This is a genomic window from Ensifer sp. 4252 (genome assembly GCF_050434565.1).
Classification (GTDB): Bacteria; Pseudomonadota; Alphaproteobacteria; order Rhizobiales; family Rhizobiaceae; genus Ensifer.
Genome location: NZ_JBNDIU010000002.1, coordinates 169,709 through 225,415 on the forward strand (window position 1 = coordinate 169,709; position 55,707 = coordinate 225,415).

At 62.4% G+C, this 55,707-nt stretch carries 56 protein-coding genes, 2 tRNA genes, 1 pseudogene and 1 riboswitch (2 of these 60 only partly in view); of the genes and pseudogenes, 39 read left to right on the top strand and 20 right to left on the bottom strand.

The window, feature by feature from the left end; translation table 11 throughout:
* A tRNA-Ser gene (locus ABIE33_RS07730) sits at positions 1-39 on the bottom strand (it extends 51 nt beyond the left edge of the window).
* A gap of 301 nt (positions 40-340) precedes the next feature.
* Here ABIE33_RS07730 and rplU point away from each other — a divergent pair.
* From rplU to ABIE33_RS07750, 4 genes are all read left to right on the top strand, one after another.
* Positions 341-712, top strand: a complete 372-nt coding sequence (gene rplU, locus ABIE33_RS07735; RefSeq protein ID WP_025425118.1) for a 50S ribosomal protein L21 — start codon at positions 341-343, stop codon at positions 710-712.
* Positions 713-745: 33 nt separating this feature from the next.
* Positions 746-1,015: a 50S ribosomal protein L27 gene (gene rpmA, locus ABIE33_RS07740; RefSeq protein ID WP_025425119.1), complete on the top strand. Its 270-nt coding sequence runs from the start codon at positions 746-748 to the stop codon at positions 1,013-1,015.
* Between the two features lie 130 nt (positions 1,016-1,145).
* The gene (locus tag ABIE33_RS07745; protein ID WP_429123584.1) at positions 1,146-1,778 is read left to right on the top strand and encodes a GNAT family N-acetyltransferase; all 633 of its coding nucleotides are present in this window, start codon (positions 1,146-1,148) and stop codon (positions 1,776-1,778) included.
* A complete protein-coding gene (locus ABIE33_RS07750; RefSeq protein WP_429123587.1) occupies positions 1,775-2,359 on the top strand; it encodes a GNAT family N-acetyltransferase in 585 nt (194 codons plus the stop codon). The genes ABIE33_RS07745 and ABIE33_RS07750 overlap by 4 nt, the downstream gene beginning before the upstream one ends.
* A 44-nt stretch (positions 2,360-2,403) precedes the next feature.
* Here ABIE33_RS07750 and ABIE33_RS07755 read toward each other — a convergent pair whose 3' ends face one another.
* Positions 2,404-3,264, bottom strand: a complete 861-nt coding sequence (locus ABIE33_RS07755; RefSeq protein WP_429123589.1) for an endonuclease/exonuclease/phosphatase family protein — start codon at positions 3,262-3,264, stop codon at positions 2,404-2,406.
* A gap of 85 nt (positions 3,265-3,349) precedes the next feature.
* On the opposite strand from ABIE33_RS07755, the gene obgE reads away from it, so the two are divergent.
* From obgE to ABIE33_RS07805, 10 genes are all read left to right on the top strand, one after another.
* Positions 3,350-4,360, top strand: a complete 1,011-nt coding sequence (gene obgE, locus ABIE33_RS07760; protein WP_429123592.1) for a GTPase ObgE — start codon at positions 3,350-3,352, stop codon at positions 4,358-4,360.
* Position 4,361: 1 nt separating this feature from the next.
* Positions 4,362-5,531 carry a glutamate 5-kinase gene (gene proB / locus ABIE33_RS07765; RefSeq protein ID WP_429123595.1) on the top strand — a complete coding sequence of 390 codons (1,170 nt, stop codon included), beginning with the start codon at positions 4,362-4,364 and terminating at the stop codon, positions 5,529-5,531.
* Positions 5,524-6,804: a glutamate-5-semialdehyde dehydrogenase gene (locus tag ABIE33_RS07770; protein ID WP_429123597.1), complete on the top strand. Its 1,281-nt coding sequence runs from the start codon at positions 5,524-5,526 to the stop codon at positions 6,802-6,804. The genes proB and ABIE33_RS07770 overlap by 8 nt, the downstream gene beginning before the upstream one ends.
* A gap of 37 nt (positions 6,805-6,841) precedes the next feature.
* The gene (locus ABIE33_RS07775; protein ID WP_429124033.1) at positions 6,842-7,429 is read left to right on the top strand and encodes a nicotinate-nucleotide adenylyltransferase; all 588 of its coding nucleotides are present in this window, start codon (positions 6,842-6,844) and stop codon (positions 7,427-7,429) included.
* A 90-nt stretch (positions 7,430-7,519) separates the two neighbouring features.
* Positions 7,520-7,966 (top strand): ribosome silencing factor, encoded by a 447-nt coding sequence (gene rsfS, locus ABIE33_RS07780; RefSeq protein ID WP_038576568.1) that lies wholly within the window; start codon positions 7,520-7,522, stop codon positions 7,964-7,966.
* A 268-nt stretch (positions 7,967-8,234) separates the two neighbouring features.
* Positions 8,235-8,717 (top strand): 23S rRNA (pseudouridine(1915)-N(3))-methyltransferase RlmH, encoded by a 483-nt coding sequence (rlmH, locus tag ABIE33_RS07785; RefSeq protein WP_429123600.1) that lies wholly within the window; start codon positions 8,235-8,237, stop codon positions 8,715-8,717.
* 219 nt (positions 8,718-8,936) lie between these two features.
* The gene (locus ABIE33_RS07790; RefSeq protein WP_429123602.1) at positions 8,937-10,355 is read left to right on the top strand and encodes a murein hydrolase activator EnvC family protein; all 1,419 of its coding nucleotides are present in this window, start codon (positions 8,937-8,939) and stop codon (positions 10,353-10,355) included.
* Entirely contained in the window at positions 10,345-11,667 is a 1,323-nt protein-coding gene (locus tag ABIE33_RS07795) for a S41 family peptidase (RefSeq protein WP_429123605.1), read from the top strand. Before ABIE33_RS07790 ends, ABIE33_RS07795 begins: the two co-directional genes overlap by 11 nt.
* Before the next feature lie 136 nt (positions 11,668-11,803).
* A complete protein-coding gene (locus ABIE33_RS07800; RefSeq protein WP_429123607.1) occupies positions 11,804-13,021 on the top strand; it encodes a divergent polysaccharide deacetylase family protein in 1,218 nt (405 codons plus the stop codon).
* A 279-nt stretch (positions 13,022-13,300) separates the two neighbouring features.
* Entirely contained in the window at positions 13,301-13,828 is a 528-nt protein-coding gene (locus tag ABIE33_RS07805) for an RNA pyrophosphohydrolase (RefSeq protein ID WP_429123609.1), read from the top strand.
* A gap of 273 nt (positions 13,829-14,101) precedes the next feature.
* On the opposite strand, the gene bfr is transcribed toward ABIE33_RS07805, so the two are convergent.
* The 5 genes from bfr to ABIE33_RS07830 all read right to left on the bottom strand — a co-directional run bounded on the left by bfr (position 14,102) and on the right by ABIE33_RS07830 (position 21,015).
* The gene (bfr, locus tag ABIE33_RS07810; RefSeq protein ID WP_429123612.1) at positions 14,102-14,593 is read right to left on the bottom strand and encodes a bacterioferritin; all 492 of its coding nucleotides are present in this window, start codon (positions 14,591-14,593) and stop codon (positions 14,102-14,104) included.
* Complete coding sequence (locus ABIE33_RS07815; RefSeq protein WP_429124035.1) at positions 14,559-14,918, bottom strand: (2Fe-2S)-binding protein; 360 nt, start codon at positions 14,916-14,918, stop codon at positions 14,559-14,561. Before ABIE33_RS07815 ends, bfr begins: the two co-directional genes overlap by 35 nt.
* Before the next feature lie 316 nt (positions 14,919-15,234).
* Complete coding sequence (locus ABIE33_RS07820; protein ID WP_429123615.1) at positions 15,235-18,591, bottom strand: error-prone DNA polymerase; 3,357 nt, start codon at positions 18,589-18,591, stop codon at positions 15,235-15,237.
* Positions 18,588-20,105: a Y-family DNA polymerase gene (locus ABIE33_RS07825; RefSeq protein WP_429124037.1), complete on the bottom strand. Its 1,518-nt coding sequence runs from the start codon at positions 20,103-20,105 to the stop codon at positions 18,588-18,590. Before ABIE33_RS07825 ends, ABIE33_RS07820 begins: the two co-directional genes overlap by 4 nt.
* Positions 20,056-21,015, bottom strand: a complete 960-nt coding sequence (locus ABIE33_RS07830; RefSeq protein WP_429123618.1) for an ImuA family protein — start codon at positions 21,013-21,015, stop codon at positions 20,056-20,058. The genes ABIE33_RS07825 and ABIE33_RS07830 overlap by 50 nt, the downstream gene beginning before the upstream one ends.
* A 170-nt stretch (positions 21,016-21,185) precedes the next feature.
* Between ABIE33_RS07830 and ABIE33_RS07835 the strand changes: the two genes are divergently transcribed.
* A complete protein-coding gene (locus tag ABIE33_RS07835; protein WP_429123621.1) occupies positions 21,186-21,620 on the top strand; it encodes a metallopeptidase family protein in 435 nt (144 codons plus the stop codon).
* A gap of 194 nt (positions 21,621-21,814) precedes the next feature.
* Here the strand turns inward: ABIE33_RS07835 and ABIE33_RS07840 are convergent, their stop codons facing one another.
* Together ABIE33_RS07840 and ABIE33_RS07845 are read right to left on the bottom strand one after the other, a co-directional pair.
* Positions 21,815-22,021: a DUF1737 domain-containing protein gene (locus tag ABIE33_RS07840; RefSeq protein WP_025425138.1), complete on the bottom strand. Its 207-nt coding sequence runs from the start codon at positions 22,019-22,021 to the stop codon at positions 21,815-21,817.
* On the bottom strand, positions 22,018-22,923 hold the full coding sequence (locus tag ABIE33_RS07845) for an HpcH/HpaI aldolase/citrate lyase family protein (RefSeq protein ID WP_429123624.1): 906 nt from the start codon (positions 22,921-22,923) through the stop codon (positions 22,018-22,020). Before ABIE33_RS07845 ends, ABIE33_RS07840 begins: the two co-directional genes overlap by 4 nt.
* A 112-nt stretch (positions 22,924-23,035) precedes the next feature.
* On the opposite strand from ABIE33_RS07845, the gene ABIE33_RS07850 reads away from it, so the two are divergent.
* The 9 genes and pseudogenes from ABIE33_RS07850 to ABIE33_RS07890 all read left to right on the top strand — a co-directional run bounded on the left by ABIE33_RS07850 (position 23,036) and on the right by ABIE33_RS07890 (position 30,135).
* Positions 23,036-23,281 (top strand): hypothetical protein, encoded by a 246-nt coding sequence (locus tag ABIE33_RS07850; RefSeq protein WP_429123627.1) that lies wholly within the window; start codon positions 23,036-23,038, stop codon positions 23,279-23,281.
* 130 nt (positions 23,282-23,411) lie between these two features.
* Entirely contained in the window at positions 23,412-23,843 is a 432-nt protein-coding gene (locus ABIE33_RS07855) for a VOC family protein (protein ID WP_429123630.1), read from the top strand.
* A 203-nt stretch (positions 23,844-24,046) separates the two neighbouring features.
* Complete coding sequence (gene leuD / locus ABIE33_RS07860; RefSeq protein ID WP_053249188.1) at positions 24,047-24,652, top strand: 3-isopropylmalate dehydratase small subunit; 606 nt, start codon at positions 24,047-24,049, stop codon at positions 24,650-24,652.
* Positions 24,653-24,660: 8 nt separating this feature from the next.
* Positions 24,661-25,040 (top strand): annotated as a pseudogene (locus ABIE33_RS07865) (RidA family protein).
* 121 nt (positions 25,041-25,161) lie between these two features.
* Positions 25,162-26,001 carry an AAA family ATPase gene (locus ABIE33_RS07870; RefSeq protein WP_429123634.1) on the top strand — a complete coding sequence of 280 codons (840 nt, stop codon included), beginning with the start codon at positions 25,162-25,164 and terminating at the stop codon, positions 25,999-26,001.
* Entirely contained in the window at positions 25,998-26,450 is a 453-nt protein-coding gene (locus ABIE33_RS07875) for an NUDIX hydrolase (protein ID WP_429123637.1), read from the top strand. Before ABIE33_RS07870 ends, ABIE33_RS07875 begins: the two co-directional genes overlap by 4 nt.
* Positions 26,451-26,667: 217 nt before the next feature.
* Positions 26,668-26,745: riboswitch (SAM riboswitch) on the top strand.
* A gap of 63 nt (positions 26,746-26,808) precedes the next feature.
* A complete protein-coding gene (gene metA / locus ABIE33_RS07880; RefSeq protein ID WP_429123640.1) occupies positions 26,809-27,735 on the top strand; it encodes a homoserine O-acetyltransferase MetA in 927 nt (308 codons plus the stop codon).
* 6 nt (positions 27,736-27,741) lie between these two features.
* On the top strand, positions 27,742-28,926 hold the full coding sequence (locus ABIE33_RS07885) for a vWA domain-containing protein (RefSeq protein WP_429123643.1): 1,185 nt from the start codon (positions 27,742-27,744) through the stop codon (positions 28,924-28,926).
* Positions 28,927-29,112: 186 nt separating this feature from the next.
* Positions 29,113-30,135 (top strand): aldose epimerase family protein, encoded by a 1,023-nt coding sequence (locus ABIE33_RS07890; protein ID WP_429123646.1) that lies wholly within the window; start codon positions 29,113-29,115, stop codon positions 30,133-30,135.
* Positions 30,136-30,269: 134 nt separating this feature from the next.
* On the opposite strand, the gene ABIE33_RS07895 is transcribed toward ABIE33_RS07890, so the two are convergent.
* Positions 30,270-30,344: transfer RNA gene (locus ABIE33_RS07895), tRNA-Gly, on the bottom strand.
* Positions 30,345-30,599: 255 nt separating this feature from the next.
* On the opposite strand from ABIE33_RS07895, the gene ABIE33_RS07900 reads away from it, so the two are divergent.
* The 4 genes from ABIE33_RS07900 (at position 30,600) to ABIE33_RS07915 (ending at position 33,149) form a co-directional block, all read left to right on the top strand.
* Entirely contained in the window at positions 30,600-31,109 is a 510-nt protein-coding gene (locus ABIE33_RS07900) for a prolyl-tRNA synthetase associated domain-containing protein (RefSeq protein WP_429123648.1), read from the top strand.
* A 58-nt stretch (positions 31,110-31,167) separates the two neighbouring features.
* Positions 31,168-32,145, top strand: a complete 978-nt coding sequence (trxA, locus tag ABIE33_RS07905) for a thioredoxin (protein WP_429123651.1) — start codon at positions 31,168-31,170, stop codon at positions 32,143-32,145.
* A gap of 124 nt (positions 32,146-32,269) precedes the next feature.
* Positions 32,270-32,950 (top strand): LON peptidase substrate-binding domain-containing protein, encoded by a 681-nt coding sequence (locus ABIE33_RS07910; RefSeq protein WP_429123654.1) that lies wholly within the window; start codon positions 32,270-32,272, stop codon positions 32,948-32,950.
* A gap of 10 nt (positions 32,951-32,960) precedes the next feature.
* Positions 32,961-33,149, top strand: coding sequence for a Trm112 family protein (locus ABIE33_RS07915; protein WP_053249178.1), 189 nt, complete (start codon positions 32,961-32,963; stop codon positions 33,147-33,149).
* A 237-nt stretch (positions 33,150-33,386) separates the two neighbouring features.
* On the opposite strand, the gene ABIE33_RS07920 is transcribed toward ABIE33_RS07915, so the two are convergent.
* Entirely contained in the window at positions 33,387-34,601 is a 1,215-nt protein-coding gene (locus ABIE33_RS07920) for a ubiquinone biosynthesis hydroxylase (RefSeq protein WP_429123655.1), read from the bottom strand.
* 85 nt (positions 34,602-34,686) lie between these two features.
* Here ABIE33_RS07920 and tesB point away from each other — a divergent pair, with 85 nt between their 5' ends.
* The 7 genes from tesB (at position 34,687) to ABIE33_RS07955 (ending at position 44,737) form a co-directional block, all read left to right on the top strand.
* The gene (gene tesB, locus ABIE33_RS07925) at positions 34,687-35,577 is read left to right on the top strand and encodes an acyl-CoA thioesterase II (protein WP_429123657.1); all 891 of its coding nucleotides are present in this window, start codon (positions 34,687-34,689) and stop codon (positions 35,575-35,577) included.
* A gap of 230 nt (positions 35,578-35,807) precedes the next feature.
* The gene (locus tag ABIE33_RS07930) at positions 35,808-36,146 is read left to right on the top strand and encodes a P-II family nitrogen regulator (protein WP_065780538.1); all 339 of its coding nucleotides are present in this window, start codon (positions 35,808-35,810) and stop codon (positions 36,144-36,146) included.
* 27 nt (positions 36,147-36,173) lie between these two features.
* Positions 36,174-37,532 (top strand): ammonium transporter, encoded by a 1,359-nt coding sequence (locus ABIE33_RS07935; protein ID WP_429123660.1) that lies wholly within the window; start codon positions 36,174-36,176, stop codon positions 37,530-37,532.
* Between the two features lie 244 nt (positions 37,533-37,776).
* Entirely contained in the window at positions 37,777-40,449 is a 2,673-nt protein-coding gene (locus ABIE33_RS07940; protein ID WP_429123662.1) for a DNA translocase FtsK 4TM domain-containing protein, read from the top strand.
* Positions 40,450-40,585: 136 nt separating this feature from the next.
* A complete protein-coding gene (locus ABIE33_RS07945) occupies positions 40,586-41,248 on the top strand; it encodes an outer membrane lipoprotein carrier protein LolA (protein WP_429123664.1) in 663 nt (220 codons plus the stop codon).
* Positions 41,249-41,450: 202 nt separating this feature from the next.
* Positions 41,451-42,257 carry an exodeoxyribonuclease III gene (locus tag ABIE33_RS07950; RefSeq protein ID WP_429123665.1) on the top strand — a complete coding sequence of 269 codons (807 nt, stop codon included), beginning with the start codon at positions 41,451-41,453 and terminating at the stop codon, positions 42,255-42,257.
* A 302-nt stretch (positions 42,258-42,559) separates the two neighbouring features.
* Complete coding sequence (locus tag ABIE33_RS07955) at positions 42,560-44,737, top strand: TonB-dependent siderophore receptor (RefSeq protein ID WP_429123667.1); 2,178 nt, start codon at positions 42,560-42,562, stop codon at positions 44,735-44,737.
* A 142-nt stretch (positions 44,738-44,879) separates the two neighbouring features.
* Here ABIE33_RS07955 and ABIE33_RS07960 read toward each other — a convergent pair whose 3' ends face one another.
* Together ABIE33_RS07960 and ABIE33_RS07965 are read right to left on the bottom strand one after the other, a co-directional pair.
* Positions 44,880-45,335: a cyclic nucleotide-binding domain-containing protein gene (locus ABIE33_RS07960; protein WP_429123669.1), complete on the bottom strand. Its 456-nt coding sequence runs from the start codon at positions 45,333-45,335 to the stop codon at positions 44,880-44,882.
* Between the two features lie 114 nt (positions 45,336-45,449).
* Positions 45,450-46,133: a response regulator transcription factor gene (locus ABIE33_RS07965; RefSeq protein WP_077500839.1), complete on the bottom strand. Its 684-nt coding sequence runs from the start codon at positions 46,131-46,133 to the stop codon at positions 45,450-45,452.
* 143 nt (positions 46,134-46,276) lie between these two features.
* Between ABIE33_RS07965 and ABIE33_RS07970 the strand changes: the two genes are divergently transcribed.
* The 3 genes from ABIE33_RS07970 (at position 46,277) to ABIE33_RS07980 (ending at position 48,822) form a co-directional block, all read left to right on the top strand.
* Positions 46,277-46,825, top strand: coding sequence for a L,D-transpeptidase family protein (locus ABIE33_RS07970; RefSeq protein WP_429123671.1), 549 nt, complete (start codon positions 46,277-46,279; stop codon positions 46,823-46,825).
* 155 nt (positions 46,826-46,980) lie between these two features.
* Positions 46,981-47,631: a DUF6875 domain-containing protein gene (locus ABIE33_RS07975; protein ID WP_429123673.1), complete on the top strand. Its 651-nt coding sequence runs from the start codon at positions 46,981-46,983 to the stop codon at positions 47,629-47,631.
* A gap of 3 nt (positions 47,632-47,634) precedes the next feature.
* Complete coding sequence (locus ABIE33_RS07980; protein ID WP_429123675.1) at positions 47,635-48,822, top strand: GNAT family N-acetyltransferase; 1,188 nt, start codon at positions 47,635-47,637, stop codon at positions 48,820-48,822.
* A 25-nt stretch (positions 48,823-48,847) separates the two neighbouring features.
* On the opposite strand, the gene ABIE33_RS07985 is transcribed toward ABIE33_RS07980, so the two are convergent.
* From ABIE33_RS07985 to rplS, 5 genes are all read right to left on the bottom strand, one after another.
* Positions 48,848-49,384, bottom strand: coding sequence for a SixA phosphatase family protein (locus ABIE33_RS07985; RefSeq protein WP_429123677.1), 537 nt, complete (start codon positions 49,382-49,384; stop codon positions 48,848-48,850).
* Between the two features lie 160 nt (positions 49,385-49,544).
* Positions 49,545-50,954: a 3-isopropylmalate dehydratase large subunit gene (leuC, locus tag ABIE33_RS07990; RefSeq protein WP_429123679.1), complete on the bottom strand. Its 1,410-nt coding sequence runs from the start codon at positions 50,952-50,954 to the stop codon at positions 49,545-49,547.
* 243 nt (positions 50,955-51,197) lie between these two features.
* Entirely contained in the window at positions 51,198-52,019 is an 822-nt protein-coding gene (locus ABIE33_RS07995) for an amino acid ABC transporter permease (protein ID WP_429123681.1), read from the bottom strand.
* A 9-nt stretch (positions 52,020-52,028) separates the two neighbouring features.
* Positions 52,029-52,838 carry a basic amino acid ABC transporter substrate-binding protein gene (locus ABIE33_RS08000; RefSeq protein ID WP_429123683.1) on the bottom strand — a complete coding sequence of 270 codons (810 nt, stop codon included), beginning with the start codon at positions 52,836-52,838 and terminating at the stop codon, positions 52,029-52,031.
* 127 nt (positions 52,839-52,965) lie between these two features.
* Positions 52,966-53,508, bottom strand: a complete 543-nt coding sequence (gene rplS, locus ABIE33_RS08005; RefSeq protein ID WP_053249162.1) for a 50S ribosomal protein L19 — start codon at positions 53,506-53,508, stop codon at positions 52,966-52,968.
* A 325-nt stretch (positions 53,509-53,833) separates the two neighbouring features.
* Here rplS and ABIE33_RS08010 point away from each other — a divergent pair, with 325 nt between their 5' ends.
* Positions 53,834-54,580 (top strand): sulfite exporter TauE/SafE family protein, encoded by a 747-nt coding sequence (locus tag ABIE33_RS08010; protein ID WP_429123685.1) that lies wholly within the window; start codon positions 53,834-53,836, stop codon positions 54,578-54,580.
* Here ABIE33_RS08010 and trmD read toward each other — a convergent pair.
* Together trmD and rimM are read right to left on the bottom strand one after the other, a co-directional pair.
* Positions 54,562-55,254 carry a tRNA (guanosine(37)-N1)-methyltransferase TrmD gene (gene trmD / locus ABIE33_RS08015; RefSeq protein ID WP_429124039.1) on the bottom strand — a complete coding sequence of 231 codons (693 nt, stop codon included), beginning with the start codon at positions 55,252-55,254 and terminating at the stop codon, positions 54,562-54,564. The two genes, ABIE33_RS08010 and trmD, sit on opposite strands and share 19 nt — an antisense overlap.
* A gap of 11 nt (positions 55,255-55,265) precedes the next feature.
* A protein-coding gene (gene rimM, locus ABIE33_RS08020; protein ID WP_429123687.1) for a ribosome maturation factor RimM crosses the window boundary here: on the bottom strand, positions 55,266-55,707 show its 3' portion. Its footprint extends 119 nt past the window's final position; the window shows 442 of its 561 coding nt (coding positions 120-561); its start codon lies off the right edge, out of view; its stop codon occupies positions 55,266-55,268.

Genomic DNA, 55,707 nt, shown 5'->3' on the forward strand with positions numbered 1-55,707 from the left:
TTTCGAGTGCGGTGCATTCGACCACTCTGCCACCTCTCCGCATAGTCGGTCGGCGCTTGTTCGGCGCGGTCGGGTTCATAGCGGCAGATTCGGGTGCTGGCAAGTGCCTCCGTAAAGAATATCCAATGCGGCGAGTGCGTTCTTCTTGACAGGCGAGAGCGTTTCCCGTAATTCGCGCAATGAAGTGGTGTGGCTTGCCCTCACCGCAGCGGGTGTGATTTGCGCCCATTCACCGGCAGGGCCTCAGGAATGATCCCGGAACCCTGCTCAAAATGTCGACTGACAAAAAGACGGCCTTGCCCAAGGGCAAAGAGCCGGCCCGAACATGAAAGGATAAAGAATGTTCGCAGTCATCAAGACCGGCGGTAAGCAGTACCGCGTGGCAGCCAACGACGTCGTAACCATCGAAAAGCTGGAAGGCGTAGCAGGCGACAAGATTGAATTCACCGAGATCCTGATGGTCGGCGTCGGCGCCGATGCAACCATCGGCGCTCCGTTTGTCGAAGGTGCTGTCGTCAGCGCTGAAGTCGTTGAACAGGGTCGCGCCAAGAAGGTCATCGCCTTCAAGAAGCGTCGCCGCCAGAACTCCAAGCGCTCGCGCGGTCACCGCCAGCACCAGACGACCGTCCGCATCCTGGACATCGCTGCTGCCGGTGGCAAGGCAAAGAAGGCTTCCAAGAAGTCTGAAGCCGCCGCTGAAGCTGCAAACTGAGTTTTGGGATCGAAGGTTTAAAGGAGAACACCAATGGCACACAAAAAAGCTGGCGGTTCGTCGCGCAACGGTCGCGATTCTGAGTCCAAGCGCCTTGGCGTGAAGAAGTTCGGCGGCGAGAAGGTCATCGCCGGCAACATCATTCTGCGTCAGCGCGGCACCAAGTGGCATCCGGGCGCCAATGTCGGCCTCGGCAAGGACCATACGATTTTTGCGCTTACGGCGGGTAACGTGGACTTCCGTACGAAGGCCAATGGCCGCGTGTACGTGTCTGTAATGCCGAAAGCGGAAGCAGCGGAATAAGCCGGTAGCGCTCTAAAACAGCCGGCGTCTCATCGACCCGGCTGGCGCACCTGATGGTTCCAAGCCAGACCTAAAAGGGGAGATGGGGCAATACCCAACTCCCCTTTTTCTCGTTTCTGGAGGACGAACCATGCAAACCGAATTGTTGAGGGAAGACCAATCACGGTCTCCCGAACAAAGGCTGAGGCCCCAACGGTCAAGGACCGATTGCCCGATATTGTTGTCACCCAGGCTCGTTCTGCGCGCGCCCCATGAAGACGATATCGACGCCCTTGCCCATCTTGCCAACAATGCCAATGTCGCCACCATGGTCTCGCGCATGCCGCACCCGTATACGACGGCCGATGCCGCCGATTTCGTGCGACGCGCCAAAACCGGCACGATTGGCAAGTGCGTCTATGCGATTACCAAAGCGGATAATGGCGCATTTCTCGGTTGCTGCGGTGTCGAACCGCATCCCGATGGCAAGACGGCGGAACTGGGCTACTGGCTGGGCGAGCCCTATTGGAACCAGGGCTATGCCACAGAGGCTGCCCAGGCCCTGACCGACATGGCCTTCCGCACCCGCGACATCGACCAGATCGATGCGCGCTGCCGGGTCATGAACCTCGCCTCCCGCCGGGTCATTCAGAAGTGCGGTTTCCAATTCCAGGGAAGCGGCATGGTCGGCAGTCTGGCGCTCGGCGGATCGATCTCCGTCGAATGGTACCGGCTCGACCGCAAGACCTGGGTTTCCTTAAGAAGCTGGGGAGGCATGCGATGAACGCGCTCACCTCAGAGCGGTCGCGCACCGTCGTCCGCCCCGGCCCCGGCCCCTGCCCGGTCATCGAGACCAGGCGGTTGGTGCTTCGCCCCCATCGGCTAGGCGACGCCGAGGCGATCGCCCAGTCGTTGGGCGATTTCCAGGTGGCGCGCATGCTCGCGCGCGTACCCGCCCCTTATGACCAGCAGGATGCGCTCGATTGGCTGGCGAGCCAGACCTCGGGGCTGACCCCGGACTGGACGCTGGCGATCACCACCGGTGACGACGTGCATATCGGCTGCATCGGCATCGAGCTTAGGCACGGCCAATGGCATGTCGGCTATTGGCTGAACCGGTTCTACTGGGGCAAGGGTCTGGCGAGCGAAGCCGCCTATGCGGCGATTGAGCGGTTCTTCCGGCGCATGCCGGAAACGACCTTGCATTCCGGCGTCTTCGCCGACAATCCGGGATCGCTCAAGGTCCAGGAAAAGCTCGGCTTCCAGATCACCGGATGCAGCCAGGTCTATGCGCTCGCCCGCAATGCCATGGTCGCGCATATCGAAACCCGGCTGAGCGCGGCGGATCTGCGCCGGCCACATTGAAAAAGAAGCTCCCCCCGCGAAGCATGCCTTCGCGGGGGCTTTCATCATTCGAGTTTGAAGCCGATTGGAAGATGATCGGACCCCTTGGCGTCATAATCGGTCCAACCGTCCTTCAGCCGTGGCACCAGGCCGGCGCTGATGAAGCAGTAGTCGAGATGCATGCGCCGTTGAGGATCTTCAGGGTGAATCCAGCTATAGCTTTCCGGCGTCAACCGACCGAGATGGGCGAGTGCATCCACTGCGTTTTCTACCCGGAGCGAGCGTCCGTAATAGGCGTCGCGTGAGCCCACCATCGCGCAATACTCAGGCGTTTCCGGCTCCATGTTGAAATCGCCCATGACGACGAAATCTTCGGGATGCGGCGGCTCGGCAAAGCCGAAATCGTCAGCACCGGTGATGCCGCCGCCTTCGAGCGGATAGCCAAGTAGCCGCTCCTTGAGGAAGCGGATCTGGGCGATGCGCTCGGCGGGAAGGACATGGTCGAGATGCACGGAATAGACGCGCAGCGGACCGGACGGCGTGGCGATCAACGCTTCGGTGGCACCACGCTGCAGGTTCATCGGGCTGATGGTCCGGGTGCGGGGAAGCGAGATCAACCGCGTCGACAGGATCGGCCAGCGCGAGAGGATCATGTTGCCGAACTGGAAGCGCCGGCTGACGGCGCGGCCATCTTCGACAGAAGAGCCGATATCGATGTCGCAAGGGGCATGAAAGGCAGAGAAATGACCGGGGAAAAGCGCCTCGAAACAGGCGACCAGATCGACGTGGCCGTTGCGGTGAAAACCGCGCGTCACTTCCTGCAGCGCGATGATGTCGGCGCCGTCGAGCGACGCGGCGATGCGTTCGGGGTCAAACTGGCCGTCAAGCCCGATGCCGTATTGGATGTTGTAGCTGGCAAAACGCACGATATTCTTTGACCTCCGGATGAACCGCCTATATCGATGGCGGCAAAATACGACCGCGCAAATACACCGAACAGATGGCAGTCCAATGAAATTTCTCGACGAAACGAAAGTCTACATACGCTCCGGCGACGGCGGCGCAGGCGCCGTGTCGTTCCGTCGCGAAAAGTTCATCGAATTCGGCGGGCCGGACGGCGGCGACGGCGGTCGCGGCGGCGACGTCTGGGTCGAAGCGGTCAACGGCCTCAACACCCTGATTGACTTCCGTTATCAGCAGCACTTCAAAGCCAAGACCGGCACGCACGGCATGGGCCGCAACCGTACGGGCGCCGGCGGCGCCGACGTAACGCTCAAGGTTCCGGTCGGCACCCAGATCTTCGAGGAAGACAGCGAGACACTGATCGTCGACATGGTCGCCGAGGGCCAGCGCTACAGGCTGGCCGCCGGCGGCAATGGCGGCTTCGGCAACGCCCATTTCAAGTCCGCCACCAATCAGGCGCCGAGCTGGGCCAATCCCGGTCTTGAAGGCGAGGAGAAGACCGTCTGGCTGCGGCTGAAGCTGATTGCCGACGCCGGCCTCGTCGGACTGCCCAATGCCGGCAAGTCGACCTTCCTTGCCGCCTGCACCCGGGCACGACCGAAGATCGCCAATTACCCCTTCACCACGCTGCATCCGAACCTCGGCGTCGCCACCATCGACGGTAACGAGTTCATCATTGCCGATATTCCCGGCCTGATCGAAGGCGCGCATGAAGGCGTTGGTATCGGCGACCGTTTCCTCGGCCACGTCGAGCGCACCCGCGTGCTGCTTCACCTCGTCTCCGCCCAGGAAGAAGACGTCGCCAAGGCTTACAAGACCGTGAAGCACGAGCTCGAAGCCTATGGCGGCGGGCTCGAAGACAAGCCTGAGATCGTCGCACTGTCGCAGATCGACGTGCTCGACGAGGACGAGCTGAAGGCGAAGGCCAAGGCGCTGGCAAAGGCCTGCGGCGGGCAGCCCCTTCTGCTTTCTGCCGCCACCAGCAAGGGCATGACCGAAGCACTGCGGGCGCTGCGCACCGTCATTGTCGCGGCCAAGTTCGGAGAAGAGACCGCCTGACATGACGAAGACCCGCAAGCCGCTTCAAAAGTATCGCCGGGTCGTCATCAAGATCGGGTCGGCCCTGTTGGTCGACCGCGCGACCGGGCTGAAAAAGGCCTGGCTCGACGCCATGTGCGCCGACATAGCCGCCCTCAGAGCCAAGGGCGTCGACGTTCTCGTCGTCTCCTCCGGCGCCATCGCGCTCGGCCGCACTGTGCTGAAGCTGCCGGCAGGTGCACTGAAGCTCGAGGAAAGCCAGGCGGCTGCCGCCGTCGGCCAGATTGCTCTTGCCCGCGCTTGGTCGGAGAGCCTTTCGACCGACGCCATCGTCGCCGGCCAGGTGTTGCTGACGCTCGGCGACACCGAGGAGCGCCGCCGCTATTTGAATGCCCGCGCCACGATCAACCAGCTCCTGAAGCTCGGCGCCGTGCCGATCATCAACGAGAACGACACGGTCGCGACCACCGAGATCCGCTACGGCGACAACGACCGCCTGGCCGCCCGCGTCGCCACCATGGTCGGCGCCGACCTGCTCGTGCTGCTTTCCGACATCGACGGTCTCTATACGGCGCCGCCGCATCTCGACCCCGACGCCCGTTTCCTCGACACGATCGCCGAGATCACGCCCGAGATCGAAGCGATGGCAGGCGGTGCCGCCTCCGAACTGTCGCGCGGCGGCATGCGCACCAAGATCGACGCCGGCAAGATCGCAACCACCGCCGGCTGCGCCATGATCATCGCCTCGGGCAAACCTGATCATCCGCTGGCGGCCATCGAAGAGGGCGCTCGTTCGTCCTGGTTTGCGCCATCGGGCGCACCGGTGACTGCGCGCAAGACCTGGATCGCCGGGCAGTTGCTGCCGGCCGGCACGCTATCCATCGACGTCGGCGCCGAAGAGGCGTTGCGCTCCGGCAAGAGCCTGCTGCCTGCCGGTGTGCGCGAGGTGAAGGGCACCTTCAGCCGCGGTGATACCATTGCCATTCTCGGCGCATCGGGCCGCGAGATCGCCCGCGGGCTTGCCGGCTACGATGCCGACGAAGCCCGCCAGATCGCCGGCAAAAAATCCGCCGAGATCGCGACGATCCTCGGCTATGCCGGCCGCGCCGCCATGGTGCATCGCGACGATCTGGTGATGACCGGCAAGCGCGCCGACGAGAGGGACGGCCGGAGGGATGAAGTCCATGCTTGACGAAGTGAAGAAGGATGACGTCGAGAGCGTCATGCTGGAGATCGGCCGCCAGGCGAAGGCCGCAAGCCGGCCGCTTGCCGTCGCCACCGCCGAGCGCAAGCATGCAGCTCTGATCGCCATGGCCGAGACCATCGTCAACCGCCGCGACGAGATCCTCACCGCCAATACGATCGATCTTGAAAACGCCCGCCAGTCTGGGGTCGCCGCCTCCCTCATCGACCGCCTGACGCTAACGGAAAGCCGGATCCGCGACATGGCGAACGGCATCCGCGCGATTGCCGAATTGAGGGATCCGGTTGGCGATATCATCGCCGAGTGGGATCGCCCCAATGGCCTGCACATCGAGCGCGTCCGCACGCCGCTCGGCGTCATCGGCGTGATCTACGAGAGCCGCCCGAACGTGACGGCGGACGCCGGCGCGCTGTGCCTGAAGGCTGGCAACGCCGTCATCCTGCGCGGCGGCTCCGACAGCTTCCACTCCTCGCGCGCTATCCATGCCTGCCTCGTCGAGGGTCTGAAGGCCGCCGGCCTGCCCGAGCATGCGATCCAGATGGTGCCGGTCGCCGATCGCGCCGCCGTCGGCGCCATGCTCTCCGGCCTCGGCGGCACCATTGACGTCATTGTTCCACGCGGCGGAAAAAGCCTCGTCGCACGGGTGCAGAACGAAGCGCGCGTACCGGTGTTCGCCCACCTCGAAGGCCTCTGCCACATCTATGTCGATGCGTCGGCCGATCTCGCCATGGCCGAAAAGATCGTCGTCAACGCCAAGATGCGCCGCACCGGCATCTGCGGCGCCGCGGAAACGCTGCTGATCGACAGCAATGCTGCCGACAGGCTGGCAAAGCCGTTGCTTCGAGCGCTGCTCGCAGCCGGCTGCGAAGTGCGGGTATCCAGTGAGCTTGCCAGTGCGGTCGACGGCCTGAAGCCGGCGACCGCCGCGGACTGGTCGACGGAATATCTCGACGCGATCATCTCGGTGCGGCTGGTGGACGGTATCTCCGGCGCGATCGAGCATATCAACACATGGTCGTCGGCGCATACCGAGGCGGTGATCGCTGAGGATCCTGCTGTCGTCGAGCGTTTCTTCGCCGAGATCGATTCCGCCATCCTCCTGCACAATGCCTCCACTCAGTTTGCCGATGGCGGCGAATTTGGCATGGGTGGCGAGATCGGCATTGCCACCGGCAAGATGCATGCCCGCGGCCCCGTCGGCGTCGAGCAGCTGACATCGTTCAAATATCGCGTGCGCGGCGCCGGACAGGTCAGGCCCTGACGTGACATCTCTGGACGTGAACGGCCGCTATCTGCGCATGCCCCATGTCGAAAGCGGCATGGTGGTCGGCCTGTTCGGCGGCTCGTTTAATCCGCCGCATCAGGGGCATGTGCTGGTCGCCGAAACGGCGATCCAGCGCCTCGGCCTCAACCAGCTCTGGTGGATGGTCACCCCCGGAAACCCGCTGAAGAACCACGACAATCTGGCGCCGCTTGCCGAGCGCATCGCGCTCAGCGAAAAGATCGCCCACGATCCGCGCATCAAGGTGACCGCCTTCGAAAAGGCGCTGGGGCAGAGCTATACCGCCCGCACGCTCGCGATCGTAAAGGCTCGCAACCGCGATATCCGCTTCGTCTGGATCATGGGTGCCGACAACCTGAAGAGCTTTCACCGCTGGCAGAACTGGCAGAAGATCGCCCGCACTTTTCCGATCGCCGTCATCGATCGACCGGGCTCGACGCTTGCCTATCTCTCGTCGCGCATGACCAAGACCTTCGACTATGCCCGCATCGACGAGAACGATGCCCGGCGCCTTGCTTTTCACCGCGCACCCGCCTGGACCTTCATACACGGGCCGCGTTCTTCGATGAGTTCGACGGCGCTTCGGTCCGCCAGGACAACGTGAAATCGAATGATTCATTTCTCATGTCTTGAAACCGTTCTGGTTTGATGCCTACATTTACTGACGGTTCGAGCGAAGCAGCCCGAATCGGAAGTGCCTGTTCTGTTCACTTGGAAAGGAAAAACCCTGACAACAGCACACGCCAAGGGATATGCGGCTTCCGCGTTCCCACGCAGCACGGGATCTAGCGACGAAGCCGCTGTCCGTGCGCTTCAACTGGTCCTCGAAAGCCTAGAGGACTCGAAGGCAGAAGATATCGTTACCATCAACATTGCCGGCAAGTCGGCGCTGGGAGACTTCATGGTCGTTGTCTCCGGGCGATCGAGCAGGCATGTGGCGGCAATTGCCGACCACCTGACCACGGACCTGAAGGACGAGGGCTTCGGCAACGCCCGCGTCGAAGGTCTGGAAACAGGCGACTGGGTGCTGATCGATACCGGCGATGTGATCATTCACATCTTCAGGCCGGAAATCCGGGAGTTCTACAACATCGAGAAGATGTGGGCGACACCGGAAATCGAGGACGGCACGCTGCATTGAGATCGCACGGTTCGTCGGACGTCTGAGCCGTCGCACGCACCGTATCGCGGTCATGCATGTTGGGAATGTGGCTGTCATCGCCGAAGCGGCGTATTGCAGCCGAGATGATTGTTGCGACCGATCGTAGCTTGCAGCGCCGCCCGTCTGGCATGACGTGCAAATGTCGCTGTAACGCTTTAGTGCGCTGCATGATCTTCTCCTTGAATCGATCGCGGTTTCAGGAGTTGTGCAGGTGCGCGGTCGAGCGCAGGCGGAGACGGATTGGGTCATGCGTATCGGACTTTTCGCAGTCGGCCGCCTGAAGGCGGGGCCGGAGAAGGACCTTGCGGCCCGCTATCTCGATCGTTTTGCTAAGGCAGGTCCGGCAATCGGTCTTGAACTTTCCCGCGTGGTCGAAGTCAACGAAAGCCGCGCCTCCAATTCCGATACGCGCAAGCGGGAGGAGGCAGCCCAGCTTGAAAAGGCGCTCACTGACGGCAGTCTGCTGGTGCTGCTTGACGAACGCGGCAAGGCGCTCGATTCCGAAGGCTTCGCATCCCTGCTCGGGGCCTTTCGCGACAGCGGCAAACGCGACCTCATGCTCGCGATCGGCGGCGCCGACGGGCTCGACCCGAGCCTTCATTCGCGCGCCGACGCCGTGCTCAATCTCGGCAAGATGACCTGGCCGCATCAGCTGGTGCGCATTCTGATCGCCGAACAGCTCTATCGCGCCGTGACCATCCTTTCCGGACATCCCTACCACCGCGTCTGAGACGCAACACGCACCGGCGATAACGAGAATATGTGTTGGTCGCCCCCCCAAATCAGATTAGGCTTTTTGAGGAGAGCGTCACACAGCCGGGAATATGCCCGGCGAGCGCTCAGAAACGTTGAAATTGCGCAGGGCGCTTTCCGAAATCGGTTCCGATTGGCGGAGATATGCGCGAAGTATTTCCGGTTGGACGCATAGGGACGAATGACGCGCCGAAGCATGACAAGCACTTTCAGCAGGATCGGGGGCGATGCACGGCGGCTCGGCTGCAGTGCGGCACTGCTGGCGCTTGGGCTTATTGCAGCGCTTCCGGCTGCCGCCCAGGATGCACCGGCGACGCCCGTGGCAGCGGACGCGGATCGGCAACTGGGGCCGCCCGATCCGGCAGCAAACCTGACGCTTCGTCGCGACAGCACCCGCAGCGAACTCGATGCGCTGTCGAAAACCATTACGCTGTCGCAGGAACGCGCCGACGAGCTGGCAGCGACCATTGCCGAGATCGACAAGAGCAACGAGGCGCTGCGCGTCGCCATCGTCGACTCCGCCAGGAAGCGGCAGGATCTGGAACAGCAGATCGTCGACGGCGAGAAGAAGCTGAGCGAGTTGCGCTCCAAGGAAGATACCGTGCGCCGATCGCTGCGCGCCCGGCGCGGGGTTCTGGCTGAAGTGCTCGCAGCACTGCAGCGCATGGGCCGCAACCCACCGCCGGCGATCCTGGTGACGCCTGAGGATGCGCTCGGCTCGGTTCGCAGCGCCATTCTGCTCGGCGCTGTCGTACCCGGAATTCGCGAGGAAACGGACAACCTCGTCGCCGACCTGAAGGCGCTCGCCGATATCAGAGCCGGCATCGGCAAGCAGCGCGAAGAACTGACGGCAGCGATGACAGCCAATGTCGAGGAAGAGCGTCGCATGTCGATGCTCGTCGCTGAAAAGGAAAAGCTGCGCCAGAAAAGTGCAACCGAACTAGCCGCCGAGCAGCGCAAGGCGCAGGAACTCGCCTCCCAGGCGACCAATCTCGAAGGCCTCATCGGTTCGCTCGAGAACGAAATCGCTTCGGTGCGCGACGCGGCTGCCGCCGCACGCGCCCAGGAGGAGGAACGCCTGCGCATGAGCGAGGCCGAGCGCGAAGCCGCGCGCGAGCTGGCGCGGAGCGCCGTGCCCGACAAAAACCGCATTGCGCCAGCATACGTGTTCTCGGAGCTGAGGAATAAGCTTGCCTATCCGGCCGCGGGATCGCTTTTGCGAAAGTTCGGTGATGCCGATGGTACAGGGCACTCCCTGCAAGGGATCATGTTGGAAACCAACCCCGGCGCGCTGGTGACTGCGCCGTCAGATGGCTGGATCGTCTATGCAGGCAATTTCCGCAGTTATGGGCAGATGATCATTCTCAATCCGGGCGACGGCTACCACGTGGTGCTGTCTGGCATGGAAAAGGTGAGCGTGCAGACCGGACAATTTGTCGTGGCGGGTGAACCGCTTGCGACGATGGGTGCGAAAAGAGTCGCAAGTGCTGCGGCCTTGGCGCTGGAAACCGACCGGCCGACGCTTTACATTGAATTCCGAAAAGACGGAAAACCGGTTGATTCCCGACCATGGTGGACCGCAGCAGAGGTTGGAAAGGCGCGAAATGATACGTAGGGCTTCACTTGTTCTGGTCGGGGCGCTGATGGGTGCGACCGCTATGGGCGTCATTTATTCGGCTGTCGTTCCAGCCGTCGCGGCCAACACCTCGACCTATCGCGAACTGGCGATTTTCGGTGACGTGTTCGAGCGCGTGCGCGCGCAGTACGTCACCCCTCCGCAGGATGACAAGCTGATCGAGAATGCCATCAACGGCATGCTCACTTCGCTTGATCCGCACTCGAGCTACATGAACTCGACCGACGCCGAGGACATGCGCACCCAGACCCGTGGCGAGTTCGGCGGCCTCGGCATCGAGGTGACGATGGAAGACGACCTCGTCAAGGTGACGAGCCCGATCGACGACACGCCAGCGGCCCGCGCCGGTGTTCTCGCCGGTGACTTCATTTCCAAGATCGACGGCCAGGACGTTCGTGGCCTGAAGCTCGAGGATGCGGTCGAGAAGATGCGTGGCGCCGTCGGCACCCCGATCAAGCTGACGATCCTGCGCAAAGGCGCAGACAAGCCGATCGAACTGTCGATCGTGCGTGACGTGATCGCCGTTCGCGCCGTCAAATTCCGCACCGAAGGCGACGTCGGCTATCTCCGCGTGATCTCGTTCACCGAGAAGACCTACGACGACCTGAAGAAGGGCATCGAGAAGATCAAGTCCGAAGTACCGGCCGACAAGCTGAAGGGCTATGTCCTTGACCTGCGCCTCAACCCGGGCGGTCTGCTCGACCAGGCGATCAACGTTTCCGACGCGTTCCTGGAGCGTGGCGAGGTCGTTTCGACCCGCGGCCGCAATCCGGATGAAACCCGCCGCTTCAACGCCACACCCGGCGATCTGACCGACGGTAAGCCCGTGGTCGTTCTCGTCAATGGCGGCTCGGCCTCCGCTTCGGAAATCGTTGCCGGCGCCCTGCAGGACCTGAAGCGCGCGACCGTGCTCGGCACGCGTTCCTTCGGCAAGGGTTCGGTACAGACGATCATTCCGCTCGGCGAAGCAGGCGCTCTGCGCCTGACGACGGCGCTCTACTACACGCCGTCGGGCAAATCGATCCAGGGAACGGGCATCACGCCCGACATCAAGGTCGAACAGCCGCTGCCACCGGAACTGCTCGGCAGGGTAGAAGCGCAGGGCGAATCCGATCTGCGTGGTCACATCCAGGGACAGAGCGAAACCGACGAAGGGTCCGGCTCGGTCGCCTACGTGCCGCCGGAGCCCAAGGACGACCTGCAGCTCAACTACGCGCTTGACCTCTTGCGCGGCAAGAAGACCGATCCGTCTTTCCCGGCTAGCCCGGAACAGGCGGAACTCAAGAAGTAAGCCTTTGAAGGCGCCGGGCTGGTCAACCCGGCGCCTTTATACTATGTGGGCAGCAGGTGCTGCCGGAAACCGCTGATTCTCTGTAGACGGCGCATCCCTCACCGGCAATTCTCCTTCAGGTCGACCGAGGCTCCGTTTGGGAACAGATCTCAATGCCCCCCTTGGCCAGAGCCGCCGGGAAAAAGCCGCGCCAAAACGCGATCGCCGTCGCCTTCTCAGCTACTCCCTTGTCGGCATCTTTGCCGTTTCCGTGATCGGCCTTTCCGTCTGGAATGCGGTCGTTCCGGATGGATTGCGCAGGCAAGCGTCTACTCAGGGCGAGGCTTCACCGGAAGAGGCCAAGACGGCGGAAAAGGCACCCAATCCGACAAGTGGACAATCATCGAACACCAGCGGCGGCGCACTGAAGCCGGGCACTGCTTTCTCCGGCGCTAATGTCGAGGAAACCCTGACGAATGACGGCACGACCGTCACCAAGTTCACGCCGCGCCAGCGCGACGGCAGCGGCCCCGCGCTGATCAATGTCGGTCCGATCCGCGGCCAGGACCCGCGCATGGCCGCCCTTCCGAATGACGACCTGCTCGAAGACAGCGCTAAGGGCCGGCTGCCGATCACCGGCACGGATGGACTGCGGCCGATGGATCAGTATGCCCGGCCCTGGTCCGGCGCACGCGGCACCCGCATCGCACTTGTGGTCGGCGGCCTTGGCCTCAGCCAGACCGGCACCCAGAAGGCCATCCGCGACCTGCCGCCTGATGTCACGCTCGCCTTTGCCGCCGCCGGCAACAGCCTGCAGCGCTGGATGCAGGAGGCAAGGCGCAGCGGCCATGAGATCCTGCTGCAGATCCCGATGGAGCCGTTCGATTACCCCGACAACGATCCGGGACCGCACGCGCTCCGCCTCTCGCTCGGTTCGACGAAGAACCTGGCCGAGCTGCATAAGAACATGGCACAGATCACCAACTATACCGGCATCATGAACTATCTCGGCGGGCGCTTTCTCTCCGACGCCGATGCTCTCGAGCCGGTGATGCGCGATCTTGGCAAGCGCGGTGTGCTTTTCCTCGATGACGGCACGTCGGCGCAATCGCTGTCCGGCAAGCTTGCCGATGCCTTCGACGTTCCGCATGGCTTTGCCGACATGACCGTCGACAGCGAGCTCAGCCGCAGCGCCATCCTGAAAAGACTCGACGAGCTGGAACGCATCGCCCGACGCAACGGCACGGCCATCGGTGTCGCCTCGGCCTTCGACGAGAGCGTGGCTGCCATCACGCAATGGGCCGGAGAGGCGCAGGGGCGCGGCATCGAGATCGTCGGTGTTTCGGCACTCGTCAAGGACCCGCAACAGAGATAGACCAAGCGCCCCTACAGCGCCGCGCGTCTTATTAGACGCGCAAAGGTCGCTGTAGCACTTTGAATTGCTGCATGTTTTTATCCTTAAATCGAATAGGATTTAAGGAAACATGCAGTGGGGCGTCCTTTCAAAAGCCCAGCGCCTTGGGCGAACCGCACGAGACCATTGCGGACCCGAAAGATGGGTGCGATGAGACATCGCGACAGTTCGAACATTTCAAGGCCGCGCTCTGCCGCGCTCGAGCAGTGCGTCACGCCTTGAGCCAGGAGAGGACAGCGGATGAGCAAACACAACGACAAGAACCTGCGGGCCGAAGACCTGCCCTATCGCCCCTGTGTCGGCGTCATGGTGTTGAACCGGGCCGGTCTCGTCTGGGCCGGCCACCGGATTGCCGTCGGCAATTCCGAATATGACGGCTCGCCGCAACAATGGCAGATGCCGCAGGGCGGCATCGACAAGGGCGAGGATCCGTTGAAGGCGGCCTATCGCGAACTCTACGAAGAGACCGGCATGCGCACGGTGTCGCTGCTGGCCGAAGCGCCGGGCTGGATCAACTATGACCTGCCCTCGCACCTGATCGGCATCGGCCTCAAGGGAAAATTTCGCGGCCAGACGCAGCGCTGGTATGCCTTCCGCTTCGAGGGCGACGAGAACGAGATCGCCATCAACCCGCCGCCGGGCGGCCACGAGCCGGAGTTCGACGCCTGGGATTGGAAGCCGATGCGCGAGTTGCCGGAGATGATCGTTGCGTTCAAGCGCAAGGTCTATGAGGAGGTCGTCGCCGCCTTCGCCCACCTGGCACCGTAACGGCACCTTGCAGGAACTGGAGCGCACCCGCGCCGAGTGACGCCGGGGTTGTTCGCGGCGTTCGAAGGCCGATCGGCATAGGTGCCCGTGCAGGGTTTCACTGGTTTCGATCAGGCTCTTGAGGATCGCCACACCGGCGGCAACCGGCAGCCTCCGCGCCTATTGCATGCGCCACCAGGCGACGAGCGGGCCAAGGAGATTCATGGCCTATGCCAAAAATCAAAAAGCCGCCGAAATGATCGGCGGCTTTTTCGTGTGAATGGAGCTAGACGCTCAGTCGACTTCGGCCTCGTTGGCCGGTGCTGCGTTGAGCTGGCCGTATTTCGCTTCGCCGATCGTTTCGAGCAATTCGAGCTGGGTTTCGAGGAAGTCGATATGGCCTTCCTCATCGGCGAGCAGCTCTTCGAACAGCTTCATGGAGACGTAGTCTCCAGCGTCGTGACAGATGTCGCGGGATTTCTTGTAAGCGGTGCGGGCGTCGTACTCGCCGGCAAGATCCGCCTTCAGTACTTCCTTGACGTTCTGGCCGATGCGCAGCGGACCAACCGTCTGCAGGTTCGGATGACCTTCGAGGAAAATGATGCGCGCGACGAGCTTGTCGGCATGATGCATCTCTTCGATCGACTCGGCACGCTCCTTCTTGGCAAGGAGCGTATAGCCCCAGTCTTCAAGGAGGCGGAAATGCAGCCAGTACTGGTTGACGGCACCGAGTTCGAGATAGAGCGCTTCGTTAAGCTGCTCGATGACCTTTTTGTCGCCTTTCAAAGTCCGCCCTCCGGTTGTCTTCATGGAATTGTTTGAGGCGGGCCATGAAATCAAATATCTCGACATCCGTCGAGTCGCGACGGCCGTGATATTGCTCGGTGGTGCGGATGATGATGTCGACGACGTTGGGGAAGCAACCGCAGCAGCGACCGCGCTTCTCCATCGCGTGATAGACTTTCGCCGGCACGATCAGCTGCCAACAGTCCTCGTCGAGGAGGCTGACGATCGTGTCCTCGATGTCTTTTTCCGTGATGAAATTGCAGCTGCAAACCAGCATGTCGTCTTGCCTGTGAAACGCAACGTCCTGAATTCGCTCATAAAGCAAAAGAGGATATTTATTGTCAACAAAAAAGTCCGCGAGCGGAAGTTGTATGCGGATTAGAACGAATCTAAACATGATAAAAAACATCGTATTTTCAGAACATTAGCGCAGCGTTGATGACCTTTCTCCCTGTGGATTTCGCGGCGACTGCCGCGGAATACTGCGACATTTTTACACAGGTCAACCTCGACCTGTCGAAGGAAGCCCAAGGCGAGTGGCGAAATCCGGTACGGCAAGACCAGCTCCGGAAGGACGGGCTACAAAACGGCTGTGAGGGACCGAGCTTTCGAAGCCAAGCCGAGCCCCCTTTGCCTGTTCATCAATGGAAGTTGCGGCCTTTTGGCATGACGCCGGCAACTTCGGTCGCGACGGCCTGATGATCGGCGCCGGCGGAGCGGCGGGCAGCCGCCAGGCGCAACTCCTTCAGCACCTTTTTCTCCCGCGCGTCGGCTGTTGGTCGTAGCACCTCGTCGGCACGGTCGTTGGCGCCGAAGTGGCGAACCTCCTTGCGCAACAGCCCGAGCATCGGGGTCATGTCCTCGATATATTCCGCCACCACATGGATGACCTCGCTTTCGCGCTGGAGCCGACCGCGGATCTTGACGAGACGCGCGCCCATGATCACCGGCCGGTATTTCTCGAAGACCTTCGGCCAGACGATGGCGTTGGCAACACCGGTCTCGTCCTCGATCGTCATGAAGATCACGCCCTTGGCCGAGCCCGGACGCTGGCGAACGAGCACCAGCCCCGCAACCGTCACTCTTCGGCCGACAGGTGCCGTAGCAAGAGCCCGGCTTTCGACCAGCCCCTGCCCGGAAAGCTCCGCCCGCAGGAAGGAGACCGGGTGCGCCTTCAGCGAGAAGGAGAGATAGCGGTAATCGTTGATGACCTGCTCGCCCTCCAGCATCAGCGGCAGTGACACCGCCGGTTCCAGCTGGAATTCATCCTGCGTCGCCTGCTCGAAGAGCGGCAACCGCTCGGCAGCACTTTTCTCGTCCAGCGCCTTGACCGCCCAAAGCGCATTGCGGCGATCAAGCCCGATCGAGCGGAACGCATCCGCATCGGCAAGCTTCTCCAGCACTGAGCGCGGCAGTCCCGAGCGCAGCCAGAGATCGCGAACCGAGGTGTAGCCGGGACCGCGATGGGCGACGAGCTTGTCTACGATCTCTTTCTCCCTGAGGCCCTTGACCAGGCTGAAGCCGATACGAATGGCTTTTTCCGTCTTGATCACATCCAGCATGTCCCGATGGCGTGGCTCCACCGCATCGCGATCATGCCCACCTTTTTCGAGGTCCGAATCCCAGTCCGAATGGTTGATGTCGACCGGCAGTACCCGCACCCCATGCTCGCGCGCGTCGCGCACCAATTGGGCAGGAGCGTAAAAACCCATCGGCTGTGAGTTCAAAAGCGCCGCGCAGAAGACGTCGGGGTAATAGGTCTTCAGCCAGGAGGAGACATAGACGAGCAGCGCGAAGGACGCCGCGTGGCTTTCGGGAAAGCCGTATTCGCCGAAACCTTCGATCTGCCTGAAGCAACGCTCGGCAAACTCGAGCGGATAATCGTTCCGAACCATTCCATCGATCATTTTCTGCTTGAAGGTATGGATGGTTCCAGTTCGCTTGAACGTCGCCATCGCCCGCCGCAACTGATCGGCCTCGCCAGGCGTAAAATTTGCAGCGGTGATGGCGATCTGCATCGCCTGCTCCTGAAACAGCGGCACGCCCAGGGTCCGCTCCAGAACCACCTTCAGTTCCGGGCTCGGATATTCGATGGGTAGCTTCAGATCACGCTGTTCTCGCCGCTTGAGATAGGGATGAACCATGTTGCCCTGGATCGGCCCCGGCCGCACGATCGCCACTTCGATGACGAGATCATAGAAGATGCGGGGCCTGAGCCGCGGCAGCATGCTCATCTGTGCGCGGCTTTCGATCTGGAAGACGCCGATCGTATCGGCCCGGCAGATCATGTCGTAGACCGCCTCCTGATGATCCTTAAACAGCATGTGCAGGTGTTTTTTCACGCCGTAATGCCGGTCGAGAAGCTTGAAGGCGCGGGCGATGCAGGTCAGCATGCCGAGCGCCAGCACATCGATCTTCAGGATCTTCAGCGTATCGAGGTCGTCCTTGTCCCATTCGATCATGTAGCGGTCGGGCATCGCCGTGTTCATGATCGGCACCACCTCGTCGAGCCGGTCGCGGGTGATGACGAAGCCGCCGACATGCTGGGAAAGATGGCGAGGGAAACTCATCAGCGCGGTGGCATAGTCGAGCACCCGCACCGTTGTCGGATCCTTGGTGTCGAGGCCGGCGGCCTTGGCCTCCCGCTCCGACAGGTCGGCGGCCGACCAGCCCCAGACCGAACCGGCAAGCGCCGACTGCACGTCCTCCGAAAAGCCGAAGGCCTTTGCCGTTTCGCGGCCGGCTGAGCGCGCCCGGTAGCTGATGACGGCGGCCGTCAGCCCGGCATGTTCCTTGCCGTAGGTTCGATAGATATGCTGGATGACCTCTTCCCGCTTCTCATGCTCGAAATCGACGTCGATATCCGGCGGCTCGTCGCGCTCGGTCGACAGGAAGCGGTCGAAGAGCAGGGTCGTCGAGCGTGGATCGACCTCGGTGATGGCAAGACAATAACAAACCGTCGAATTTGCCGCCGATCCGCGCCCCTGGCAGAGAATGTCGACGCTTCGCGCATATTCCATGATGTTGCGCACGGTGAGGAAATAGGGCTCGTAGCGCTTGCTGGCGATCAGATCGAGTTCATACTCGATCTGGGTCGAGACCTTCTCGGGAATACTTTCGGGATAGCGCACATGGGCGCCTTCCATGGTCAGCCGCCTGAGGGTTTGCGTCGTCGTTTCGCCGGCAAAACTCTCATCGGGATATTGGTATTCCAGTTCCGCCAAGGTGAAATTCAACCGGCGGAAAAAATGCCCGGTATTGTCGATCGCCTCGGGATAGCCGCGAAAGATGCGCGTCATTTCCCCCGGTGGTTTCAGATGCCGTTCGGCATTGGCCTGAAGCCGGAACCCCGCCTGTGCCACCGTCACATGCTCGCGGATGGCAGTGACGATATCGGCGAGCGGCCGGCGCGCCGGCTCGTGAAACAACGGGCTGTTGGTGGCAATCAGCCTCGTGCCCGCGTTGCGGGCAATGGTCGCCAGCCCGGCAAAGACAAGCTGGTCGAAACCGTCGTAGCGCGGCACCAGCGTGAGATAGAGCCGGTCGGCAAAATGCGGCTTCAGCCGCTTGAGAAACGCCGCAAGATTGTTGGCCTCCGGCGCACCGATCACCGGATCGGGCAGGACGGCAATGAGGATATCCTCGCCCCATTCGACAAGGTCGGCCTCATAGAGCGTGCAGTCGCCTTTTGTCGCCCTGAGGTTCCCGGCACTCAGCATGCGACAGAGATTGCCCCAGCCGCGGCGGTTGCGCGGATAGGCGAGCACATCCGGGATATCGTCTGCGAAAGAAAGCCGGGCGCCAGGCTGGAAGGAATATCTCTCCACCTTCGCCTGCGCATGGGCGCGCACCACGCCCGCCACCGTATTGCGATCGGCGACCCCGAGGCCCGAGATGCCAAGGCGGCTGGCGGCAACGATCATCTCGCCCGGATGCGACGCCCCTTCGAGGAAGGAGAAATTCGACCAGGCGCCGATCTCGAAATAGGGCGCGCTCATGCGAAGACCCCATGCATGAACCAGCGCGGCTGCGTCGGCCCGCCATAATGCCCCTCTCGATACAGCCAGAACCGCCGGCCTCTTTCATCCTCCACCCGGAAATAATCCCGCTCGGCCGCCGTCTCGCCATCGACCCACCATTCGGCCGCGATCCGTTCAGGACCCTCGGCGCGGGCGATGCGATGAAGGCTGCGCCGCCAGCGAAAACTTCTCGGCGGCCCTTCCGGCACCTCGGCCACCGCCTCCACCGGTTCCGGGCTTTGAAACAGCCGCTGCGGCCGAACGGAGGCCGCCAGAAGCGCAGCCGGAACCGCGGGAGCGGCTTCCTCTGCCGTCTTCAGCATTCCCACATCCGCAAGCGGCTGAAAGACGGCGGCACGCTCCGGCACATGGCTTTCAGACAGGACGGGCAGAAACAGGCTTTCCGCACCCAGCCGCGCCATGACCCTGTCGGCAAAGGCCGCCAGCGGTCGCTGCCGATCCGGCGTGCCGGAAAAATCCTCCTGCATCACCTCGTATTTTTCGCTTTTTGGAACCGACAGCCGCAGGATTTCAAAGCCGAAACCGGCATCGAGATCCTCATGCACCGCCTGCAGCCGCTCGCGGAAAAGGCCGGCAATGCGGCTCGGTTCAATCAACGGCGAAGACGTTCCGGCGGCGATGCGAAAGACCCTGCCGTCGACGCGAAACAGCAGCAGCTCGAACAGCCGCCCGCCTTCGCCGCGCTTTTCCAGCTCCGGCTTCAGTCTTGCCGCCAGCTCCTGCGTCAGGCCGAGAATATCGTCTTCGCCCTGGACTGGCTCGGAAAGCCGTCGCTCGGCCGAGAGACTGGCGACGGGGAGCCGCGGCGAGAGCGGCTCGTCCTCCAGCCCCATGGCCTGATCGAGGCGCAGAAGCAGGATGGCTCCGAAGCGGCGGGCAAGCGGCGCCCGCGGCGCCTCGATGATGTCGCCGACCTGCTTGAGACCGACCCGGCCGAGCGTTTCGATCGTCTCGGCCGGAAGCCTGAGGGCCGCCATCGGCAACGGTGCCAGCACGCGTGCGGCCTCTTCCGGAGCAATCACGCCTTGCGAACCGAAACGCGCCGCGCCCCAAGAGAGCCCGGCCGAAGACGAGATCGCCGCACGCGCCTCGATGCCGAGGTGAAAGAGCCGGGACAAGAGGTCGTCGAGAAGCGATTTCTCGCCACCGAGAAGATGGGCGCAGCCGGTAATGTCGAGATAGAGACCGTTTTCGCCGTCGAGTGCCACCAGCGGGGTATAGCGGCTGCACCAGTCCGCAAGTCCTTCCAGAAGGGCGCGGTCCGCCGCCGGGTCGGCGGGCAGCACATCGACATCGGGACACATGGCCCGCGCCTCGGCAACGCCCTGCCCCAATTGAAATCCGGCTTTCTCGGCAAGGCCATCGAGTGCGACGAGGCGCATCGCATTCCTGACCCGGTCGGCAAAGACGACAGGCGGATGATCAGGACGCCCGCGGGAAAGCCACGAGGTGCCCCAGCGTGTCCGCGCCACCCGATCGGCCGGAAGATGCGGAAAGTCGAGCGACAGAATGCGCTGGTTCTGGATCTGCCGCAGCAGCGGCTGGTAGGGGCTCGACGGGGTAAAAGCGGCGGTCATGGGGGTTCCACTCCAGGAAGAGGCCGACGGGAGCAGGAGACCTGCTTTTTTCGGCAATGACGTGAAAGACGGGATGACCGATGCTGCCGCAAAGCATCGAGCCATCAGGAAGGGGACGCTCGCGGGCGGGCGCCGGTTCGATATGAAGCCGGCAGAAGGCGCTGCTCGCCTCCTCGTGGCCGGACTGACGCAGAAGAAGAAGAGGAATGCGCCCGGCGCGCGCGCGAACATGCAGGCGCCGGCTTTCGCTTAAGGCCAGCGATGCCGGATTGCCGCGAATTTCGAGAATGACGGCACAGAAGGCAGGCACTGAAAGCGCCGTCTCGGCGATCCAGAGCGCGTCCTTCACCGTGCGCGGCAGACTGAGGATCAGGCTTCGAATGTCGAGCCCGTAAGCCTTGAGACCAAGGCCATAGGGCAGGCCGGCCTCGGTCGAGGCCAGCGACTGGCTGATCCACAGAACCGGTGCCCCGGCATCGCCCTTTTGCTGGCGTGCCTGCTGACAGAGGGCGCTAAGCGCGGTTGCAAAACCGGCTGCAGCCCCGGCGTCGCGCGTCTCGGAATTGCGGATCTCCGTCATGCCCTCGAGCGGCAGGCCGCCCTCGAGGATATCGTCGAGTTCGGAGATGCCGAGCGGCAAGACCTTGCGGCCGGATGCCTGGCTACCCTCTTGCCTGCGCCGAAAGCCGGCGGGATCGGCCGCCTTGACCGCCTTCACGACGCCAGGAAGCCTGCGATTCTCGATCCTGGCTATGGTTTCGCGAAGCGAAAGAACGGTCTCCCGCTGCACGGCGTTCTCGGCCATGACGGTCAACTCCCATTTAAGATGTTCCTGTTATGTTCTTATAGATTCCAGAGCTGCCCAGAGGAGTCAACAGCCAAATTTAAGAATTTATTCCTTGCCCGCCCCAGCCGGAATTCAACACTCGAAAAACAAAGGCAAAATCGCTATATGGAGGGCAACAAGGAGTGCCTATGGCCCGCATTGACCAGACCGATGATTGGCGGGATCGCCACGCACCGACGCTCACGACATTCGAACAACTCGCAGTGGAAGCCTATAGCCACCTGCCGCAGGAGTTCCGCCAGTTGACGACCGGCCTCATCATCGAGGTTGCCGATTTCCCAAGCGACGACGTCTTCGAGGATATGGCGCTGGAGACGCCGTTCGACCTGCTCGGCCTGTTCGAAGGCCGCGGCATCGGCGAACGTTTCACCATGGAGACGGGCGAGTTTCCAAACCGGATCACCCTTTATCGCCGCCCGATCATCGACTATTGGGCGGAAAACGAGGAAACGCTTGGTGATATCATCACCCATGTGCTGATCCACGAGATCGGCCACCATTTCGGCCTCTCCGACGACGACATGGAACGGATCGAGGCGAGCGTGGAGCACGTGGGCAACTAAGCCCTGAGAAGCAGGAAAAGTACGAAGCGGTTTTCCGTCAGGAAATGCTTGGAACAAAGAGATGGAGCGTTTCTACGGTTCCGTTTAAACCGGAAAGGCTCTCGGAGCCTTCCGGCTCAAAAGCTGGCCCCTCTGAAATACAATCGAAAAACCTAAAGAACGCTCCGGCCGTAAAACCGGAGCGTTCCTGCTTTTTACTGTTCCGACAGCTTGATGTCGGGATGATAATCCTTGCCTTCGACTTCCTTGAATACGGCCTGTCCGCATTGCATGTGCTGCGTATCCGCGTTGAAGGCGTAGGTCGGCGAGCCGTGCAGGGACCAGCCCTGGTTCAGCGCCGCCGTCACCTTATGGCAGAAGGACGCATCGTCGGGGCCGGTGAGGAAGCGGTAAAGTTTCAAAATCTTGCCTTTCGTTTTTCAATCGTGTCCGCCTTGGCGGCGAGCTTCAGGGCCTGATCGAGATGCAGTCGCTCGATCATTCGGCCATGAAGATTGATGACACCTTTGTCTGCGTTCTCCGGCAGCGCGAAGGCGGCGATGATCGCACGCGCCTCGTCGACGGCTGCCTGCTCGACGCCGAAGCGCTCGTTGGCCGGGCCGATCTGCAACGGATGGATCAGCATCTTGCCGTCATAGCCCATATCGCGCCCCTGCCGGCACTCCTCGTCGAAACCGTCGGCGTCGCGAAAATCGTTGAACACCGCATCGATGACATCAAGACCGCTTCCGCGTGCGGCCAGCAGGATCTGCATCAGCCAGGGGATGAGGTAAGGCCGGCCGGGACGGTCGGGAACGCCGGTTTCCTTGCGCAGGTCGTTGAGGCCGACGACGAAGCAATCGAGCCTGCCGCCGAAGGTACGGCCGGTCTCGGCGATCGCCGGCGCGTTGACGACACCGTGCGGCGTCTCGATCATCGCCCAGAGACGCAAAGCCTCCGGCGCATCGTTATCGGCCAGCCAGTCGGCGGCGATCTGGATATTGGCCGGGCTTTCGACCTTGGGCAAGAGGATCGCGTCGGGCTTTGCCGAAACGGCCGCCGCCAGATCCTGCTGACCGAAGCCCGATCCAAGCGCATTGATGCGGATGATGATCTCGCAATCCGGCCTGTTTTCGATGAGATGGCGAACGAGCCCGTCACGCGCCTCGGCCTTGCGCTCGGGCGCCACCGCGTCCTCGAGGTCGAAGATCGCGGCATCGACTGCCAGTTCCGAAACCTTGGCCAGTGCGCGGGCATTGTCGGCCGGCACTGAAAGCACCGAACGGCGCAGGCGAACGGGGTGATGTTCGATCGATTTTGTCATGCGGCCAGTTGTGCCCCCCTTTCATTTTTTCCGCAAGGCGAGGCGAACGGCCGCACCCCCTCTTGCAAGCGGCGGCAGCAACACCCACATCGGAGCCAGAAAGGTGACGATCATGCAAAGCATACGTTCTGTTCTTTTTACGGCTGTAGCCATCATCATTACGCTGGCAGCCTTCGTCTTCACCGCATCGCTTGCGCTCGCGCTCGCCGGCATCGCCGCCGTTGTCGCGATCGGCAGCGCCATTGCCGCCCGGCTGAACCTTAAACCCGCCCGTGCAACGGCCCGCCCGACCTCCGGCGCCGCCCCGCGCGAAATGCGCATCTGGAACGACGGTCGCGGCACGATCATCGATCTCTAGGTCACGCGGCCCCGGCCTCCAAAGCCGAGATAAAATTTTGCGACACCCATGTCGGGCGCATCCGTTTCCGTTCGTCCTTGGACCAGGCCAGCAAAGGCCATGGCCTCGTGACGAAGGATAGGAGCACGACATGGACAGCAATACGCAGAAAACAGACGCAAACCAGTTGCCGCAGGCCCTGAACGGTCTGGTGCCCTATCTCCAGGTCGACGGCGCGGCCAAGGCCGCGGAATTCTACAAGCACGCCTTCGGCGCAAAGGAAGCCTATAGGCAACCGGTCGACGACCAGGGCCGGACGATGCACATCCACCTCCACATCAACGGCAGCTCGTTGATGCTCAGCGACGCCTATCCGGAATACGGCCATGCCCTGGAAAAGCCCCAGGCTTTCAGCCTGATGCTGCCGGTCGACGACATCGACGCGTGGTGGAGCCAAGCGGTCGCCGCCGGAGCCGAAGTCGTGATGCCCATCGAGGTGATGTTCTGGGGCGATCGCTACGGACAGCTGCGCGACCCCTTCGGCGTGCTCTGGGCGCTGAACGCCCCGGTCAAGGCAGGCTAGAGTCAAGGCAGGCTGAGACCGGCCTATTTCCGCAAAGCCCTCGGGCAAGGCACCCCAACTGATAAGACAACCGCGACAACAGCTACCGGGCAGGCGATTTCACCCGCCCGGCAAGCATCTTCGGGATAGATTTTCCTTCATTTCGGCGCAAAACTGATCTAAACGCTTACGCAACATTTCGCTGAAATCGAAGGCCTGAAGTTATGGAAAAGTTCGTCAAGCTCACCGGCGTCGCCGCTCCCCTCCCCGTCGTCAACGTCGACACGGACATGATCATTCCGAAGGACTACCTGAAGACGATCAAGCGCACCGGCCTCGGCACCGGACTTTTCGCCGAAGCCCGCTACAACGAGGACGGCTCGGTCAACCCGGACTTCGTGCTCAACAAGCCCGCCTACCAGAACGCCAAGATCCTGGTCGCCGGCGACAACTTCGGCTGCGGCTCCTCGCGCGAACACGCGCCCTGGGCGCTTCTCGACTTCGGCATCCGCTGCGTGATCTCGACCTCGTTTGCCGACATCTTCTACAACAACTGTTTCAAGAACGGCATCCTGCCGATCGTCGTCAGCCAGGAGAACCTGGACAAGCTGATGGACGACGCCTCGCGCGGCTCCAACGCCATCCTCTCGATCGACCTGGAATCCCAGGAGATCACCGGCCCGGACGGCGGCACGGTCAAGTTCGAGATCGATGCCTTCAAGCGCCACTGCCTGCTGAACGGCCTCGATGACATCGGCCTGACGCTGGAGAAGGCAACGGCCATCGACAGCTTTGAAAAGTCGACCGCCGCCTCGCGCCCCTGGGCGTGAGCGACGGGATGACGCGCAAGCTCATCTCCTCCGGTTCGCCCTTCGAGAAGACGGCAGGCTATTCGCGTGCCGTCGCCAAGGGCGACTGGTGCTTCGTCTCCGGCACCACCGGCTACGATTACGCCACCATGACCATGCCGGAAACGGTGGAAGAGCAGGCACGCAATTGCCTGAAGACGATCGAGGGCGCGCTGAAAGAGGCGGGCTTCTCGCTCTCGGAGGTGGTGCGCAATCACTATTACGTCACCGATGCCAGCTTTGCCGACCGGGTTTTCCGATCTTCGGCGAGATGTTCGGCGATATCCGCCCTGCCGCCACCATGATCGTCTGCGACCTCATCCGCCCGGAAATGCTGATCGAGATCGAGGTTACCGCCTTCCGCGGCTGACGTCTGACGGACCACGGCCGGCGGCAGTGACACCTGCACCGCTTATGCGCTACTGCAGAGGCATGATGACGGACCTCGCCCGCAGGACCGTCTTTCACATCGCCACGACCGGAAGAAGCCCATGCAATTCGAAGGCACCGCCGACTATATCGCCGACAAGGACCTGATGATCGCCGTCAACGCTGCGATCCGGCTGGAACGGCCGCTGCTTGTCAAGGGCGAGCCCGGCACCGGCAAGACCGAGCTTGCTCGCCAGATCGCCGCAGCCCTTGACCTCGAGCTCATCGAATGGAGCGTCAAGTCGACGACCAAGGCGCAGCAGGGGCTTTACGAATATGACGCCGTCTCGCGTCTGCGCGACAGCCAGCTCGGCGACGAGCGCGTCAACGACGTCAGGAACTACATCCGCAAGGGCAAGCTCTGGCAGGCGTTCGAGGCCGGGCGCCGTGTGGTGCTGCTGATCGACGAGATCGACAAGGCCGACATCGAGTTTCCGAACGATCTGCTGCAGGAGCTCGACCGGATGGAGTTCCACGTCTACGAGACAAATGAAACGATCCACGCCCGCCAGCGGCCGATCGTCGTCATCACCTCCAACAACGAGAAGGAACTGCCGGACGCCTTCCTGCGCCGCTGCTTCTTCCACTATATTCGCTTTCCCGATGCCGACACGCTCGCCCGCATCGTCGAGGTGCACTATCCCGGCATCCGCAAGACGCTGCTTTCGGCAGCCCTTGCCGCCTTCTACGATATCCGCCAGGTGCCGGGGCTGAAGAAAAAGCCCTCGACCTCCGAAGCGCTCGACTGGATCCGCCTGCTCGTCGCCGACGAGATCGACCCGGCCGACCTGCGCGCCGATCCGAAAACCATGCTGCCGAAGCTGCACGGCGCGCTGCTCAAGAACGAGCAGGACGTTCACCTCTTCGAGCGCCTGGCCTTCTTGGCGCGCCGCGACCAGTGAGACCCGACGCCAACAAGGTCCTGATCTACGCCACCTGGCGAGAGCATCTGCTTGTTTTCGACGAGCCGGACTTTCCTGAAATCGACCTGCAGGTTCCAGGCGGCACGATGGAGCCGGGCGAAAGCCCTGAAGCCGCAGCCTTGCGCGAATTTGTCGAGGAGACCGGCCTTACGCCACCCGCGACATTGATGCCGCTTGCAACGCAGGATTACTGCTTTACGAAGGACGGCCGACAAATCTGCCATCGCCGGCACTATTTCCATGCGACGCTTGCCGGCGACCACAGGCAAACCTGGCTGCACTGCGAGATGACGCCGGACGGCGGCGGCCCGCCGATCCGCTTTCGCTTTTTCTGGCTCAGCCAAAGCGAAGCCAGCAAGCGGCTGGGTTACGGCATGCAGGACCGTCTGGATTTGCTGCAAACGCAAGGCGTTTGCCCCTCACCCTAGCCCTCTCCCCGCGCACGGAGAGAGGGACGCGGACCACTTGATCGTCAGCGGATTTCGGCTGGCAGTGGGCGGCGGGATTCTGTGGACTGACGAGGGGGGTGCGCTTGCGGCGCTGGTCCTTCTCCCCGCCTGCGGGGGAAGGGTGGCGGCAGCCGGATGAGGGGCCGTTTAGCCGGCGAATCGTTTTTCATTGACCCCCGCGCCCATGCCGCGCTATCAAACAATCCGTGGTGATTTGGCCGGCCGGCTTGCAGCCACGTTAAACAAATCGCTAAAGGGCCGAGGAAACGTGGATTTTCCGAGGACCGGTCGCGATCAATCGCCGCCGGTTTTTTTGTATTGATCGAGTGGAAGCCCCATGCCCATCAAGATACCCGATACGCTGCCCGCCTTCGAAACCCTCGCGACCGAGGGCGTGCGGGTGATGACCGAGACCGTGGCGATCCGTCAGGATATTCGCCCGCTCCAGATCGGGCTCCTGAACCTCATGCCGAACAAGGTCAAGACCGAGATCCAGATGGCGCGCCTCATCGGCGCCTCGCCGCTGCAGGTCGAGCTGTCGCTGATCCGCATCGGCGCGCATCGGGCGAAAAACACCTCCGAGGACCATCTGCTCGCCTTCTACGAGACCTGGGAGGAGGTGAAGGCCCGCAAGTTCGACGGCTTCATCATCACCGGTGCGCCCGTCGAAACGCTGGAATACGAGGACGTCACCTATTGGGACGAACTTAAGCGCATCCTCGACTGGACGACGACCAATGTGCATTCGACGCTGAACGTCTGCTGGGGTGCGATGGCGGCGATCTATCATTTCCACGGCGTGCCGAAATATCCGCTGAAGGAAAAGGCTTTCGGCGTCTACCGCCACCAGAACCTGCAGCCCTCCTCCGTCTATCTCAATGGCTTTTCCGACGATTTTGCCGTGCCGGTGTCGCGCTGGACCGAAGTGCGCCGCGCCGACATCGATGGGGTGCCCGACCTCGAGATCCTGATGGAATCGAAGGAGATGGGCGTCTGTCTCGTGCACGAGAACAAGGGCAAGCGCCTCTACATGTTCAATCACGTGGAGTATGATTCCACCTCGCTGTCGGACGAGTATTTCCGGGATGTGGATGCGGGCGCGCCGATCAAGATGCCGCACGACTATTTCCCGCACAATGATCCGACCCTGCCGCCGCAGAACCGCTGGCGCAGCCACGCGCATCTCTTTTTCGGCAACTGGATCAACGAGATGTACCAGACGACGCCCTACGAAATGGACCTGATCGGCAGAGGACAAGACTGAAGCCAAATGTTCATCCCCTTCTTCCTCGAATTGAAGGCTGCGAAGATCCCGGTGACGCTCCGGGAATTCCTGTCCCTGATCGAGGGCATGGAGGCGGGCATTGCTGCCTTCGACATCGAGGCGTTCTATTTTCTCGCGCGCACGGCGCTTGTGAAGGATGAGCGCCATATCGACCGCTTCGACGGCGTGTTCCGGCATTGTTTTTCCGGCCTCGAGGCCATCAATCCCCCAGGCGATTTCGAACAGGGGGCCATTCCCGAGGAATGGCTGCGCAAGCTTGCCGAGAAATATCTGAGCGAGGAAGAGAAACGCCTGGTCGAAAGCCTTGGTGGTTTCGAGACGCTGATGGAGACCTTGCGTCAGCGGCTGCGTGAGCAAGAGGGGCGCCACCAGGGCGGCTCCAAATGGATCGGCACCGCCGGCACCTCGCCCTTCGGCGCCTATGGCTACAACCCCGAAGGGGTCAGGATCGGCCAGGACGGCTCACGGCACCGCAGCGCGGTCAAGGTCTGGGACCGTCGCGAGTTCAGGGATTACGACGACACGGTCGAACTCGGCACGCGCAACATCAAGGTGGCGCTCAAACGGCTGCGGCGCTGGGTGCGCCAGGGTGCTGCCGACGAACTCGACCTTTCCGGCACGATCCGCGCTACCGCCGAGCACGGTTATCTCGATGTCGTAACCCGGCCGGAACGCCGCAACGCGGTCAAGCTCTTGATGTTCTTCGACGTCGGCGGCTCGATGGACGACCATATCCGCATCGTCGAGGAGCTGTTTTCTGCGGCACGCGGCGAATTTCGCCACATGGAGCATTTCTACTTTCACAATTGCGTCTACGAGGGACTGTGGAAGGACAATCGTCGCCGCCGCGCCGACATCACCCGCACGGCGGAGCTGCTGCGTACCTTCGGCAGCGACTACCGCGCGATCTTCGTCGGCGACGCATCCATGAGCCCCTACGAGGTCAGCCACCCCGGCGGTTCAGTCGAGCATTGGAACGACGAGGCCGGCGGGCTCTGGCTCTCGCGTATCGCCGCCCACTTTCCGCGATCCATCTGGCTCAATCCGGTTGCCGAGCAGCATTGGGGCTATACCCAGTCGATCGGCATGATCAAGAACCTCGTCGGCGGGCGGATGTTTCCTTTGACGCTTGCCGGACTGCAGGATGCGACGAAACAACTATCACGCTGAATCTACCGCAGAAAATCTCGATTTCCGGTTGCCGATCCCCCTGAAATGACGCAGGTTGCTTGCCGCGAGGACTGCATGTTTCCGTAAATCCTAGCCGATTTAAGGATAAAACATGCAGCAGTTCTAGAGTGTACAGCGACCTTTGCGCGTCTGCTAAGACGCGCGGCGCTGTAGGGGAGCCAGGCGATGGACAAGCATGCGCATACGGAAATCTTCGGACACCTGCCATCGGGTGAACCGGTTCACCGTGTCGTGCTCTCCGGCGGTGGCCTGACCGCCCATATCCTCACTTGGGGAGGCGTGATCCAGGACCTGCGGCTGGACGGCCATGAGCCGCCGCTGGTGCTCGGCTTTACCGATCTCGAAAGTTATCTCGACCATTCTCCCTATTTTGGTGCGACCCCCGGCCGCTGCGCCAACCGCATTGGCGACGGCCGCTTCACGCTCGACGGCAAAAGCCACCAGCTCGAATGCAATGAAAAGGGTGTGACCCATCTGCATGGCGGCAGCGACAACATCGGCAAGCGCAACTGGACGATCGTCAGCCACACACCGGACAGCGTCACGCTTGCAATCACCGACCCGGACGGCCGCGCCGGCTATCCCGGCACCTGCCAGATCCGCTGCACCTACCAGCTGAAGCCCGGCGGTGTGCTCAGCGTCGTCTACGAGACGGAGACCGACCGTCCGACGCTCGCCAATGTCTGCCAGCACAGCTATTTCAATCTCGATGGCGGCGCGAATGCGCTCGGCCACGACATCATGATCGCCGCCGACCATTATCTGCCGACCAACGAGCGCCAGGTTCCGACAGGGGAAGTCCGCCCGGTCGAAGGCACCGCCTTCGATCTCAGGGAAATGACCTCGCTCAAGCGCCAGACCGAGGGCGAACGCATCGCCTACGACCACAATTTCTGCCTCTCGCCGGAACGCATGGCGAAACACGCGGTCGCCTTTGCCCGCAGTCTCAATTCCGGCGTGACGATGGAAGTGCTGACGACCGAGCCCGGCGTCCAGCTCTATACCGGTTTCAAGCTCGACGTGCCGGTGCCCGGCCTCGAAGGACGCCGCTATGGCGCCTTTGCCGGCTTCTGCCTGGAAACCCAGGTGTGGCCGGACGCCGTCAATCACGAAGGCTTTCCCAACGCGGTTTTGCGCCCCGGCGAAATCCGCCGCCAGGAAACGGACTATGTCTTCATGAAGAGCTGAGTATCTCCGCCGCGACCGTCGGCGACGCGTGGATTGGCGCGACCGTAAAGCTGTACGGTTGCCGTTCTTCCCGAAGAAGGCAACGGCTTCACCCAAGGCGAAAAAATAACTATGTTACAATCTGTTGGGAAAATTGGAGCGGGTGAGGCGATTCGAACGCCCGACCCCAACCTTGGCAAGGTTGTGCTCTACCCCTGAGCTACACCCGCTCATTACCTCGGTCCGGGGGTAGTCGGTGGACCGTGGGTGCCGCGCTGTCTTGCGGCGACGGGCGCTATATGGCCTAAGCGATTTTGGAATGCAACAGGGAAATGAAGAGAAATCGAATATTTTTTGGGAGCCCTCTCGGGAAGCCCGCAAATGCCGCGTTTTCGCGCCGCTCCGCCGTCTCTGAGATTGCACGGCCCGGCCGTTCTCCCCTAAAGCAGACTGGAAAAAAATGGACGGGAAGGAGAATCACCCAGATGAACGATGCGCAACCGAAGTCCGCGGACGAACTTTTCCGCTTTCTCGACGATCTCGGCATCGAGCACAGCACCAAAAAACACGACCCGGTATTCACCGTGGCCGAATCGGTGGCACTGCGCGACGAAATCCCTGGCGGCCACACCAAGAACCTGTTCGTGAAGGACAAGAAGGACAACTATTTCCTCCTGACCGTCGAGGAACACGCGAGCGTGGATCTGAAGACGGTGCACCAGGTCATCGGTGCTTCGAGCAAGGTTTCCTTCGGCAAGCCGGAAAAGCTGATGGAATATCTCGGCGTCATCCCGGGGGCGGTGACAGCGCTCGGAGCGATCAACGACATCGGCGGCAACGTCAAGGTGATCATCGACGAGGCGTTGATGAAGTTCGACGTGATCAACTGCCACCCGCTTTCCAACGACGCGACGACCTCGATCGGCTCGAAGGACCTGTTGCGCTTCATGGAAGCCACGGGACATGAACCGCTTGTCTTGAAAGTGACAGCCTGACATACGATCTTTGGCGCGAATGCAGGAAGCCGGATCACGAACCGGCGAGGAGAGAAGAATGACGGGCAACGACAATCCCTATGCAGGGTCCTTCGGCAACCAGATGACCGCTTCGGCTTCCTTCGGCGGCCAGCCGGCCGCGGCCGCCGCACCGGGCGGCGACCTGATCAAGGAAACGACGACCGCCAACTTCAGCAAGGACGTGCTGGAGGCCTCGCGCCAGCAGCCTGTTCTCGTCGATTTCTGGGCGCCCTGGTGCGGACCTTGCAAGCAGCTGACCCCCGTGATCGAAAAGGTCGTGACGGAAGCTGCCGGCCGCGTGAAGCTCGTCAAGATGAACATCGACGACCATCCGTCGATCGCCGGCCAGCTCGGCATCCAGTCGATCCCCGCGGTCATCGCCTTCGTCGGCGGGCGACCGGTCGACGGTTTCATGGGTGCCGTGCCTGAAAGCCAGATCAAACAATTCATCGAAAAGATCGCCGGCCCCGCCGTCGACGACAGCAAGGCCGAGATCGAGGCAGCACTTGCCGACGCCAAGGGGTTGCTCGAGGCGGGCGATTCCGAAAACGCCGCCGGCCTCTTCGGCGCCGTGCTGCAGGCGGACCCGGAAAATGTTGTGGCGATCGCCGGCATGGTCGATTGCATGATCACGCTCGGCCAGATCGCCGAAGCGCGCGAAGCGCTTTCGAGCCTGCCGGAGGACCTTGCCAAGGATGCCGGTATCAGCGCGATCGCCAAGAAGCTCGACCAGATCGAGGAAGCCCGCAAGCTCGGCGACCCGAATACCCTGGAACAGCGCCTGGCGGCGAACCCTGACGACCATGAGGCGCGCATGATGCTCGCCAAGATCCGCAACGTGGAAGGCGACCGCAATGGGGCGGCCGACCACCTGCTGACGATCATGAAGCGCGACCGGGCTTTCGACGATGATGGCGCACGGCGTGAGCTCGTCTCTTTCTTCGAAGTCTGGGGTCCGAAAGACCCGGCGACGATCGCCGCCCGCCGCAAGCTGTCGTCGATCCTGTTTTCCTGAGCAGAGCGGCAAGATCGGTGCGTTTTTCCCTTGAGATTTTCGAGGGGCGCACCATTTCTTGATCTGGTTGGCTACGTCTGTGGGCGTGGCGGGGCAAGACCGGACATCTGCAAGGTCAATTGGAATGCATGTCGGAAATGCACGTTATCTTGGTCCGCAGGACTTGCCGGAGATCATTCCGGTGTTTCCGCTGACCGGTGCGCTGCTCCTCCCCGGCGCCCAGCTGCCGCTCAACATCTTCGAGCCGCGATACCTGGCGATGCTCGACGATGCTCTTTCCGGCAATCGGCTGGTCGGGATCGTGCAGCCCTCCTTCTGCGAAGGCCGCAACGACATCGGCGTCGGGCCGGTGCCGGCACTGTGCCAGGTCGGCTGCATCGGTCGCATCACCTCTTTTGCCGAAACCGGCGACGGCCGCTATATCACCTCGCTGACCGGCGTATGCCGCTACCGGCTGTTTAACGAGGTGGCCGGCACGCGCGGCTACCGCCGTTTCCGCATCGGCCCCTTCACGGCCGATCTCGAAAATCGCGACGACGAAAGCCTGGTCGACCGTTCAGCGCTGCTGGCAGCCTTCAGGGCCTACTTGGAGGCCAACAAGCTGAAGGCCGACTGGGAGAGCGTCGAGCGCGCCAGCAACCGCACGCTGGTCAACTCCATGGCGATGATGTCCCCCTACGGTCCGGCGGAGAAACAGGCGCTGCTGGAGGCCCCCGACCTCAAGACCCGCGCCGAAACGCTGATCGCCATTACCGAAATCGTGCTTGCGCGCAATTTCGGCGATGTCGACAACATCCTGCAGTAAGCGAGGGATCATGGACGTCAACGCCAGCAAGGTCGATCCGAAACTGCTCGAACTGCTCGTCTGCCCACTGACCAAGGGCCGGCTCAGCTATCGCGCCGAAGCGGGAGAACTCGTTTCGGAAAAGGCGCGGCTCGCCTATCCCATCCGCGATGGCGTTCCGATCATGCTGATCTCCGAGGCCCGCAAGATCGAAGACTGACGCCGGGGCTGCTGGCCACACTCCAAATGCGCCCGCCTGCCCCTCATCCGGCCTGCCGGCCACCTTCTCCCCGCAGGCGGGGAGAAGGAAACCCGCGGCGTACGCCCATATCCGCAGCGACCGCCCTTCTCCGACAGCAAACCAGCGTGACAGCGCAGCCATCGTCCGCGTCCCCTCTCCCCGCCTGCGGGGAGAGGGTCAGGGTGAGGGGCAAGTCCGCCGTTAAGCGCTTTGCACTCAGATCGGCTGGCCCGAAAGCAGCCGCGGGTCGGCGTCGCCGGCAATGCCCGCCGCCTGGCGGATGAAGAAGCTTTTGAGTGACGGCAGTCGATCGACCAGGCCGAGACCGAAGTCACGGGCGATCCTGACCGGCGTGATGTCGTTCGAAAACAGCCGGTTGAGCACATCGGTCGTCACCCCCATGCGGAAGGTGTCGAACCGGCGCCAGCTCTGGTAGCGCTCGAGAATGGCAAGCGAACCGATATCGAGCCCGAGGCGATCCGCCTCGACGATCGTCTCGGCCAGCGCCGCCACGTCCTTGAAGCCGAGATTGAGACCCTGGCCGGAGATCGGGTGGATGCCGTGGGCGGCATCGCCGGCAAGCGCAAACCGCGGCTTGACGAAATCCCGCGCCAGCGTCAAGCCGAGCGGAAAGGCGCGGCGGCCGCCGACGACCTTGAGATGGCCGAGCCTGTGGCCGAAGCGGCGCTCCAGCTCTTCTTCGAAGAGGAAATCGTCGCCCTTGACCAGGCGCTCGGCATCCTCGGTGCGTTCGGTCCACACCAGCGACGAGCGATTGTTTTTGAGCGGCAGCGTGGCGAAGGGGCCGGCCGGCAGGAAATGCTCCTCGGCGGTGCCTTCGTGCGGGCGCTCATGCTCGACGGTGGTGACGATGCCCGACTGGCCATAGTCGAACTCGACCGTCTTGATGCCGGCCGCATCACGCAGCTTCGAGCGCACGCCGTCGCAGGCAACCAGCAGGCGGGCCTCCATCTGCTCGCCGCCGGCAAGCGTCACGGCAACCGCATGATCGCCGCTCTCGAAGGTTTCGACCATCGTCGACTGCCGCACGGTAACGCCAAACTCCTCGCAGGCGTCCCGCAAGGCGCCGACCAAGGCAGTGTTCGGAACCATATGGGCAAATGGCCGTCCCTCTTCGCCTTCGCCGTCGAAGGTCAGGAAAACCGGACGCACCGGATCGGAGGTTTTCGAATCGGTGATGACCATGCGCCGGATCGGCTCGGCCTCCGGCACAATCGCCTGCCACACGCCGAGAACGTCGAGCATGCGCTCAGCCGCCGAGGCGACGGCAGAGGCGCGCTCGTCCCGCTTCCAGGCGCCTTTCGGCGCGCCGTCTATCACCGAAACGGCCAGATGCGGCGCCGCCTTCTTCAGCGATACCGCGAGCGAAAGGCCGACATAGCCGCCACCGGCAATCAACACATCGATCATCCGCTTTCTCCCGTCGCACTTGAGCATCGTTTCATGCCTATATAGATCAATGCCATCGCCGTTCCTACCATCGGAGACAGCCGAAATGTCGCGCCCCACCGAGACCGCAACGCCCATGGATGCGCTGCTTGCCACACTCGACCTCGAAAAGCTCGAGGAGAACCTGTTCCGTGGCCGCAGCCCCCAGGTCGGGTGGCAGCGCGTGTTCGGCGGCCAGGTGATCGGGCAGGCGCTGGTCGCAGCCCAGCGCACCGTCGACGAGGGCCGCTACGTGCACTCGCTGCACGCCTATTTCATGCGCCCCGGCGATCCGTCCGTGCCGATCATCTACGAGGTGGACCGCATCCGCGACGGCTCCAGTTTCGCCACGCGGCGGGTGGTCGCCATCCAGCATGGCAAGGCGATCTTCTCGATGTCGGCGTCATTCCAGTATGACGAGGACGGCTTCGAGCATCAGATCGAGATCCCCAACGTGGCGATGCCCGAAACCCTGCCGGGCGAACAGGAGCTGAAGGACAAGTTCCTGGCGCACGCCCCCGAAGCGATCCGCCGCTACTGGGAGCGGCCGCGGCCGATCGAGATCCGGCCGGTCTCGCTCGCCCATTATTTCGCGCGCAACGACGGCAAGCCGACGCAGGACGTCTGGGTCAAGGCCGTCGGCCACGTGCCCGACGAGCGCCACCTGCAGGCCGCCGTTCTTGCCTATCTCTCCGACATGACGCTGCTCGACACCTCGCTCTATGCGCATGGCACATCGGTGTTCGATCGCAACCTGCAGGTTGCAAGCCTTGATCACGCCATGTGGTTCCACCGTCCCTGCAAGATGGACGAATGGCTGCTCTATACCCAGGATAGCCCCAGCGCCCATGGCGCCCGCGGCATGACCCGCGGCAGCCTTTTTGACCGTTCTGGCGTGCTGATTGCCTCGGTGGCGCAGGAAGGCCTGATCCGGAAAAAGGCAGCTGAACAAAAGTAAGGCACTTATTCTTTTCTGCCTATTTTTTAACCTTCTAAAGTGACGATTTTTTAGCGCGTCGCGGCAACATCGCTGCGACAGATAATTTTCCCATGCCTTTTCATAGGTTTAGCGCGCCAAGAGGAATCTGGCACGCCCCTTGAATGTAGCTGTCCGGTTGCATGGCGCTTTCAGCGTTCGCAGCAAGGAGAGATGGCCTCCGCCCGGAGGCGAACAAGGATGGGAAACCGATGAAAATTGTGATGGCCATTATCAAGCCGTTCAAGCTCGATGAGGTTCGCGAAGCCCTCACTGCTGTTGGCATCCAGGGCCTGACCGTAACCGAAGTCAAAGGCTACGGCCGCCAGAAGGGACATACGGAAATCTATCGCGGCACCGAATATGCCGTGAGCTTCCTGCCAAAGCTGAAGATCGAGATCGCGGTCCCCTCTGAGGTCGTCGACAAGGCCGTGGAAGCGATCGCCGCTGCCGCCAAGACCGGCCAGATCGGTGACGGCAAGATCTTTGTCTATTCGATTGACCATGCCGTGCGCATCCGCACTGGCGAAACCGATTCAGAAGCGTTGTAAGCCACGCCGTTCAGGGAGCACTATTCGATGTCGTCAAGCAAACTTTCCACCTCTCTGGTAAGGATCGGCGCAGCCTCTGCCGCCCTTCTTGCGCCGGTCGTCGCCTTTGCCCAGGAAGCCGCACCGGCAGCAGCCGCTGCCGCAGTACCCGTTCCCGACAAGGCCGACACGGCCTTCATGTTCATCTCCACCCTGCTCGTCTTCTTCATGTTGATCCCGGGCCTTGCGCTCTTCTACGGCGGCCTCGTTCGCGCCAAGAACATGTTGTCGGTCTTGATGCAGTGCACCGTCATCGGCGCAACGATGATGATCGTCTGGGTCGTCTATGGCTATTCGTTCGCCTTCGGTGGCTCGACCAGCCCCTATTTCGGCGGCTTCGCCAAGATGTTCCTCGCAGGCGTCTCGGTTGAAAGCACATCGGCCACCTTCTCCGAAGGCGTGGTCATTCCGGAATACATCTTCATGCTGTTCCAGATGACGTTCGCAGCGCTGACGCCGGCACTCATCATCGGCGCCTTTGCCGAGCGCATCAAGTTCTCGGCGGCCGTGCTCTTCTCCGTCCTGTGGGCAACCTTCGTCTACTTCCCGATCGCCCACATGGTCTGGGACGGCAACGGCCTGCTCTTCGGCATGGGCGCGCTTGACTTCGCCGGCGGCACCGTCGTTCACATCAATGCCGGCGTCGCAGGCCTCATCGGCGCGATCATGGTCGGCAAGCGCACCGGTTTCGGCAAGGACATGATGGCACCGCATTCGATGACGCTGACGCTCGTCGGCGCAGCGATGCTGTGGTTCGGCTGGTTCGGCTTCAACGCCGGCTCCAACCTCGAGGCTTCCGGCGGCGCGATGCTCGCAACCGTCAACACCTTCCTCGCAACGGCAGCGGCCATTCTCTCCTGGTCCGTCGTCGAAACCTTCACCCGCGGCAAGGCCTCGATGCTGGGTGCTGCCTCGGGCATGATCGCCGGCCTCGTCGCCATCACGCCTGCCGCCGGCATTGCCGGCCCGATGGGCGCGATCGTCATGGGTCTGATCGTTTCGCCGCTGTGCTACTTCTTCGTCTCGGTGGTGAAGAACAAGTTCGGCTACGACGACACCGCTGACGTCTTCGGCGTTCACGGCGTCGGCGGCTTCTTCGGTGCGCTCGCAACCGGCATCTTCGCATCGTCCTCGCTCGGCGGCATCGGCTATGCCGACGGCGTCACCATGGGCGGTCAGTTCATGACCCAGGTTACCGCCGTTGCCATCACCATCGTCTGGTGCGGTGTCGTCTCGGCCATCCTCTACAAAGTGGTCGATGCGATCGTCGGGCTCCGGGTCTCGGTCGAAGCCGAACGCGAAGGTCTCGACCTCTCGTCCCACGGCGAAGCCGCCTACCACAGCTAAGCCAATCGCGGCGCCGTAGACAGGCGCCGCTCAACGTCCCGTCGCGGTCCGTCTGATGCGGATCGCCTTTGGCCCGGATCGACAGATCCGGGCTTTTTTTGCCCCTTCATGCGGATTGCACGCCTTCGCCCACCGGTATTTTAGCGGCACATGCGCATGGTTAATGTCGCGTTAACCGTGCTTCGCTTAGGTTGATTCCATGGCACGCAATGTGTCTTGAAGATCGAGACGGGCAGCAGGCAACATGAGCAGAAGCAATCCGGCAACGCTTGACAGCCGTTCCAACCGGTTCGTGCTAACCACATTCGTATGGCGACAGATCGCGTCGCTGGCGGGCTTCGCGCTGTTTGGCGCGCTGGCACTGGCGATCGCGGCGCTATCGACATGGAACGTCGCCGACCCGAGCTTCTCCTACGCCACCTCCGACGAGCCGACCAACGTGCTCGGCTATGCCGGCGCTGCCTTTGCCGACATCTTCATGCAGTTCTTCGGGCTTGCAAGCGTCGTCGCCCTGCTTCCGGCCGTTGCCTGGGCGCTGGTGCTGATCGGCGGCAAGCGCTTCGACAAGATCTTCAAGCGCTTCGGCCTCTGGTTCGTCGGATCGGTGCTTGCAGGCGCAGCCTTGAGCTGTGTTCCGGCGCCCATCACCTGGCCGCTGCCCAACGGTCTCGGCGGCGTCTTCGGCGACATGATCCTGCGTTTTCCCGCGCTGTTCACCGGCGCCTTCCCGACCGGCACCTTCGCCACCGTTCTTGCCTGCATCTTTGCCGCCCCTGCCGCCTGGTGCCTGATCTACAGCGCCGGCCTGATCGGTGTCGGCGAGGAGGAGGACGAAGAGGAGATCGAGGAGCCGACGCCGAGCAAGGCGCGCACCGTGCGCGACGAACTGGACGAAGACGACAGCGAAGGCCCCTTCACCCTGCTGATGGGCTCGTTCGCCCACATGCGCTACACCCTGCAGGCGCGCGTTCGCCGCATCTTCGGCATGAGCGGAACCCGCGCCCCGACGAAGCGCCAGTACGACGAGCCCTACGATTTCAACAACGACGAATTCGGCACGCTGAACGAGCCGGTCCGGCCGAAGCCGATGGTTGCCGGAGACCGTATCGAACCTTCGCTCGACCGTTCCGAGCGCCGTGTCGTCACGCCGCCGCCGATCATGGCCGACGACGATGACGACTTGCCCTTCGACATGGACGATCGCCGCCCCGCCGGCATCCTGCCCGACGATGAAGACGACGATCTCGACGTGGCAGCCGACTGGGCGCCGAAAGCCGCACCGCCGAAGCAGGGCCTGCCGAAGGCCGGTTCGCGTATTGCGACGCCGCCGCCTCGCCCGAAGACCGGCCAACGGTTCGAGCGTGAAGCCCAGCGCTCCTTCGTCGACGACGACGGTGATTTTGCGCTGCCGCCAATGCACTTCTTGGCTGAACCGAAGAACGTCACCCGCGATGCTTCGCTCTCCGCCGATGCGCTGGAACAGAATGCCCGCATGCTCGAAGGCGTGCTGGAGGACTTCGGCGTCAAGGGCGAAATCATCCACGTCCGACCCGGTCCTGTCGTTACCCTTTATGAACTGGAGCCGGCGCCAGGCATCAAATCCTCCCGTGTCATCGGCCTTGCCGACGACATCGCCCGCTCGATGAGCGCGATCGCCGCCCGCGTCGCCGTGGTACCTGGCCGCAACGCCATTGGCATCGAACTGCCGAACCAGCGTCGCGAAACGGTTTATCTGCGCGAGTTGGTCGGCTCGCGTGACTTCGAGACCAGCAAGGCGCGTCTGGCCATGGCGCTCGGCAAGACCATCGGCGGCGAGCCTGTGGTCGCCGACCTCGCCAAGATGCCGCACCTGCTCGTTGCCGGCACCACCGGCTCGGGCAAGTCGGTGGCGATCAACACCATGATCCTGTCGCTGCTCTACCGCCTGCGTCCTGACCAGTGCCGCCTGATCATGATCGACCCGAAGATGCTCGAACTCTCCGTCTATGACGGCATTCCGCACCTGCTTTCGCCTGTGGTGACCGACCCGAAGAAGGCGGTCGTCGCGCTCAAGTGGACAGTGCGCGAGATGGAAGAGCGCTACAAGAAGATGTCGAAGATCGGCGTGCGCAACATCGACGGCTTCAACACCCGTGTCGAACAGGCGCTGGCCAAGGGTGATGCGATCACCCGCACGGTGCAGACCGGCTTCGACCGCCAGACCGGCGAGGCGATCTACGAGACCGAAGAATTCGATCTGTCGCCGATGCCTTACATCGTCGTCATCATCGACGAAATGGCCGACCTGATGATGGTCGCCGGCAAGGACATCGAAGGCGCGGTGCAGCGGCTGGCGCAGATGGCACGTGCCGCCGGCATCCACGTGATCATGGCGACGCAGCGCCCCTCGGTCGACGTCATCACCGGCACGATCAAGGCCAACTTCCCGACGCGTATTTCCTTCCAGGTGACCTCGAAGATCGACAGCCGCACCATCCTTGGCGAACAGGGCGCCGAACAGTTGCTCGGCATGGGCGACATGCTCTACATGGCCGGCGGCGGACGCATCCAGCGCGTGCACGGGCCGTTCGTGTCCGACACCGAGGTCGAGGAAGTCGTCGCCTATCTCAAGACCCAGGGCACACCGCAGTATCTCGACGCCATCACCGAAGATGACGACGAGGACAATGACGGCGGCGGCCCGGCCGGGACCTCCAACCTTGCCGATTCCGACGATCCGTACGACCAGGCAGTGGCCATCGTTCTGCGCGACGGCAAGGCCTCCACATCCTATGTGCAACGTCGCCTCGGGATAGGCTATAATAGGGCCGCGTCGCTGATCGAGCGCATGGAACAGGAAGGCATCATCGGCCCGGCAAACCATGCCGGCAAACGAGAAATCCTCGTGCCGACCGAAGCGGAAATCACCGGCCGGTAAACCCGGCTTTTGTCCCGGGCGATGATCCATGCCCGGTAACGGTCATGTGAGAGCGCGGCCCGCCGTAGGCCATGAAAAACGCCTTGAAGGTGCCGCACTTGCGCTCCAGATGATCAAGGAAATGAAGGAGACTGCGATGACAGAGACAAAAACCACCCTGGGCAGCAATCCGGCGATGTCGCGCCGTGTATTCGTTTGCGGCCTCGCGGCGCTCGCGGGCATGGGTGGCGCCGGTCTTGACGTCACCAAGGCCTTTGCCCAGGCACCCCGCTCGGCGCAGAAGATCGCCGATCATTTCTCGTCGGTGAAGACCATGTCCGGCGAATTTGTGCAGTTCGGGCCGCGCGGCGAGCAGACGGGTGGCAAGTTCTACATCCGCCGTCCCGGCCGCATCCGCTTCAACTACGAAGCGCCTTCGCCGATGCGCGTGATTTCCGACGGCAAGTCGGTGGTCATCGGCAATATGAAGCTGAAGACCTGGGACATCTACCCGCTCTCCAAGACGCCGCTGAACCTGTTGCTCAGCGAACGGATCGATCTGACCGGCAAGATGGTGCGCGACGTCAAGGAAGAATCGGACCTCATCACCATCGTGCTCGGAGATCGCTCGATCTTCGGCGATTCGACGATCACCATGATGTTCGATCCGAAGACGTACGATCTGCGCCAGTGGACGATCACCGATGCGCAGAAGAAGGACACGTCGGTGATGATCTTCAACGTCCGGACCGGCATCGCGCTTGACGACAAGGTGTTCAAGATTCCCTACGACGAAGTGCGCAACAAGCGGGGCGGGTGAAACCGGCCCCATTCTGGCGCGGAGACTGGCCCTGAAACGCCGGTATTGTGGACATCGGTCGCCTTTGGGCGGCCTTTTTCATGCCTTCCTTGTCCCGACGCGGCAGACCTGCTTAAACCTCCCCGACATCGAAAACATCCGTCCTGAGCCGGCTTCCTTTTTCGTCGAACGCCCGGCCTTACCCGATCATGGGGAATGAGTAATGGCCCTTTCCGTCGCCACGTGGAACATCAACTCCGTTCGCCTGCGCATGCCGCTGGTCGAACACCTCTTGAAGACCTGGCAGCCCGATATCCTCTGCCTGCAGGAGACCAAGTGCCCGAACGACCAGTTTCCGGCAAAGCCGCTGAAGGCGCTCGGCTACCACCACATCGAGATGCACGGCCAGAAGGGCTATCATGGTGTCGCGACGATCTCGCGCCTGCCCCTGCACGAGCTCAGCGACCGCCGCGACTATTGCGGCGTCGGCGATGCACGCCACCTTTCGGTGGTGTTCGAGGCCGGCGGCAGGAAAATCCGCCTGCACAATTTCTACGTTCCCGCCGGTGGCGATGAACCGGACCGCTCGATCAACCCGAAATTCGGCCACAAGCTCGATTTCGTCGATGAGATGAAGCTGCTGCACGCCGAAGCCGAGGCGGGCATCTCCTCCATCCTCGTCGGCGACCTCAACATCGCGCCGCTTGAGGACGACGTCTGGTCGCACAAGCAGCTCCTGAAGATCGTCAGCCATACGCCGATCGAAACCGAGGGCCTGACCACGGTGATGACCGGCGGCGCCTGGGTCGATCTGATGCGCCAGCATGCGCCGGCGCCGACAAAGCTCTACACATGGTGGAGTTACCGCGCGAAGGATTGGGAAGCCGCCGACCGCGGCCGACGTCTCGACCATATCTGGTCCTCGGCCGACCTCGCCCCGAAGCTGAGGCAGGTGGATATCCTGCGAGAAGCGCGCGGCTGGGAGCGGCCGTCGGACCATGTGCCGGTGATCGCGCATTTCGATATTTAGAGCACTTTCCAGGAAAAGTGCGAAGCGGTTTTCCGTCAGGAAATGCGGAAAAACAAAGTGTTGGAGCATTGCCATGACTCCACTTAAGACGGCAACGCTCTAGCTCGATCAGTCGCCGTCGACAAAAGATGAGTAAAAGAATCATATTTTTCTTGATCATGAATTTCGAAGCGATTATCCCTCTTGCCTGCGGCGGGGACACCGCCTGCGGCGGCTGAACGGCCGTCGTTTCCAGCGATTTTCGGGTGCTTCGCTCCGGGCCGATCCGGAGGGCTTTCGCGCGCCCGCAAGAGGGCCAGATCATGCGCAAGATTTCTCCGAACACACCCGTTCGCACCTCGCTTCATTTTCTTTCCGCAACGACGGCACTGCTCGCGATCACGATCGGACTGCTGCCGAATTCCGCCATCGCGCAGACGGCGAAAAATGAAAAGACGACGCGGCTGCAGAAGATCGAGGTTTCGGCGGGGCAGGCTGCCACCAGTATCGCCGAAGACAACGAGACCATCGCGCCGTCGCGCAATATCTCAGCCTTGAAGACGGACACCCCGCTGGTCGAAACCCCGCGCTCAGTCTCCGTCGTCACCCGCAGGGAACTGGAGGAGCGCGGCGCCCAGGACATGATCCAGGCGACCCGCTATGCCGCCGGTGTCACCACGGGCGCCTTCGGCTTCGACCCACGTTTCGACCAGATCTACATTCGGGGCTTCGAGACGACGACAACCGGCGATTTCCGCGACGGCCTGCGCCAGCCCTACATGAACTACGGCACCTTCCCGACCGAGATCTACGGTCTCGACCGCATCGAGATCATCAAGGGGCCGGCTTCGGTGATGTACGGCGCCGCCGGCGTCGGCGGCATCGTCAACCGCATTTCCAAGATGCCGCAGGAGGAAACCCACCGCGAGGTCGAGGTTCAGTACGGCACGATCGGTCGCGCCCAGGCCGCCTTCGATTTCGGCGGCCCGGTGACGGCCGAGGGCGATTTCCTCTATCGCATCGTCGGTCTGCTGCGGAACGGTGAAACCAGCTACGACGTCGCCGACGACCGTTACCTGTTGCAGCCCTCCTTCACCTGGAAGCCGGACGAGGCAACGTCATTGACCGTCTACGGCCTCGGGCAGAAGGGCGAGAGCGATGCCAGCCCGCGGGTATTTGAGCATGGCGGCAAGCTACTGCGCTACAGCGATCCGGACTACGACCACCAGAAAGTACGGCAGTACCAGGCCGGCTACATATTCGAGCATGAGTTCGGCAACGGCCTGACCTTCCGCCAGCACGCCCGCGTCAGCGACATGGACCTGGAGGCGCGCTATCTGCAATTCGGCACCGAGGTCGCGCCCGAAGTATTCGACCGCTCTGCCGTCGCCATCAAGGACGACCAGCGCGCCTACCAGATCGACAACCAGTTGCTGGCGACCTTCGATACCGGCGCCGTTTCGCACACGCTGCTGACCGGCCTCGACTATACCTGGATCACGTCAGACTTCGGGCTGGGCTTTGGCGCCACCGATCCAGCCTATCGCTTCGACCTCAACAATCCGACATTCGGCGTCAGCGGCCCGACGCCGGCGCTGACCAGCTTCAGCGGCCGCGATCTGCGCCAAACCGGCATCTATGCCCAGGACCAGGCGGAATTCGGCAACTGGCGCGCCGTCGCCGGCCTGCGCTACGACTGGGTCGACCAGACGAGCACCAACAAGAACAGCGGCGCCGTCGATCGCAAGGACGACGGTGAACTCACCGGCCAGGTTGGCCTGCTCTACCTGTTCGACAACGGTATCGCGCCCTACGCCAGCTACGGCACGTCCTTCGTGCCGAGCACGCAGCTCTCGGCAGACGGTACGGTTCTGGATCCGACGACGGGCGAGCAGATCGAACTGGGCATCAAGTACCAGCCGGAAGGCGAGGCCTATTCGCTGAGCGCCGCCGTCTATCGGATCGTCGAAACCGGGGCACCGCAATATGTGCCGGACGCCTCGCTGCCTGTCGGCTACTACTACAAATCCTCGGGTGAGGTAACCACCAAGGGCTTCGAGGTCGAAGCGCGCCGCGAGTTCGACAACGGCTTCAGCCTGATCGCCGCCTACAATTACAACGACGCCGAGATCACCGGCAACGTCAATCCCGCACTGATCGGCAACGTGCCCTCGACCAAGCCGCGCAACATCGCATCCCTCTGGGTAAACTATCTCGTGCCCGACGATACGCAGCTTGCCGGTCTCAGCCTTGGCGGCGGCGTTCGCGCCACGTCCAAGTCCTTCACCTCTGATGACAACGCGGCGGAAAACGGCGGCGCTGTCTACTTCGACGCGTCGATCGCCTACGATTTCGGCGTGAAGAACCCCGATCTGGACGGCCTGTCACTGGCCGTCAGTGCAACCAACCTTGGCGACCGGCGAGAACAAGTCTGCACCGACGGTTACTGCTACTTCGGCCAGGGCCGCACCGTGCTCGGCTCGCTCAAGTACAAATGGTAGGTGAAAACGCCTATTGCATGTTCCCTTAAATCGTATTCGATCCAAGGCTAAAAACAGGCAATGATTCAAAGTGCTACAGCGACCTTTGTGCATCTGAAAAGACGCACGGCGCTGTAGCGTCCGGCCACTTATCGGGAGTGCGTCAGGCGAAACGGCCGGCAAGTGCCCCGGCGCGGCGGATCATCGCCTGCAGGTTCTCGCGGATGCGCGCCTCGACGAGGGCGGCAACTTCCGGATATTCTTCCAGCATGCGCCGGAACAGCGGGCGATTGATGCGGATCACTTCGCTGTCTTCGTCTGCGGTCGCCGTGAACTTGCGCTCCACCATCGAGATCAGCGCCAGCTCCGAGAGAAGCGCGCCGCGGCCGACGGTGGTGATGTCCTCCATCGCGCCGTCGGCATTGGCTTTCGAAAGCGAGAGGCTGCCGCTGGCAATGGCAAAGGCGCAATCGGCCGGAGCGCCCTCGCGAAACAGCTCCTGCCCCTTGAACACGCGCCGACGTTCCGCGCCAAAGGCGATCAGCCTCAGCTTGTCTTCGCTGATGTCGGCAAAAAGCGGCACATTGGACAGAAGAACGATGTCGTCGTTGAGTGCCAAACGGCTAACCTCCCTGAATCACGATGCTCCAGGGCTCGATACCCAAGAGCATAGCAATCGATGCAAATAGTCCGAAGCGGCTGACGTGCGGAGAAATCATCCGAAGTCGCCGCCTCACGGAACGATCTTGTAGCCGCCGTTCTCTGTCACCAAAATCTCGGCATTGGAAGGGTCACGCTCGATTTTCTGGCGAAGCCGGTAGACATGTGTTTCCAGCGTGTGCGTCGTCACGCCGGAATTGTAGCCCCAGACTTCTTCGAGCAGCACGTCGCGCGTCACCACCTTCTGGTCGGCGCGGTAGAGATAACGGATGATCGCCGCCTCCTTTTCGGTCAGCCGGATCTTCTGGCCGTTTTCGAGCGTCAGCAGCTTCTGGCTCGGCTTGAACGTGTAGGGACCGACACTGAAGGTCGCGTCTTCGCTCTGTTCGTGCTGGCGCAGCTGTGCGCGGATACGAGCGAGCAGGACGGCGAAGCGAAACGGCTTGGTGACATAGTCGTTCGCGCCGGCTTCCAGACCGAGGATCGTATCCGAATCGGTATCGTGACCGGTGAGCATGATGATCGGCGCCTTGAAGCCGCCCTTGCGCAGGAGCTTGACCGCCTCGCGCCCGTCCATGTCGGGCAGGCCGACATCCATGATCAGCAGGTCGACCTGCTGGGCGCGCGCCGCCTGAATGCCCTTGCCGGCAGAGGCCTCCTGGAGAAGATCGAATTCCTCGTAAAGCGAAAGCTGCTCGACCAACGTTTCGCGCAGGTCATTGTCGTCGTCGACAAGAAGAATGGTACGGGTCGCCATGGGACAATTCCTGTTTGCTTCCGGTTTCAAACTAGCTCAAATGCCCGTGTTGGCAAGCGAACCGGTTTTGGAACCGCGTTATATATGCAACCGTGCTTATGGTGCCCGCCAAATCACGGACAATTCAAAAATCTGTGAGAGAGATGCGCAAGAAAACGTCGGGAAGAAGGCCAGTCAAATCCGTCATCACCGTCCGGCCTGCCCCGCTTGATCGCAGGCGTGCACTGGTTACCTTCGATGGCCGCACGGAGCAAGCGGCCATTGGCCGAAGCGGGTTTACCAGCCGCAAGCGCGAGGGCGACGGCGCCACGCCGCGCGCCGCGATGAAGCTCATCGGCGGCTACGTCAGGCGCGACCGCATCCTGCTGCCGCCGACGCCGTTGCCGACACGGATCACACGCAAGGGCATGCTCTGGTGCGACGCTCCCGGCCATGCCCGCTACAATCGCCCGGCCAAGGCGCCCTTCGCAGCGAGCCACGAAGAAATGATGCGTGTGGACGGGCTCTACGACATCTGCCTAGTGATGGACTGGAACCTGACCAGCCGGCGCCGTTATGCCGGTTCGGCAATCTTCTTTCACCTTATCCGTCCCGGATACGAGCCGACCGAGGGCTGCGTCGCCATAAGCTTTGCCGCCATGCGCCGGTTGATCCCGCATCTGCGTCACGGTGCGGTCGTCAAAGTTCTCTGACGCCGATGCTCCCATATGGGCCATGCCGGCGGTCGACTGAAGGATTCGGAAAGCATAAGCTGGACGGGAAATCTCATTGCGCACAACCATCAACACTTCCGCAAGCTCTGGTGTCTATGTAGCCTCAAGCGAGATTTGCAGGACGAGTGCTGCCGATGCTGACCATGACGGCCAAAGCGATACCGGCGACCGACGGGCGGTTCTTCGGGATAAAAGAGGTTCGTGATATCGCGGACGGCGTCTCGCAAGGTTCCGACATTGCGCAGCTGCTCGACTGGGTCGAATCCTATCTGATGAACGGTCACCCCGATCTCGGACGCACCGGCGCCGTTTGCCCCTTTACCCGTCAGGCCGCCAAGATCGATACGGTTCGGCTGGCGATTTCTCCCGCGCGCGCCGAGGACGAAGACAAGGCCTTTGCTCTCATCCGTGGCGCATTCGGCGAACTCGAAGCCATCCCCTGCAAAACCGCGATGAAGCATTTCCGCACGGTGATCGTTGGCTTTCCAGACTGCGCCGATCCCGGTGGGATCGCGATGTTGAAGCGCATCCAGCGGCGGCATCGATTCTATTCACTCGCCCGCGCCCGGATGATCGGCATGATGCATGCGGGCTCCGAGGATCTTGGCCTGTGGAACCCGGAGTTCCGCCCGCTGCGCTCGCCGATGCCTGTTCTGGCGATCCGGCATCTGGTCGAGAACGACGCCCCGTTTGCCGCTCTCCATCCCGCTCTCATGGTTGCCTATCTCGCCCGCTTCCCGATCAAGGGAACGCGGCGACTCGTCAATCACTTCCGAAGCGGCTGAACCATGCCCGGCCGAGCGACGTCGCCGATCGCCGACGCGGTTGAGATAACTCCGAGCCGCCAGCTTTTGGGCGAAAATCTTCAAATCAGTTTCGTCACAAGTCTCGAAGGCTTCGAGGCCCTGCACAAGGAATGGGACGACCTTTTCGAGCGGACGGCGGAGCCTCAACAGGTGTTCCAGCGTCATATCTTCCTGCGACACTGGGCGCGGCACTATCTCGATCCAGGGACACGGCTCTGCATTGTCACCGGGCGCATGCATGGGCGCCTCGCCGCCATCTGGCCGCTGGTGCGCCAGCGCAAGCTTGGCTTTGATGTGCTTGGTTTCATGGGAGCGCCGGTGGCCCAATTCGGCGACGTGCTCGTCGAGACTGGCGATAACAGACACGCCTTACTCGAAGCCGGCTGGAGCGCCGTCGCATCGCTCGGCGCCGATCTCTTCGAAGCGCGGCGGGTAAGAGCGGACGCTACCCTATGCGGTTCGGCGATCCCGAGCGGCGCCTCCTTGCCCGGCGACGTGCAGGCGCCTTTCGCAAGCCTGTCGCGGCGGGTGACAGCCGATGGCCCCGGCATCGCCTATTCCGCACGCGAGCGTTCGAACTATCGGCGCCGGCTGCGAAGGCTGCGCGAGCACGGCGACATCACCTTTGCCGAGCCGGAACCGGGTTCTACAGCCGTAGCAGCCGCGGCGGCCGCCATCACCATCAAGAAAAACTGGCTGCTTGAAAACGCGATCCTGTCGCCGACCGTCATGGACCGCCGCTTCCAGGTGTTCTTCGAGGGCCTGGCCGGCGATCCCGGCGCCGGCCTGCACGCCTCGACGATCGCCTGCGATGGGCGACCCATCGGCGTTGATCTGTCCTTCGATTGCAAGGGCCACACCTTCGGACATGTGCTGGCAACCGACCCCGGCTATGACCGCGAGGGTCTCGGGCGGCTGCTGATCCACCGGACATTCGCGGCCGCCGCCCATCGCGGCAGCCGTGTCTTCGACCTGCTGGCGCCGGCGGACGGCTACAAGATGCAGCACGCCGACGGGCTGGTTGCCGTCAGCGACTATGCTTTCGCATTCTCCTGGCGCGGATGGCTGCTGCGCGAGCTTGTCATGGCGCGGCTGCTACCGGCGGCCAGGGCCTTGGCAAAGCGCCTTCCGGCCGCCCTTGTGCGCAGGCTGGCAAGACGCAAGATCTGATCCGATCAGGCAAGCCGGCGCGGCCTCAGGCGAGTTGGCGCGGCGTGACGAAATCGATGAGACGGCACGTGCCCGATGCGAGGTCCTCCCAACTGGAGCCGTCGAACGCGAGTACGGCAAGCGCCGCTGTCGGAAACTTCCCCCGCATGCGCGCGAGCGCCTCGTCTTTGCCGGATCCAGCCAGCAGATGCGCAAGTTCCTCCATGCCCGGATTGTGGCCGACGACAAGCAGGTTGCGGATATCAGGGTCAACGGCGCGAATGGTCGCCAGAATGGCGGGCGCCCCAACTTCGTAGATGTCGCGCGTTTCACGGGTGGGGATTGGCGCCGGCAAGTTGTCCCTGACCAGCGCCCAGGTTTCCTGCGCACGTCGCGCCGTGGAAACGATCGCGAGCCCCGGGATCAATCCATTGCGCTTCATTTCAGCGCCGATCAATGGCGCCGCCTTACGGCCACGCTCGCCGAGCGGCCGGTCGTGGTCCGGCACGCCGTCCGGCCATGCGGACTTGGCGTGGCGCAACAGCATCAGGCGGTATGTTTTCGCACTGTGATCCTCGGCCATCATGTCCTCCTTCGCAGCGAAGTGCGATCCACCCTGACCCATTCTCGCATCGCGCCGGCATTTTGTCCCCGCAAGAGTGGACCATAAAAAAGGCCGCCCCGAAGGGCGGCCATCAACGCCGGAAAAGCTCAAGAACCGGCTTATTTCCACTCGCGCCAGCTTACTTCCACTCGCGGATGTCGACGAAATGCCCGGCGACAGCTGCGGCTGCCGCCATTGCCGGCGACACCAGGTGCGTGCGTCCCTTGAAGCCCTGGCGGCCCTCGAAGTTGCGGTTGGAGGTCGAGGCGCAACGCTCGCCCGGCTTTAGCCGGTCGTCGTTCATCGCAAGGCACATCGAGCAGCCCGGCTCGCGCCAATCAAAACCCGCTTCGCGGAAGATCTTGTCGAGGCCTTCGGCTTCCGCCTGCTCCTTGACGAGGCCGGAACCCGGAACGATCATCGCCGAAACGGTCGACGCAACCTTGCGGCCTTCGACGACAGCGGCAACGGCGCGCAGGTCCTCGATACGGCCGTTGGTGCACGAGCCGATGAAGACGCGGTCGACGGATATGTCGGTGATCTTGGTGCCGGGCTTCAGGCCCATATAGTCGAGCGCGCGCCACTTGGAGGTGCGCTTGTTTTCTTCCGGGATCTCGTCCGGGTTCGGGACGATGCCTTGAACCGAGATGACGTCCTCGGGCGACGAACCCCAGGACACGATCGGCGGCAGATCGGCAGCGTCGAGCACGACGACGCGATCGTAATGCGCGCCTTCGTCCGTATGCAACGTCTTCCAGTAGTCGAGCGCCATTTCCCAGGCCTTGCCCTTCGGCGCGCGCGGCTTGTCCTTGATATACTCGAAGGTCGTTTCGTCAGGCGCGATCAGGCCGGCGCGGGCACCACCTTCGATCGTCATGTTGCAGATGGTCATGCGACCTTCCATCGACAGCGAGCGGATCGCTTCGCCTGCAAACTCGATGACGTGGCCGGTGCCGCCGGCGGTGCCGATCTCGCCGATGATGGCAAGGATGATGTCCTTGGCGGTAACGCCCGGCGGCAGTTGGCCGTCGACACGCACCAGCATGTTCTTGGCCTTCTGCTGGATCAGCGTCTGGGTCGCAAGCACGTGCTCGACTTCCGACGTACCGATGCCATGCGCCAGCGCGCCGAAGGCGCCATGCGTCGAGGTGTGGCTGTCGCCGCAAACGATCGTCATGCCCGGCAGCGTGAAACCCTGTTCCGGGCCGACGATGTGCACGATGCCCTGGCGCTTGTCGTTTTCGGAGTAATATTCGACGCCGAACTCGGCTGCGTTCGTGGCGAGTGCCTCGACCTGGATGCGGCTTTCCTCGTTCTTGATGCCGAGATGGCGATCAGGCGAGGTCGGCACGTTGTGGTCGACGACAGCGAGCGTCTTTTCCGGAGCGCGGACCTTGCGCCCGGCCATGCGCAGGCCTTCGAAAGCCTGCGGGCTCGTCACTTCGTGAACGAGGTGACGATCGATGTAGAGAAGACAGGTGCCATCGTCCTGGCTGTTGACCAGATGGTCGTCCCAGATCTTGTCATAGAGAGTACGCGGTGCGCTCATGGCGATATATCCATCGAATTTTCGGAAATAAGGGAAAAGCCGGCAGCAAGGCGGCCGGAAACGCTGATCAAGGGATCAGGATAGGAGGCTTGTCAGCGCCCCGGATACGCGCGCGAAAAAGCGTGCCGGCAGACGCTTGTGGTCCTGCAGCACGACGATTTTCTGCTCTCGACATCCGAACTTGGATTCCATGAGGCCGTACATATCAATTTTTTGACACTTCGGCAATCGGTGGAAGCGGCCTCAACGCTGCTCGGCGCGCCGCAACCGCCGCTCGATCCCCCGCAAGCCCAGCGACAGGCCGATGGTCAGGACGAGATAGACATAGGCAACGATCGAATAGGTCTCGAAGAAGCGAAAGGAGCCGGAGGCGTAGACCTTGCCCATCTGGGTGATGTCGGCGACGCCGAGCACGGAGACCAGCGAGGAGTCCTTGACCATGGCGACGAAGTCGTTGCCGAGCGGCGGCAGGATCACGCGGATCGCCTGCGGGAAGATCACCAGGCGAAACCGCTGGTAACGCGTCAGGCCCAGCGCCTTGGCCGCCTCGACCTGCCCCTTGTCGACCGAGAGGATGCCGGCCCGAAAGACTTCGGCGATGAAGGCGGAATAACCGATCATCAGCGCCATGATCGCCCGCCACATCAGCGAAATGTCACGCACCACCACCGGCTCCATCCAGCCGGCCGATATCAGCGGCGCCGCTATGAAGTTGGCGGCCGTGACAAGCGCCGGGGCGCCGACGAAGGCGATGTAGAACAGCAGAACGAGGATCGGCACGCCGCGGATGACTTCGGTATAGAAGCGTGCGATCTGGCGAAGTGCCGCACGCTCCGAAAGCGCCATCAGCGCAATGCCGAGACCGAGCGTCGTCGCCAGCACGAAACCCATCAGGGTCACGAAAATGGTGACGCCGATGCCCTTGAGAACAACGTTGAAAACTTCGGTATAGATGTCATTGGCGACGATAACAGCGGCCAGCGCCACCGCAATCACCAGAAGGGCGACCAGCCACCAGGGATAGTCGCCCTTTCCGGACATGTCAGAAGATTGTGGGGCGGCCATGGCCTGCGATCAGCCGCCCATCTTGTAGTCGAGGAACCACTTCTTGTCCAAGGCGTCGAAGGTTCCATCCGCCTTCAGAGCCTTGATCGCGGCGTTCACCGGAGCGACCAGATCGGAACCCTTGGGGAAGATGAAGCCGAAATCCTCGGTACCGAGCGGGCCGCCGACGACCTTCAGCTTGCCTTCGGAAGAATCGACATAACCCTTGGCGGCAACGCTGTCGGTCAGGACGACGTCGACATCGCCGGCCTTCAGGGCCTGCACGGTGGCGCCGAAGGTTTCGAACAGCTTGACGCGCGGGTTCTGTTCATTGCCATCGAGCATTTCATAGACGGCGGTGTAGAACGGCGAGGTGCCCGGCTGCGCACCGACCAGGCCGTCGGCAAAGGCGCCGAAGCTCTTGCCGTCATTGAAGCGGGTCTCGTCGCCACGCACCAGCATGAACTGCTGCGAACGCATATAGGGGTCGGAGAAGTCGACCTTCTCCTTGCGGTCGTCCTTGATGGTGATGCCGGTCATGCCGATCTGGTACTGACCGTCGTGAACCGCCTGGATCATCGCGTCCCAGCTGGTGTTCTGGTACTCGACCTTGAAATTGAGACGCTTGGCGATCTCGTTCATCGCGTCGTATTCCCAGCCGATCGCCTCACCGGTCTTCGGATCGACGAACTGCAGCGGCGGGTAGGCATTTTCCGTGACGACGACAACCGTCTTGCCGCCGAGATCCGGCAGGTCGCTGGCGAAAGCCGGTGCAGAAAATGCAAATGGAACGGCAAGTGCAGCTGCGATGCCCGCAAGCACATGGCGACGGATTGTCATTGGAAGAGCTCCCGAAAAGTGTGGCAGCGAAAAATGTCACGGATTGCCAAGAAAAGACAAGCGCATAGTACCAAAAAAGAAAGGCGGCCCGAGGCCGCCTTTCCAACAATCCGAAAGGATTGAAATCTTATTCCGCAGCGGCTTCTGCTGCCTTGGCTTCAGCGGCTTCTGCTGCTGCCTTGGCTTCGGCTGCTTCGGCTGCTGCCTTTTCGGCGGCGAGAGCCTGAGCTGCTGCAATCTTTTCAGCTTCGATGCGTGCCTTTTCCTCGGCAACGGCCTGGCGTTCGGCGTCGTTCAGCTTGCGGGCGCGGGTACCGGTGTTTTCAACGATACGAGCCGACTTGCCGCGACGATCGCGCAGGTAGTAGAGCTTGGCGCGACGGACCTTACCGCGGCGAACCACTTCGACGCTCTCGACGAGCGGAGAGTAGACCGGGAATACGCGCTCGACGCCTTCGCCGTAGGAGATCTTGCGAACGGTGAAGCTTTCGTTGATGCCGCCGCCCGAGCGAGCGATGCAAACGCCTTCATAGGCCTGAACGCGGGTACGCGTGCCTTCGACAACGCGGACGTTGACGCGCAGGGTGTCGCCTGCGGAGAAATCGGGGAGCGTGCGCTTGGCGGCAATCTTGGCGGCCTGTTCGGCTTCCAGCTGCTGGATGATGTTCATCGGGTTAACCTTTCAAGTTCTTCTGAAACAGCCAGAGCGCTCTCGATCGACCTGTCGGACGTGCCTTCAGATGTTGCCGGACCCGGCAGGAGCGAATTCACCATTCTTTGTTGGTGGTCGACGGGCAAAAACCCGAACCGGGGCGGCACTTACACGAAGAAACCCCGCTTGTCATCCCCGCAAGCCATATTTTCCGGGCCATGGAGGCGTTCGGCGCGAATTCTATCAGAGATTTCGAAATAACGCGCATGGAAATGCATGCGCTCGTGGACTTGCGGCCGCAAAACCGGCGGGCTATGCCGGGCTGGGGCGATGGGGAGAGACCATGCATTTCTTCGAAATACTTCTGCTTTTCGTTGCCGGCTTGCTGTCGGGCATGGTCAATGCGATTGCCGGTGGCGGAACCTTTCTCACCTTCGGCGCCATGACCCTTGGCGGCCTGCCGCCGATCGTCGCCAATGCCACGTCGTCGATCATCCAGCTCCCCGGCTACATCACCTCGACGCTTGCCTATGCCAAGGAAATCCGCGCAGACCGCCGCCAGGCGATCCGGCTCGGCATCATTTCGGCGGTCGGCGGACTTGTCGGCGCCGTGTTGCTGATCTCCCTGTCGAATGCCTCGTTTCGCGCGCTCGTGCCCTGGCTGCTGATCGCCGCGACGGCGATCTTCGCCGCCGGGCCGCTCTTGAAGCCCAAGGCCCGCATCGACGAGCATGCGATCAGCCCGGCCGGCATCGTCAGCCAGTTCGCCACCTCGATCTATGGCGGCTTCTTCGGTGCCGGCATGGGCATCATGATGCTGGCTGTGCTGGGGCTTGCCACCGGTGGCGGCTATCACCGCTTGAACGCGCTCAAGAACTTCATCTCGATCGTCATCGCCGCCATCGCCATCGTCGTCTTCGCCGCCGGCGGCGTCGTGTCGTGGCTGCATGCGGCGATCATGGTTCCAGGTGCAGCACTCGGCGGTTATCTCGGCGTCTGGGCGGCACGACGCGTGCCGCAAGCGGTGATCCGCGCTCTGGTGGTGGCGGTCGGACTGCTGCTTACCGCCTATTACTTCTTCACGGGTTGAAGAAGCAGATCCGGGCGACGCTCCTCGGTCAGTCGGCGGGCCTCGGCCCCGCGCCATTTTGCGATGGCGCCATGATTGCCCGAGGTCAGCACCGCCGGGATTTCCCTGCCCTCGAAGACCTGCGGACGGGTATAGTGCGGATGCTCCAGCAGCCCGCCTTCGAAGCTCTCGTGAACGCCCGACAGCTCGTTGCCCATCACCCCGGGCAGAATGCGCACGACGGCATCAAGCAGCGTCAAGGCCGCCGGCTCGCCGCCCGACAGAATATAGTCGCCGATCGACACTTCCTCGAGTTCGCGCCCGTCGATGACGCGCTGATCGACACCTTCGAACCGGCCGCAGACGATCACCACGCCGGGGCCGTCGGCAAGTTCGCGCACGCGTTTCTGCGTCAACGGCCGACCGCGCGGGCTCATCAGCAGCCGTGGGCGATCATCGTCCTGTGACACCGCGTCGATGGCACGGGCGAGCACGTCGGCCTTCAGCACCATGCCGGCGCCGCCGCCGGCCGGCGTATCGTCGACGGTGCGGTGCTTGTCCTCGGCGAAATTACGGATCTGCACGGCATCGATCGACCACTGGCCGCGCTCCAGCGCCCGGCCGGAAAGCGAGGCGCCGAGATGGCCGGGAAACATTTCGGGATAGAGCGTGAGCACCGTCGCGCGGAAGGGCATTGCCTTGCCGCTCACTTGCGCTTGGCCGAAAACGGGCTGCCGGGCTCGTCCTTGTCGTCGATGAGGCCGGCGGCCAGCGGATCGACCAGCATCTTTCCGCCTTCGAGATCGATCTCCAGAACGGACCATTCGGTAAACGGGATGAGCACGGGGCGCTTGCCCGGCCCTTTCAGTTCGAGCAGATCGCCGGCGCCGAAATCGAAAACGCCGGTCACGGTGCCATAGCTCTTGCCGCTGCCGTCGATGGCTTCGAGACCCTCGAGGTCGGCATAGAAGAATTCGTCCTCGTCGAGATCGTCATCGGGCAGATTGTCCCGATCGACGAACAGTTCGAGACCGTTGAGCGCTTCGGCCGCCGTGCGGTCGTTGACGCCGCGAAAGCGGACGACGACCACGTTCTTGGCCTCGCGGATTTCCAGCACCTCGAACACGCGCCCATCGGCGCTATGGAGA

Coding starts and splice junctions, on each gene's coding strand:
- ABIE33_RS07995 (WP_429123681.1), bottom strand. CDS start 52,019: ATGGCCGCCCCACAATCTTCTGACATGTCCGGAAAGGGCGACTATCCC.
- ABIE33_RS07795 (WP_429123605.1), top strand. CDS start 10,345: ATGATACGTAGGGCTTCACTTGTTCTGGTCGGGGCGCTGATGGGTGCG.
- ABIE33_RS08000 (WP_429123683.1), bottom strand. CDS start 52,838: ATGACAATCCGTCGCCATGTGCTTGCGGGCATCGCAGCTGCACTTGCC.
- ABIE33_RS07940 (WP_429123662.1), top strand. CDS start 37,777: ATGAGCAGAAGCAATCCGGCAACGCTTGACAGCCGTTCCAACCGGTTC.
- proB (WP_429123595.1), top strand. CDS start 4,362: ATGACGAAGACCCGCAAGCCGCTTCAAAAGTATCGCCGGGTCGTCATC.
- ABIE33_RS07910 (WP_429123654.1), top strand. CDS start 32,270: ATGCATGTCGGAAATGCACGTTATCTTGGTCCGCAGGACTTGCCGGAG.
- ABIE33_RS07855 (WP_429123630.1), top strand. CDS start 23,412: ATGGACAGCAATACGCAGAAAACAGACGCAAACCAGTTGCCGCAGGCC.
- trxA (WP_429123651.1), top strand. CDS start 31,168: ATGACGGGCAACGACAATCCCTATGCAGGGTCCTTCGGCAACCAGATG.
- ABIE33_RS07820 (WP_429123615.1), bottom strand. CDS start 18,591: ATGAGCGCGCCCTATTTCGAGATCGGCGCCTGGTCGAATTTCTCCTTC.
- ABIE33_RS07830 (WP_429123618.1), bottom strand. CDS start 21,015: ATGGCCGAGAACGCCGTGCAGCGGGAGACCGTTCTTTCGCTTCGCGAA.
- ABIE33_RS07900 (WP_429123648.1), top strand. CDS start 30,600: ATGAACGATGCGCAACCGAAGTCCGCGGACGAACTTTTCCGCTTTCTC.
- ABIE33_RS07750 (WP_429123587.1), top strand. CDS start 1,775: ATGAACGCGCTCACCTCAGAGCGGTCGCGCACCGTCGTCCGCCCCGGC.
- ABIE33_RS07745 (WP_429123584.1), top strand. CDS start 1,146: ATGCAAACCGAATTGTTGAGGGAAGACCAATCACGGTCTCCCGAACAA.
- leuD (WP_053249188.1), top strand. CDS start 24,047: ATGGAAAAGTTCGTCAAGCTCACCGGCGTCGCCGCTCCCCTCCCCGTC.
- obgE (WP_429123592.1), top strand. CDS start 3,350: ATGAAATTTCTCGACGAAACGAAAGTCTACATACGCTCCGGCGACGGC.
- ABIE33_RS07850 (WP_429123627.1), top strand. CDS start 23,036: ATGCAAAGCATACGTTCTGTTCTTTTTACGGCTGTAGCCATCATCATT.
- ABIE33_RS07845 (WP_429123624.1), bottom strand. CDS start 22,923: ATGACAAAATCGATCGAACATCACCCCGTTCGCCTGCGCCGTTCGGTG.
- ABIE33_RS07920 (WP_429123655.1), bottom strand. CDS start 34,601: ATGATCGATGTGTTGATTGCCGGTGGCGGCTATGTCGGCCTTTCGCTC.
- rpmA (WP_025425119.1), top strand. CDS start 746: ATGGCACACAAAAAAGCTGGCGGTTCGTCGCGCAACGGTCGCGATTCT.
- ABIE33_RS07965 (WP_077500839.1), bottom strand. CDS start 46,133: ATGGCGACCCGTACCATTCTTCTTGTCGACGACGACAATGACCTGCGC.
- ABIE33_RS07890 (WP_429123646.1), top strand. CDS start 29,113: ATGGACAAGCATGCGCATACGGAAATCTTCGGACACCTGCCATCGGGT.
- ABIE33_RS07790 (WP_429123602.1), top strand. CDS start 8,937: ATGACAAGCACTTTCAGCAGGATCGGGGGCGATGCACGGCGGCTCGGC.
- leuC (WP_429123679.1), bottom strand. CDS start 50,954: ATGAGCGCACCGCGTACTCTCTATGACAAGATCTGGGACGACCATCTG.
- rplS (WP_053249162.1), bottom strand. CDS start 53,508: ATGAACATCATCCAGCAGCTGGAAGCCGAACAGGCCGCCAAGATTGCC.
- ABIE33_RS07950 (WP_429123665.1), top strand. CDS start 41,451: ATGGCCCTTTCCGTCGCCACGTGGAACATCAACTCCGTTCGCCTGCGC.
- ABIE33_RS07935 (WP_429123660.1), top strand. CDS start 36,174: ATGTCGTCAAGCAAACTTTCCACCTCTCTGGTAAGGATCGGCGCAGCC.
- ABIE33_RS07985 (WP_429123677.1), bottom strand. CDS start 49,384: ATGGCCGAGGATCACAGTGCGAAAACATACCGCCTGATGCTGTTGCGC.
- ABIE33_RS07915 (WP_053249178.1), top strand. CDS start 32,961: ATGGACGTCAACGCCAGCAAGGTCGATCCGAAACTGCTCGAACTGCTC.
- ABIE33_RS07955 (WP_429123667.1), top strand. CDS start 42,560: ATGCGCAAGATTTCTCCGAACACACCCGTTCGCACCTCGCTTCATTTT.
- ABIE33_RS08010 (WP_429123685.1), top strand. CDS start 53,834: ATGCATTTCTTCGAAATACTTCTGCTTTTCGTTGCCGGCTTGCTGTCG.
- ABIE33_RS07770 (WP_429123597.1), top strand. CDS start 5,524: ATGCTTGACGAAGTGAAGAAGGATGACGTCGAGAGCGTCATGCTGGAG.
- ABIE33_RS07870 (WP_429123634.1), top strand. CDS start 25,162: ATGCAATTCGAAGGCACCGCCGACTATATCGCCGACAAGGACCTGATG.
- ABIE33_RS07975 (WP_429123673.1), top strand. CDS start 46,981: ATGCTGACCATGACGGCCAAAGCGATACCGGCGACCGACGGGCGGTTC.
- ABIE33_RS07970 (WP_429123671.1), top strand. CDS start 46,277: ATGCGCAAGAAAACGTCGGGAAGAAGGCCAGTCAAATCCGTCATCACC.
- trmD (WP_429124039.1), bottom strand. CDS start 55,254: ATGCCCTTCCGCGCGACGGTGCTCACGCTCTATCCCGAAATGTTTCCC.
- ABIE33_RS07980 (WP_429123675.1), top strand. CDS start 47,635: ATGCCCGGCCGAGCGACGTCGCCGATCGCCGACGCGGTTGAGATAACT.
- ABIE33_RS07885 (WP_429123643.1), top strand. CDS start 27,742: ATGTTCATCCCCTTCTTCCTCGAATTGAAGGCTGCGAAGATCCCGGTG.
- tesB (WP_429123657.1), top strand. CDS start 34,687: ATGTCGCGCCCCACCGAGACCGCAACGCCCATGGATGCGCTGCTTGCC.
- metA (WP_429123640.1), top strand. CDS start 26,809: ATGCCCATCAAGATACCCGATACGCTGCCCGCCTTCGAAACCCTCGCG.
- ABIE33_RS07805 (WP_429123609.1), top strand. CDS start 13,301: ATGAGCAAACACAACGACAAGAACCTGCGGGCCGAAGACCTGCCCTAT.
- ABIE33_RS07835 (WP_429123621.1), top strand. CDS start 21,186: ATGGCCCGCATTGACCAGACCGATGATTGGCGGGATCGCCACGCACCG.
- ABIE33_RS07775 (WP_429124033.1), top strand. CDS start 6,842: ATGCCCCATGTCGAAAGCGGCATGGTGGTCGGCCTGTTCGGCGGCTCG.
- ABIE33_RS07945 (WP_429123664.1), top strand. CDS start 40,586: ATGACAGAGACAAAAACCACCCTGGGCAGCAATCCGGCGATGTCGCGC.
- rplU (WP_025425118.1), top strand. CDS start 341: ATGTTCGCAGTCATCAAGACCGGCGGTAAGCAGTACCGCGTGGCAGCC.
- rlmH (WP_429123600.1), top strand. CDS start 8,235: ATGCGTATCGGACTTTTCGCAGTCGGCCGCCTGAAGGCGGGGCCGGAG.
- ABIE33_RS07930 (WP_065780538.1), top strand. CDS start 35,808: ATGAAAATTGTGATGGCCATTATCAAGCCGTTCAAGCTCGATGAGGTT.